Genomic DNA, 54881 nt, shown 5'->3' with positions numbered 1-54881 from the left:
ATCGGCCACTTCGACAGCGAGATCCAGGTCGCGGGCCTGAAGAACTTCAAGTGGGACGAGATCAAGCCGCAGGTCCACCACGTCGAGTTCCCGGACGGCAAGAAGATCATCCTGCTGTCGGAAGGCCGTCTGGTGAACCTGGGCAACGCCACGGGCCACCCCAGCTTCGTGATGTCGGCCAGCTTCACCAACCAGACCCTGGCCCAGATCGAACTGTGGACCAACGCCGACAAGTACGAGAACAAGGTCTACACCCTGCCCAAGCACCTGGACGAGAAGGTCGCCTTCCTGCATTTAGCCAAGCTGGGCGCCAAGCTGACGAAGCTGACCAAGGACCAGGCGGACTATATCAATGTGCCGGTCGAAGGCCCGTTCAAGGCGGATCACTACCGTTACTGAGCCCCCGCCTAAGCCTCTGTTGGCAGGGGGCGTCAAATGAGGAGGGCGTCTTTGGACGTCCTCGTCGACGTTTTGGTGGTGGGGGCCGGCGCGGCGGGCATGATGGCCGCCATCGAGGCCGGACGGCGCGGACGCCGGGTGCTGGTCGTCGATCACGCCGAGCGGCCCGGCGAGAAGATCCGCATCTCGGGCGGCGGGCGCTGCAACTTCACCAATCTGGGCTGCGGGCCGGCGAACTTCCTGGGCGAGAACCCCCGGTTCGCGACCTCGGCCCTGAGGCGCTACACCCAGCACGACTTCATCAAACGAATAGACCGGGCCGGCATCGCCTGGCACGAGAAGACGCTGGGCCAGCTGTTCTGCGACGACAGCGCCAAGCAGATCGTCCGTATGCTGACGGACGACATGACGGCGGCGGGCGTCTCCCTGAACATGAAGACCGGCGTGGGGCGGATCGCGCGTGGCGGGGACGGCTGGAGCATCGGCCTTTCGGACGGGACGCAGGTCGCTGCGGCGTCGCTGGTCGTGGCGACGGGCGGCAAATCGATCCCGAAAATGGGCGCGACCGGCTGGGCCTATGAGGTCGCGCGCCAGTTCGACATCCGCGTCGCCGAGACGCGGCCGGGCCTGGTCCCCCTGACGTTCGAGGCGGGTCTTTTGGAGACCCTGGCGCCGTTGGCGGGGGTGTCGGTGGACGCCACGGTCGCCTCGGCGCCCGAAGGGGCCAGGGCGCGCAAGGCCAGTTTCAACGAGGCGATGCTGTTCACACACCGGGGCCTGAGCGGTCCGGCCATTCTTCAGATCAGCTCCTATTGGCGCGAGGGCGAGGCGGTGGTGGCCAGCATGGCGCCGGGACGCGATGTGTTCGAGGAACTGAAGGCCGCCAAGGCGTCGAACGGGCGCCAGGCCGTGCACACCGCGCTGGGCCACATCGTGCCGCGCCGTCTGGCCGAGAGCCTGTGCCAGCGCGAGGGGGCGTCGGGCAATCTGGCGGACCTGTCGGACAAGGTGCTGCGGCGGCTGGACCGGGCGGTCAACGCCTGGTCGGTCAAGCCGGTGGGGTCCGAGGGCTATCGCACCGCCGAGGTGACGCTGGGCGGGGTGGACACGGCCGCGCTGGACCAGCAGACGATGCAGGCCAAGGCGGTTCCGGGCCTGTATTTCATCGGCGAGGCGGTGGACGTGACCGGCTGGCTGGGCGGCTATAATTTCCAATGGGCCTGGTCATCGGGCTGGGCGGCCGGACAGGTCTGTTGATTTTTCAGGGTGCAATCGGTGCGCTTTTCGCGGCGACGCGGCCGAAGGGTCGCTGAAAAAGACCGTCTGAATAGTGTGAATAGTATGAATCGGGGCTGGCTCGGTCTGGGCAGAGCGACGATGTCAAAGACCGGGGCGCCAGTCTAAGCGGGTTTGACGCCGTGGCGGGCGAATGGTCGCTGGTCCGACGCAAGTCCCGGAAAAGGCGCGCCATCGTCCGCGGCGATAGGATGGAGCGACGACGAAACGCCCCTGCGGCCGCGCGACGCATGGCGGCGACGGGGGGCGGCGCCTAGCTTGAAGCGGCGGAACGGGCCCCTCTGGCGTCGCCGCGGCCTGGCGTTTCCCCCTTGCTTTCGCCGGATCGCGCGACGTGATGTCGGACCGCACGGGTTGGTCGGCGCGGCGGGGCTTCTCCCCTCCTGGCCTGTCGCGTCGACCGCCCGATCACTCCTGGAACCGGATCGGATGCCCGAATGCCCCTGTTGATGTGCCCCAACGACGACGCCGCCATGCAGACCATGGAGCGCAGCGGCGTGCAGTTCGACATGTGCCCGACCTGCCGCGGCGTTTGGCTGGATCGCGGCGAGCTGGAAAAGCTGATGGCCGCCGCCGTCGACGAGGGTCGGGCCGCCGCCCCGGTCCAGGCCGCGCCCGCCCCGCAGTCCTATGCGCCCCCGCCCCAGGCCCAGCCCTGGGGCCAGGGCCAGCCCTATCGCGACGATCGCGGATATCGCGACGATCGATACCGGGACGACCGCTATCGCGACGGCGACTATCGCCACAAGAAAAAGAAGCGCGACAGCATCTTCGACATCTTCGATTGAGGCGGCGGCGCTGATCGGCGGACGCCTCTGTTCGTCGGTCGGGGCCGGAGCGCAGCGAAGGACTTCGGAAAGCCGGAAGGCCCCTTGGCTTTCGGCTTCGTCCTGCGGACGCCCCGGAATGACGATGTCGAGACAGGCTGGGACGGTGAACGCCGTCGCTCTCAGGCCGCCAGACCCGCCGCCTGCATCAGGCCGCGCAGGGCGGCCATGCTTTCGGGCGCGGCCGACAGGGCCGTGCGGACATCGGGGGCGCGCAGCAGGCGGACGGCCTCGGTCCTGGCCCGCTCGGCCGACGGACCCAGCGGTCCCGCCTCGCCCGTAGCCAGTTTCAGAAGGGCGGCGATCTTCTGCGGCGCGGAGGCGGGCGCGCGCGCGATCTGGGCGACCAAGCCGGCGTCGGCCTCCAGATGGGCGCCGACCGCGCCGATGGCGTCCGAAATCTGCGTCTGATCGTGTTCGCCCAGATGGGCGGCGCGCACCGCGCGCTGCAGCCGCGCCAGTATGGCCAGTTTCTGCGACGGCGACGGGCCGCCGGGCGCGGGCTGGCGCATCTCGGTCTCGAACCGCAACGAGCCGATGCAGGCGCCCAGCCAGCGGGCGGCCGCGCGCTTGTTGGCGCCGCCGGTCACGTTCTCGCACAGCCGGGTCAGGTGCTCGGCTTCGGCCAGCACGGTCTGGCAGCCGGCGACATAGGCGGCGACGAAATCGGCCGTGACCAGGCTCTTGGAGCGTTCGACGAAGGCGGACTGCACCTCTTCCAGCGTCAGCAGGCGGCCGGCCGAGGCGGTCAGGGCCATGGCCAGCAGCCGCAGGATGTCGATCTCGCCCACTGCGTCGTTCGGCCGAAGACGGCGCGGGCTGGTCAGTTCGCGCGTCACCATCCGGGCCAGGGCGGCGGCCAGCAGCGGAAACTCTCCGGCCGCCAGATGCACGCCCAACCGGGCGGCGGGGCCGTCGACCGACGGCATCATCAGCTCCAGACGCGGGTCCATCGCCAGCAGGCCGTCCATCTCGTCCGGCGCGACCATGCGCACGATGGCCGCCAGATTGGCGCCCTGGTCCAGGGCCGGGCCCAGGACCTCGTTCAGGTTCTGGCGCACCGCCAGCATCTCGGCGACGATCTGCTCCACCGCCACCACGATCAGGGCGCGCGGCGGGCCGTCCTGCGGGGCGGCGTCCATCAGGTCCATCAGGGCCGAAAGCCGCGCGCGGGCGTCGCGCCGGCCGGCAAGCGCGCCCGCGACCACCCCGCCCATCCGAAAGGCTCGGTCCGACGCCCCGGCCAGACGATGCGCCAGATCGGCGATGGATCGGTCGGCCAGCGTCGGGAACAGGCCATCGCGTCCGGCCTTGCGCAGGCGCACGATCGCCTGTTCGGTCAGCTTCTGGTAGTGGCGCACCACGGCGTGGACATCCTGGCCGGTCGCCTGGCTTTCGGGGACGGCGACCTTCTGGATGGCGTGCTGAAGCTCCACCCCCGCCGCCTCCAACCGTTCGGCCACGTCGGGACGGTGCAGCAGTTCGAAGGCGGTGACGCCCTCGCGTCGCAGCCAGTCCTCCAGCACCCGGCCGATCAGGGCGCGGGCGTGGGGGGAATAGAGTTCGGCCGGCCCGGCGCAGGCTGGACGCGGCGTCGGGTCGACCGGCTTCTTCTTCTTTTCCTCGGGCGCGCCCAGGGTCAGGATGGTGATGGAGGCGAACTCCATCGTCTCGGGGTCCAGCGTCTCCTTGGTCACGCGCGCGGCGACGGCCAGCCGATCCTGAAGTTGGTCCTCGGCCGCCTCGACGGCCTGTTTTCGGTTCTCGGTGGCGATCAGCAGGGTCCACGCCGAAGGGGCGGTCCTGCGGACATAGACTTCGTAGTGGATCGGACCGGCCATGGCGCCACCCTTGGACCCCAAGGCTTTAAGGCGAGGTTTTCGTGCGCCGCCGCAGCCCGAGCGCCCGCGCGTTGAAATCCCGCGCGGAACCCACCATCTTCGGCCGTCTGGGCGCGGAGGCTTCGCAGCGAATCGCCTTCTGGTCGCGGCCCCTTAGCCCTAATGTGACCGTGATCGAACGGTTACGCTTGAAGCGCGTTCCTGCTCGCGGGACCGCAAAGTTCAGGAGAAGACACCCTTGGCGAACATCACCCTGGTCGACGACGACGAGAACATCGTGGCGTCCGTGTCGCTGGCGCTGGAAAGCCATGGCCACAAGATCACCGCCTATCACGACGGGGCCTCCGGCCTGGCCGCGCTGGAATCGACGCCGCCCGACCTGGCGATCCTGGACGTGAAGATGCCGCGCATGGACGGGATGGAGGTGCTGCGCCGCCTGCGCCAGACCTCGCAGATCCCGGTCATCATGCTGACGTCCAAGGACGAGGAAATCGACGAGATCCTGGGCTTCAACCTGGGCGCCGACGACTATATCCACAAGCCGTTCAGCCAGCGGCTGCTGATCGAGCGGGTCAAGGCGCTGCTGCGCCGCACCGGGGCCGACGGCGGCGAACCCGAGGCTGCGGCCGAGGTGTCCGGCCGGGCCATCAAGCGCGGCAAGCTGTCGATGGACCCGGCGCGCCACGAGAGCACCTGGGACGGCAAGCCGGTCAAGCTGACGGTCACGGAGTTCCTGCTGCTGCAGGCCCTGGCCCAGCGGCCCGGCTTCGTGAAGAGCCGCGACAATCTGATGGACGCCGCCTACGACGACCAGGTCTATGTCGACGACCGCACCATCGACAGCCACGTCAAGCGGATGCGCAAGAAATTCCGCGCCGTGGACAACGAGTTCGACGCGATCGAGACCCTGTATGGCGTCGGCTACCGCTACCGCGAGAGCTGATCGTCCCGGCGGGCGCGAGCCCGAGGAGGGGCGTAGGCCGCTGTTCCGTTTCGGCGGATCGCGGCTGGGCGGCTTCATCCTGGCGCTCAATCTGCTCAGCCTGCTGATCCTGTTCGGCGGCGCCCTGCTGCTGAACGAATGGAGCAAGGGGCTGGTCGGGGCGCGCCAGGAATCGCTGACGGTCCAGGCCGAACTGCTGGCCAATGTGTTGCGAGAGGAGGGGGTGACGCGGGGCGAGCCTACCCCCGAACTGGACCCTATCCGCGCCTCCCTGTGGCTGACCGACCGTTTCATTCCGGCGGGGCAGCGGGTGCGCCTGTACGACATCAACGGCCTTCTGCTGGTCGACAGCTACCAAGTGACGGAGGCTATCGGCGGCCGGCCGCTGCCCGCCGCCAAGGCGGCCGGATCGCCGACCGACGACGGGGCGGCGGCCAGGCTGGTGTCCGAACGGCGCATCGCCCGCGCCGACAGCGAACTGGCCGCCGAGGTCGGCGCCGCGCTGGAGGGCGCGCCTCAGGCGACGCTTCGCCGCAACGAATCCGGGGACCGGGTCGTGTCCGTCTCCATCCCCGTGCGGCACGTGCGCCAGGTGCTGGGGGTTCTGACGGTCGAATCCGGCGACGTGGACGAGATCCTGAGCGCCCAGCGCCGCGCCCTGGTGCCGTTCGCCCTGGTGGCGCTGGGGGTCAATCTGCTGGCCTCGCTGCTGCTGCATCTTTTCGTGGCGCGGCCGATCATGCGGCTGTCGGCGGCGGCGGACCAGGTCAAGCTGCAGCGCGCGCGCGCCATCTCCCTGCCCGACCTGGAGGATCGCAAGGACGAGATCGGCGACTTGGCGCGGTCGCTGGAATCCATGACCGACACCCTGTCCACCCGCATGGACGCCATCGAGCGGTTCGCCGCCGACGTGTCGCACGAAATCAAGAATCCGCTGACCTCGATCCGGTCGGCGCTGGAGACCCTGCCGCTGGTCAAGACCGACGCCCACCGCGAGAAGCTGACGGCCCTGTTGCAGCAGGACGTGCGGCGGCTGGACCGGCTGATCACCGACATCTCCAACGCCTCGCGCCTGGACGCCGAACTGTCGCGCGACCGGCCCCGCCCGGTCGAGCTGAACCGGCTGCTGACCGACATCGTCGGCGTCTACGACACCACGGCCAAGCCCGGCGACGTGCCGGTGATCCTGAAGGCGCCTGAGACGCCGCTGCGCGTCATGGGGCGCGACGGGCCGCTGGGCCAGGTGTTCCGCAACCTGATCGACAACGCCCGCTCGTTCAGCCCCGAGGGCGGGGCGGTGAGGGTCAGCCTGGAGGAGACGGGCGACGACCTGCCGGTGCGCGTGCGGGTCGAGGACGAAGGGCCGGGCATCCCGCCCGAGAACCTGGAGACGGTGTTCGAACGCTTCTACACCTCCCGGCCGCAGGGGGCGAAGTTCGGCTCCAACTCGGGCCTGGGCCTGTCCATCGTGCGCCAGATCGTCGAGGCCCATGGCGGGCGCGTCCATGCCGAGAACCGGATGGACGCGGGCCGGATCGTCGGCGCCCGGTTCGAGATCGTCTTTCCGGCGGTCGGCCGCTGGGCATGACGCCCCGGAGTCCGGCACGCCCCCCGATCCACGCCACCACGGTCGCCGTGCGCCGGGGCGGCGGCTGGCGCGGGGTGATGATCCTGGGCGCGTCGGGGGCGGGCAAGAGCGACCTGGCGTTGAGATTGACGGGGCGCGGCTGGCGGCTGGTCAGCGACGACTACACCCAAGTCTGGCCCTCCGCGGGCGCGCTCTACGCCCGCGCCCCCGCCGCCATCGCCGGCCGGATCGAGGTCCGGGGGCTGGGGATCGTGTCTGCGGCGACACGGCCGCTGGTTCGAGTGGCGCTGGCGCTGGACTGTGCGCCGGGGCCGTTGGAGCGCCTGCCGGAGCCGCAGCAGCGGGACTTCGCCGGGGTCCGACTGCCCTTCCTGACCCTGGACCCCAGACCGGCCTCGGCCGTCGATGTGGTCGCAGCGGCGTTGGAGACGCTTTGAAACCCTGGAAGACGGGTCTATGACACCCCCCTTGCGGTCCAAGAAAGGGCGGCGTCCGGCCTCCTCGCCGGACGGGGGAACGTTCGGGACGGTTCGGGGCGGGATGCGAGTGAAGTCCTCATGATCGGTCTGGTCATCGTCACCCACGGCGGGCTGGCGTCAGAATTCCTTTCGGCCATGGAGCATGTGGTCGGCCCCCAGCGCGGCGTGGCGGCCATCTGCATCGGGCCGGACGACGACATGGAGCGCCGCCGACGCGACATCGTCGATGCGGCGGCGGCCGTGGACGACGGCGACGGCGTGATCCTGCTGACCGACATGTTCGGCGGCACGCCGTCCAACCTGGCCATTTCGGTGATGGAGCAGACCCACGCCGAGGTGATCGCCGGCCTGAACCTTCCCATGCTGATCAAGCTGGCCAGCGTGCGCGGGCGCGAGACGCTGGAGGCGTGCGTGGCCCATGCCCAGGACGCCGGGCGCAAATACATCTCGGTGGCGTCCTGGGTGCTCGCAGGCGAAAAATGAGCGTCGACGCCACCCTGAACATCTGCAACGCGCGCGGCCTGCATGCCCGCGCCTCGGCCAAGTTCGTCAAACTGGCCTCCAGCTTCGAAAGCGAGATCCACGTGACCCGAGACGGGGTGACGGTGGACGCCCGCTCGATCATGGGCCTGCTGATGCTGGGCGCCGGCATCGGTTGCAGCATCGACGTCTCCGCCGAGGGGCCTGACGCCGAAGAGGCGATGGAAGCCCTGACCGACCTGGTCGCCAGGAAGTTCGACGAGGATCAGTAGGTCGAGGCTGACGGAAGGCTACAGCCCCAGCGCCCGGCGGATGTCGCGCCAGTCTATGTATTTGAAGTTCTGGGCGCCGCCGTCGTTGACGTCGTCCTGGATGACGACGAGGCCGTCGGGGAAGGGGCCGACCGGGCCGCTGGCGGCGGCGAGGCCGTCCGTGCCGGTGATGCGGTCCACCGCGCCGTCCACGACCTTGAACCGGCCTTTATATTCCGGCGCCGCGCCGTCGATGCGCCAGACGGGGAAGTTGGAATCGCCCTGGCTGGAGGCGATAAGGTAACGGCCCGAGGCGTCGGTGATGGTCGTCAACCCTTCCGCGTCGGCGACCAGAATGTCCTTGGCGATGGGCTGGACCAGGGTGCGGGCCGCGCCCGAGGCCGGGTTGAGGCCGTAGCGCCACAGGCCCACATTCTCCTCGGTGATATAGAGGGCATCGGTGGCCTCGTCGGCGGCGCAGCCTTCGGAGATGGTTCCGATCTCGGCGCGGCGGACCTCGCGGGCGGCGGGCTTGCCGTCGGCGCCGACGCTCAGGATGAACTGGCGCAGTTCGCCCTCATGGCCGACCAGGATGGCGTGGACCTCGGCCCCGCGACGCGCGAAGCAGAAGCCGTAGGGTTCGATCACGTCGGTGGCGACGGCGCCCCAGTAGCGCACGCCGTTGTCGCCGGTGCCGGCCGGGTCGAAGGTGTAGAGCGAGATGCCGGTCTTGCCCGGCGTGCGGTCGCTGGCGCCCAGCACCACCTGCGGGCGGCCGCCGACCGACAGGCCCTCGACCACATCGACGTTGTTCAGCAGGCCCTCGGGCAGGAACTGCAGGATCTGGCCATCGAAGCCATAGATGTAGAGGCCGGACTTCTTGTCCGTGCCGGCGACGAAGCCGGGGGTTTGTTTGCCCATCACCGTGACCGGCGCAGCGCTGGCCCAGACGGCGGGGTCGTCGGCGGCGTCCTGGCCCGCCGTGCCGACCGACGGGGTTTCGAGTACGGCCTGGACCGACGCGCCGGGGCCGACGAAGCCTTCGCCCTCACCCTGATAATCCACTTCCGTCGTGGCGCAGGCCGCGAGCAGGGCGAAGACGGAAACGGCGGCGGTGAAACGGGCGGCGCGTCGGATCGGCGAAGTCATGGCAGGTTCCCGGATGTGATTTCGTCACGTGATTTCGTCGGGGCCCAGATCAAGGCCGACCGCCGACAGGTCAACGGACTTATGGTGACGGTTTGAATGCGGTTCGATGACGCATGATCGGTGTCGGGACGGATCGTCGCGCAACTGTCCTGAAACCGCGAAGTCGCCGTCGCCGAAACGTCGCTTTCGCGTCGCCAGTCCCCGCTATCGGGCCGCCCATCGGCAGAGGTGAAACGTCGCCCGCCGCTGGGGATCATCGAGATGAAAATCAAACTGCTCATGGGCGCCGCATTGGCCCCGCTCGCCTTCGCCGCTCCGGCATTCGCCGCCGACGAGATCGCGCCGCAGCAGACCGCCCAGACGCCCGTCACGGCGCTGGAAGAAGTCGTCGTCACCGGCGAGCCGGCCATGCGCAACCGCACCGACGACGTCGTGCCGACCCTGTCCTACGACCTGGACTATTTCCAGCGGTTCGAGCCGCTGACGGCCGGCGACGCCCTGAAGCGCGTGCCCTCGGTCACCTTCCTGTCGGACGTGCTGGAATCGGACGGCGTGCGGATGCGCGGTTTGGACTCGGCCTAGACGCAGATCCTGATCAACGGCGAGCGGGTTCCCGGCGCCAACCTGGACCGCTCGTTCTTCGTGGACCGCATCCCCGCCGAACTGATCGAGCGGGTCGAAGTCGTTCGCTCTTCGTCGGCCAACCGCTCGGGCGATGCGGTCGCCGGCGCCATCAACATCGTGCTGCGTGACGCCCTGTCGCTGGACGGCGGCTATATCCGCCTGGGCGCGCTGCACTGGGAAGACAGCGAATACGGCCAGTGGGGCGGCACCTACGGCGCCGTCTGGGGCGGCCAGGTCGGGCCGGGCCGCCTGCTGATCGGCGGCAACATCCAGGACCGCCGCAATCCCAAGCAGAAGTTTTCGGAACGCTATTCGGAGCCGGGCGGCGAACTGACCGACACCGAGGCCCAGACCGACACCCGCGACGGCACCGACTATTCGGCCAACCTGTCGTATGAGATGCCGGTCGCCGGCGGCAATCTGGAACTGAGCGGCGTCTTCGTGCGCACCGACCGCGTCCAGGACGAAAGCTCGATCGAATACGACGAGGGCGACGTCAACGACGTGGCCAAGGTCAATGCGAACCCGCTCGACATCCTGACCGACAACTGGGCGGTCAACAGCCGCTACGAGCGCGAGATGCTGGGCGGCGAGACGACCTTCAAGCTGGGCTACGCCAGCATCGACGACGAACAGTTCGAGCAGGAAGAGGAACTGGACGTCGGCGACGAGGTGATCGAGGGCGAACGCACCCGCACCAACGTCACGGACGAGGAAATTCAGGCCGCCATCGAGCACAAGATCAAGCTGGGCGGCGAGCTGGAGCTGGAGTTCGGCGTCCAGTATTCGAAGAAGAACCGCGACAGCACGGTCTTCTCGGCCGAGGCCGAAGCCGAGGACGAGCCGGTCTTCCGCGCCCTGCTCGACAGCGAGTACGGTGACTTCGAAGCCGTCGACGGCGGCATCAACTCTATCGAAGAAACCCGGATCGACCCCTACATCATGCTGTCGGGCGAAAACGGCCCGGCGAAGTGGGAGGCCGGCCTGCGTTACGAGACGACCGACTTCTCGATCACGGACGAGACCGTCGCCGCCGCCGACCGCACCAACGACAAGGACTATGGCATCCTGCTGCCGTCCGCGAGCGTGCGCTTCAAGCTGTCGGACAGCGACCGGATCACCGCCTCGGTGGCCCGCACCGTGCGCCGCCCGAACTTCGACTTCCTGTCGCCGGCCCTGCTGGAAGGCGAATACGGCGACAACGACTTCATCGGCAATCCCGACCTAGAGCCGGAAACGGCATGGGGCGCGGACCTCGGCTTCGAGCGTCGTCTGGGCCGTCGCGGCGTGATCGGCGTCAACGCCTTCTATCGCGACATCAAGGACTTGATCGAAATTACGAACACGGGCGCCTTCTCCGAGCAGGCCCAGGACGATTATGACGACGCCATCGACGACGGCGCGACGCCGGACGAAGCGGCCGAGGAACTGGTGTCCTACGTCCTGACGGCCGAGAACGTCGGCGACGGCCAGGTCTGGGGCGTCGAGTTCGACCTGTCCACGCCGCTGGACTTCATCGGCATGGAGCACACGGGCGTCTTCGTGAACTACTCGTGGCTGGACAGTTCGGTCGACGACTTCCTGGGCGAGCGCCGCTTCAACTCGCAGTCGGACTATGTCTTCAACGTCGGCTTCACCCAGGACATCCCGACCTGGGGCGCGGCCTTCGGCGCCACCTATCGCAAACAGGGCGACGCCAAGAGCCGGATCGTCGGCGAAGAAGTCGTCACCTCGTACGGCGGCGACCTGGAAATCTTCATCGAGAAGCAGGTCGCCTCGAACGTGGTGATCCGCTTCACCGGTTCGAACCTGCTCGATTCTTCCAAGGACGAGGTGTTCGACAAGTTCAACACCATCGCCGACCAGATCGACCGTGACTACGACGAGTTCGAGATCGAATCCGAGAACGCCGGCCCGGTGTTCCAGCTGGTGGCGCGGATGGCCTTCTGAGGCCTAGCCTTTCCAGACGACGAAGGGGGCCGGGCGGCGACGTCCGGCCCTTTTGCGTGGCGGCGCCCCTCCAAAGGTCGCATTCGCGACCCCATATGCCGGTGGGGCGGTTGACCCCGACGGGGCGGCTGCCTACAGCCCCGAGAGCCTGTATTCGCGGGGCCTCTCCCCCGCACCGAACGATCAGAGGACACCATGGCCGAAGCTTCCTACGACGTCGTCATCATCGGCGGAGGGCCGGGCGGCTACAACGCCGCGATCCGCGCCGGCCAGTTGGGTCTGAAGGTCGCCTGCGTCGAGATGCGCGAGACCCTGGGCGGCACCTGCCTGAACGTCGGCTGCATGCCCTCCAAGGCCCTGCTGCACGCCTCGGAACTGTGGGACGCCGCGAACGGCGAGTTCGCCAAGATCGGCATCGAGGTCTCGCCCAAGCTGAACCTGGGCCAGATGCACAAGGCCAAGGACGACAGCGTCCTGACGTTGACCAAGGGGATCGAGTTCCTGTTCAAGAAGAACAAGGTCGAGTGGATCAAGGGCAAGGGCAAGATCGTCGGGCAGGGCAGGGTCGAAGTGACCGCCGCCGACGGCGCGGTCCAGACGCTGGACGCCAGGAACATCGTCATCGCCACCGGCTCCGAGCCGACCCCGTTGCCGGGCGTCGCCTTCGAGGACGGCAAGGTGATCGATTCCACCGGCGCCCTGTCGTTGCCGGCCGTGCCCAAGAAGCTGATCGTGGTCGGCGCGGGCATCATCGGCCTGGAGCTGGGTTCGGTCTGGCGCCGCCTGGGCGCGGAGGTCACGGTGGTGGAGTTCCTGGACCGGATCACGCCCGGCATGGACGCGGAAGTCGCCACCGCCTTCCAGCGCACCCTGACCAAACAGGGGATGGTCTTCAAACTGGGCGCCAAGGTCACGGCCGCCAAGTCCGGCAAGGACGGCGTGGAGCTGACGGTCGAACCGTCGGCCGGCGGCGCCGCCGAGATGATCAAGGGCGACGTGGTTCTGGTGGCCATTGGTCGTCGTCCGTACACGGATGGTCTGGGTCTGGAGAGCGTGGGCGTGACGCCGGACAAGCGCGGCTTCATCGATCACGACCACTTCAAGGTGGCTGGCCAAGTCAACGAGGGCGGCGTCTGGGTGATCGGCGACGTGACCCACGGCCCGATGCTGGCGCACAAGGCGGAAGAGGACGCGGTTGCCGTGATCGATACCATCGCCGGCAAATACGGCCACGTCGACTACGCCCTGGTGCCCAGCGTCGTCTACACCTTCCCCGAAGTGGCCTGGGTCGGTCAGACCGAGGACCAGCTGAAGGCCTCAGGCGTCGCCTACAAGAAGGGCAAATTCCCCTTCGCCGCCAACAGCCGCGCCAAGATCAACCACGAGACCGACGGCTTCGTGAAGGTGCTGGCCGACGCCGCGACCGACAAGGTGCTGGGCGTGCACATCATGGGCCCGCAGGCCGGCGAAATGATCCACGAGGCCGCCATCACCATGAGCTTCGGCGGGGCGTCGGAAGACATCGCCCGCACCTGCCACGCCCACCCGACCCGTTCGGAAGCCGTCCGCCAGGCGGCCATGGATGTCGAAGGCTGGATGATGCAGGCCTGATTTTGAAAATCCTCCCCTGCGTTAGCGGGGGAGGGGGACCGCGAAGCGGTGGAGGGGGCGAACGCGTCTCCGCTGTCGATGCCAGGTTTGCCGTCGCCACCTAAGCGATGGGTGCGGCATCCGCCCCCTCCACCATGCTGCGCATGGTCCCCCTCCCCCGTTTCGCTGCGCTGCACGGGGGAGGATTTTCAGGCCAGACCCTTCAGCCGATAAAGCGCCTCCAGCGCCTCGCGCGGGGTCAATTCGTCGGGGTCGACGTCGCGAAGGGCCAGTTCCAAGGGCGACGGACCGCGCACCGGCTCCGGTTCGGCGACGGCGAACAGGGGCAGGTCGTCCAGACGGGCGGCGGCGGCCTTTTCGCCCTCCAGCCGCTCCAGCACCGAGCGGGCGCGGGCGACGACGGCGCCGGGCACGCCGGCCAGCTTGGCCACCTGCACGCCATAGGAGCGGTCGGCGGCGCCGGGCGCCGCCTCGTGCAGGAAGACCAGGTCGCCGTTCCATTCCTTGGCGACCATCGACAGGTTGCAGACGTGATCCAGCCGCGTCTCCAGCTGGGCCAGCTCGTGATAGTGGGTGGCGAACAGGGTGCGGGCGCGATTGGTCTCGTGCAGGGCCTCGGCGGTGGCCCAGGCGATGGCCAGGCCGTCGTAGGTCGCCGTGCCGCGTCCGATCTCGTCCAGCACCACGAAACTGCGGGGCGTGGCCTGGGTCAGAATGGCGGCCGTCTCGACCATCTCCATCATGAAGGTGGAGCGGCCGCGCGCCAGATCGTCGCCGGCGCCGACGCGGCTGAACAGCCGGTCCACCACGCCCAGCCGCATCGATCGGGCGGGCACGAAGGCCCCGGCCTGGGCCAGGATGACCAGAAGGGCGTTCTGGCGCAGGAAGGTCGATTTACCGGCCATGTTCGGGCCGGTGACGATGGCCAGGCGCGCGCCGTCCCGGCCCGATCCATCCAGCCGGGCGTTGTTGGGGGTGTAGGGATCGCCCGCCGCCTTGACCGCCGCCTCGACCACCGGATGGCGGCCGGCCTCGACGCAAAAGGCCAGGGTGTCGTCCACGACCGGGCGGACGGCGCCGGTTTCTTGCGCCCACTCGGCCAGGGCGGTGTGGGCGTCCAGTTCGGCCAGGGCCTCGGCCACGGCCTGCAGCGGCTGGGCCAGGCGTGCGACCTCGCGCCGCCAGGTCTCGAAGGTCTCGGTCTCGATCGCCAGGGCGCGGTGGCCGGCCTGGCTGATCCGGGCGTCGAGCTCGGACAGTTCGACGGTGGTGAAACGGACCTGGCTGGCCAGCGTCTGGCGGTGGATGAAGGGGCTGTCGGGGCCGGCGCGCAGCAATCCCTCGGCGGCCTTGGCTGAGGTCTCCAGGAAATAGCCCAGGACGGCGTTGTGCTTGACCTTGAACGGCACGCCGGATTCGGCCACGGCGCGGGCTTCCAGATCGGCGACCACGCGGCGGCTGTCGTCGCGCAGGGTGCGGGCGGCGTCCAGTTCGGGGCGATAGTCGGGGCGGACGAAGCCGCCGTCGCGCGCCAGATGCGACGGCTCGTCCACCAGACCGTCGATCAGGTCGGCCATCAGGCGCGACAGGTCCGGCGACAGGCCCAGGCGATCCAGCGCCACGGCGATGCGGCGCGGCCGGCCGGTCAGGGGATCGACCTGGCCGATGAACAGGCCCGACAGACGCTCGGCCGCCGACAGGCCGATCCGCACGGCGGCCAGGTCGCGCGGTCCGCCGCGGCCCAGGGCCAGGCGGCCCACCGCGCGCGCGATGTCGGAGGAGGCTTTCAAGCCCTCGCGCAGATTGCGGCGCAGGTCGCGGCGCTCCAGCAGCCATTCGACGGCGTCCAGCTGTTCGTTGATCGCCAGGGGGTCGCGCAAGGGGCGGGCGATCCGTTCGGCCAGGGCGCGGGCGCCGCCCGAGGTGACGGTGCGGTCGATGCAGGCCAAGAGACTGCCTTCGCGCTCGCCCCTCTGGGTGCGGTCGATCTCGAGACTGGCGCGGGTCGCCGGGTCGATGGCCAGAAAGCCGCTTTCGCCCAGGCGGCGCGGCGGGGCCAGGGCAGGAACCTTGCCGGCCTGGGTCGTTTCCAGATAGGCGGCGATCAGGCCCAGGGCCGAGACCTCGGCCTCCTCGAAGGCGCCGAAGCCGTCCAGGGCCGCCACGCCGTACAGCCGTTCGACCCGCGTTCGCGCGGCCTGGGGTTCGGCGATGGCGCCGGCCAGGGCCTGGACCACCCCGCCCGACCCGTCCAGGGCGTCGCGCGTCGTCGCGTCCGAATAGATGCGGTCCGTGACCAGGACCTCGGAGGGGCGGAAGGCGGCCAGGGCCGCGCCCATGTCCTCGACCGCGCAGGCCACGCTGTCGACCGCGCCGGACGACAGTTCGATCACGGCGACAGCCGCCCGTCCCTTGCGCACCGCCACGGCCGCCAGACGGTTGGCGCCGCGCGCATCCAGCAACGAATCCTCGGTCAGGGTGCCGGGCGTGACGACGCGCACCACGCCGCGATGGACCACGGCCTTGCCGCCGCGCTTCTTGGCCTCGGCGGGGTCTTCCAGCTGTTCGCAGATGGCCACCTTGTGACCCAGGCGGATCAGCCGGGCCAGATAGCCCTCCATCGCATGGACCGGCACCCCGGCCATCGGAATGTCATCGCCCTGATGCTTGCCGCGCTTGGTCAAGGTGATGCCGAGCGCAGCGGCCGCGACCTCGGCGTCCTTGAAGAACAGCTCGTAGAAATCGCCCATGCGGAAGAACAGGATGGCGTCCGGCTGGCCCGCCTTGGCCGTCAGATACTGCGCCATGAAGGGCGTCGCGCCTTCCAGCGAGGCGGCGATTTCAGGGGGGTGAGAGACCGGGGCGTTCATGCCCCGACAGGGTGAAGGATCGCGCCGCGCGCCTCAAGGGCGAACGACGGACCTTGCACAGGCTTGTCGGCGGGGTCAGGCGGCGCTGGAGATGCGCAAACGGGCGTCGGTGAAGGCGGCGGGCGCCTCCAGGGCCAGGGCCGACCAGTCCAGATCGGGGCAGGGGGCGTGGGCGGCGGCCAGGATGGCGCGCAGTTCGGCGGCCGAGGCGACGCTGGCCACGACCTTGTCCACCCCCTTCAGCGACAGGGCGTAGGCCAGGGCCGCCTGCATGGGGTCGCAGCGTTGTTCGGCCAGGCGGCGGCGGGTGCGCGACAGGGCCTGGGCGTGGCTGGCCAGTTCGGGCGGCAGATCCTCGCCGCCTGCGAACAGCAGGCCGTCGGCGAAGACGGAGGACAGATGCACCGCCGCGCCGGCGTCGGCGACGGCCTCCAGCACGCCCTCCTGGGCCGCGCGCTGATCCAGCAGGCTGCAGGGAATCTGGATCACGTCCGCCTCCAGCCGGCGGGCCAGCAGGGCCGGGCCGTCCTCCAGCGTGGCGCAGAAGCCGATGCGGCGGAACAGGCCGCGATCCTTCAGGCTGCGGGCGCGGTCCCACAGGGCGCGGCCCTCGGCGCCCGCCAGGTCGGCGGCGCTGGAGATCAGAAGGACGTCGCCGCGCGGCAGGCCCATCCGTTCCAGGGAGCGGCGGGCGCGCGCCTCGACCCGGTCCAGGCCCTCGCTCAGGGCGACGGTGCGGACCGTGACCTGGAAGGGCGAGGGGAAGGGCCAGGCCTGGCCCAGCAGACGTTCGCCATCGCCCTCCGGCCGGGTGGCGATCAGCTTGACCCCCGCGTCGGCCCCGGTCTGAAGCAGGAACCGCATGGCGTCCTCGCGCGCGCCGGACGGGGCGCTCATGAAGGCGCCGGGCGCGCGTTCGGGCGCCGTCACCACGGCCAGGGCCAGGCGATGGGTGGGCGAGGACGCCGAAGGTGTGGCGGGGGAATACGACACCCCCGCACTGTGGCGCGCAATGCTTAAGGGACGCTGAGCGAGACCTTAAGCGAACCCTACTTATCCACCGCCGATATGCGTCGGCGGGGGATGGTTTCAATCGGCGTCCGGCTGGCGATCCGGGTGGGCGGCTTCGAAGGCGGGATGGGCCTGCGCCCGCGCCTCGACGGCCAGGAGATGCGGCCAGGGCGACAGGTCCATGTCGAACCGGCGGGCCGAATAGAGCTGCGGGATCAGATAGCAGTCGGCCAGGGTCGGGGCGTCGCCGAAGCACCAGTCCGCCCCATGCCGGTCGACCAGGGCCTGAAGCGCATCGAAGCCCGGCGCGATCCAGGCGGCGGCCCAGGCGTTCACCGCGGCCTGGTCGGCGGCGAAGTCGGCGCGCAGCGCCTTCAACACGCGCAGATTGTTCAGCGGATGGATGTCGCAGCCGATCAGGGCGCACATGGCCCGCACCGCCGCCCGGTCGTCGGCGGCCGAGGGCAGAAGCGGCGGAGACGGATGGGTCTCCTCCAGCCATTCCAGTATGGCCGGGCTCTGGATCAGGACGCGGTCGCCGGTCTGAAGCGCGGGCACCATGCCTTGGGGGTTCAGGGCCAGATAGTCCGGGGCCTTCTGCTCGCCCGTTCTGAGATCGTGGGCGGCCAGGTCGTAGCCGATCCCCTTCAACGCCAGGGCGATCCGCACCCGGTAGCTGGCGCCCGAGCGCCAGTAGCCGTGCAGGATCACGGGCGGATCTCGAAGCGGAGCGTCTCCAGCCCGGCGATGGTCACGACCACGCGGTCGCCGGGCTTCAAGGGGCCGACGCCCGACGGGGTGCCGGTGAAGATCAGGTCGCCGGGCTGGAGCGACCACAGGGCGGCCGCCGCCTCGACGATGCGGTCGGGGTTCAGGATCATGTCGTTCAGCACGCTGTCCTGTCTGGTCTCGCCATTGACGGTCAGCCGGATGGCGCCGGCGGGGTCGGGCAGGGCGCCCAAGGTCAGGGGGCCGCACGGCGCGGACTGGTCGAACCCCTTGGCGGCGTCCCAGGGGCGGCCGGCCTTCTTGGCCTCGGCCTGGAGATCGCGGCGCGTCAGGTCGCAGCCGACCGCCCAGCCGACGATCCCGATCCCGCCGTCCGCCGTCGGGCCGATGGCGGCGACCAGTTCAGCCTCGTAATGCAGCTCGTCGGTTGCGGGGGGATAGGCCGGGTCCGCGCCGTCCGACACCAGGGCGTCGCCGGGCTTGGAGAAGAAGAAGGGCGTCTGCTTGTCCGGGTCGGACCCCATCTCGCGCGCATGGGCGGCGTAGTTCTGACCGACGCACAGGATGCGGCGCACGGGAAAACGCGCGTCGCGGCCCACGACGGGCAGGGAAGGGACGGGACGGGGCGGGAACAGCCATTGGGTCATGGCCGTGTTCTAATGCGCCGGCCAGGGTCTGGCGAGGGGGCGGAGAAGACCGGTAGGATCGTCGCCTGGCGGGAACTTCGCGCCGGGAGTGGCGTTGCCGTACGGGGTTCTCTATTCTACCGCCAAGCTTTCAACGGAGCGCGCATCATGGCCAGCACCAAGGCCCGAGAAGACATCAAGGCCGACCTGAAGACCCTCAAGGAGGATCTGAAGACCGGCGCCCGCGAAGAGACCCAGCGCCTGCGCGAAAAGGCGGCCGAGGCCGAGGCCAAGCTGCGCGCCAAGAGCGAGGAAGTGCGCGAACAGGCGCGCGGCTATTACGACACCGCCCGCACGCGCGGCCGCGAATATTACGACGACGCCGCCGAGCGCCTGGACGAGGCGCAACGTTATGTGGTCGAGCGGGTGCAGGAGCGTCCGCTGCAATCGACCGCCGTGGCGCTGGGCGTCGGAGTGATCCTGGGCATGCTGCTGGCCGGTCGTCGCCGCTGATGTTCAAGGCGCTCGTCAAAAAGCTGGTCGCGACGGCCGTCGTCGCCGCCAGCGCCTTTCTGGCCGTCATCTTCCTGGGGTTGACGATCTTCTATGCGCTCAGCCTCAAGCTGACGCCGCTGGGGGCCGCCGCCGTCACCTTCGGCCTGTTCGCCCTGGTCGCCCTGATCGTGATCTTCGTCTTCCTTCGCGGCGGGTCGGACGAGGGGGACGAAGAGGAGGACGAACCGTCCGGCCTGTTGGGCAAGGTCGTCCACATCATCCGCGAACGTCCGGTCATCGGCGCCGTGGGCGGCCTGGGCGCCGCCTTCCTGCTGTTGCGCAATCCGGCCCTGGCGGCGATCGTGGCCAGCATGGTCGCCGATCGCAAGATGGACCGCGGCGGCTATTCGCGCCGCCGCCGTCGCTGATCGCGCTGGATCAGGGAACAGCCAGGGCGCGGCGGCGTTGATCGGGCGTACCGACGAACGGCTCACGGGTCGCCGGAGGTCATAACAACGCAGGAGAGCTAAACCCATGATGCGCTGGGCGATTATCTTCCTGGTCGTGGCCTTGGTCGCGGCCGTTCTAGGCTTCGGCGGCATCGCGAACTTCTCGTTCGAGATCGCCAAATTCGTCGCGGTCGTCGCGATCATCCTGTTCGTCATCGCCTTGGTGGCCGGCGGACTTCGCGGACGCGGCGGCGCGCCCCGACTATAACGGGCGAGACCGCATCGATGCGAAGAGGGGCGAAGCGCAGGCTTCGCCCCTTTTTCATGGCGCGGGCTGCATGAGTAAAAGCACTTTACAAAACAAAGTTTATCGTCGATCCTGTGGTCCTCATTCAGGAGCGCCGACGATGACCCGCGACACCCATACCCTTCAAGACGATATCGCCTATATGCGCGACCTGGCCCGCGAGGGTCGCAACGCCCCCTTGCTGGCCGGCCCCGTTCTGGTTCTCGCCGCCGTCGTCTTCGGCGCGGCCAGCCTGGGGCAGTGGGCGATCCAGAGCGGGCTGGCGCAGTTCAGTCCCTGGGCGTCTCTGTGGCTTTGGATCGGCGCCGGCGTCGTGTTCGCCGTCGGGCTGACGGTCCTGATCGGCCGCATCCAGTCCAAGCCCGGCCATCGCTCGTCGGGCAATCAGGCGGTGGGCGCGGCCTGGTCGGCCGTCGGCTACGGCATCTTCGTCACCTGGCTGGCCCTGGTCGCCCTGTCGGTGAAGACCGGGAACTGGTCGTGGATGGCGGTGATGCCGACCGCGGTCCTGGTCGCCTATGGCTCGGCCTGGTTGATCGGGGCGGCCATGACCCGTACGCGCTGGATGTCGATGACGGCGCTGTTGTCCTATGCGGCCGCGGTGGGCGTGGCCTGGTTCATCGACAGCGCCGCGATCTACGGGGTCTTCACCGTGGTTCTCGTCGCCGTGGCCCTGGTTCCCGGGATCATCCTGATGCGCCAGGAACCGGCGGAGACCGCCTGAGCATGGCCGACGATTTCGACATCGGCCGGATCGACGACGTCATTCACGGGCGCATCCGGCTGGGGATCATGGCCTATCTGTCAGGGGCGGGCGGAGCGGACTTCGCCACGCTGAAGGCGCGGCTTCAGACCACGGACGGCAATCTTTCGGTCCATCTGCGCAAGCTGGAAGAGGCGGGCTTCGTCGCCGTGACCAAGAGCTTCCGGGGCCGAAAGCCCTTGACGGAGGCCAGTCTGACCGAGGCCGGCCGGGCCGCCTTCCTGGCCTATCTGGATGCGATGGCGGACCTGCTGCCCGCGCGATGAAAAACGGGTAGAAGGCGGCGCATGAGCGACCGTCTTCACGCCTTCGAGGCCATCGACAACTTTCGCGACTATGGCGACTACGCCACGGCGGCGGGCCGCCGGGTGCGGCCCGGCCGGCTGTTCCGCTCGGCCCACCATGCGCGGGCCAGCGCGGCGGACCTGGAGCGGCTGAAGGCGCTGGACATCGGCGCGGTGGTCGATCTGCGCCGGCCGGGCGAGCGGCGGGACCAGCCGTCGCGCCGGCCGGACGGCTGGTCCGGCCTGGTGATCGAGGGCGGGATCGACGACGGGGTCGAGGCGCCGCACATCACCTTTCTGAAGACCCAGGATCTGACGCCCGCCTCGGGCCGGCGGTTCATGCAGGACGTCTATCGCCGCCTGCCGTTCGACGCGGCGCACCAGGACGTGTTCGCCCGCTATTTCCAGGCTCTGGCCGACCAGGATCGGCCGGTCGTCATCCATTGCGCGGCGGGCAAGGACCGGACGGGCTTCCTGGCCGCCCTGACCCACCATCTGCTGGGCGTGTCGCGCGACGACATGGTCGAGGACTATCTGCTGACCAATGTCGCTGTGGACCTGGCGGGGCGGGCGCCGTCCATCGCGCGCCAACTGCACAAGATGACCGGCCGCGTCGCCGCCGACGACGCGGTGGTCGCCTTCCTGGGCGTCGAGGCCGCCTATCTGGAGGCGGCCCTGACGGAGGTGGAGGCGCGCCACGGCGCGGTCGACGCCTATCTGCGCGACGCCCTCGGGGTCGATGCGGATCGGCGCGAGCGGATCGCGGCCCGGCTGTCGGCGTGAGCGACGACTTTCACCACCAGGTCGTGCGCGCGGCGGCCTGGGTCGATCCGGTCGCGGTGGCGGCGGGGCTGGCGAAGGCCGAGGATGGCGGGGACGGGCTGCTGGCCCTGTTGTCCGACGGCGGACCGGGCGGGCGCTGGTCCCATGTCGCAGTCCAGCCGGATCGGATCCAGGTCGGGCCGATCGAGGACCGGGCGGCCTTCGAGGCCCTGCGCGATCCGGCCTTCGCGGCGGGGACGGCCGGCCTGGCCGCCTATGATGCGGGCGCGCGCCCGGCGACGGGGCGGCGCGAGACGGCCTGGCCTGACCTGATGCTGGCCCGCTATCCGGCCATGCTGACCTTCGACCACCGGGCGCGGGCGGTGCGGGCGGTCGGACGGGGCGCGACGGTCGCGGAGGCCGAGGCGGCGGCGGATCGCGCCCTGAACTGGCTGACGACGGCGCGCGCGCTCGAAACGCCGCCTCCGCCCGCCGAAGGTTTTCAGGCCGAGACCACGGCGGCCGCCTATCGCGCGGCGGTCGCCGATGTGGTGGGGCGGATCGCGGCGGGCGAACTGTTCCAGGCCAATGTGGCGCGCGCCTGGTCGGGGAGGTTGAAGCCCGACGCCGATCCGTTCGACGTCTTCCTGCGGCTGCAACGGGACAGGGCCGCGCCGTTCGGGGCCTATTGGCGGATCGGGGACCGTGCGCTGGTCTCCAACTCGCCCGAACTGTTCCTGAGTTTCGACGCCGACAGCCGCCGGATCGAGGCCCGCCCGATCAAGGGCACCCGGCCCCGCGCCGACGACCCGGCGGCCGACGCCGCCCTGGCCGCCGATCTTCTGGCCAGCGCCAAGGACCGGGCCGAAAACCTGATGATCGTGGACCTGATGCGCAACGACCTGGCGCGCGCCGCCGCGCCCGGTTCGGTGCGGGTGGAGACCCTGTTCGCGGTGGAGACCCATCCGACCGTGCATCATCTGGTCTCGACCGTGACGGCCAGGGCGCGCGCGGGCGTCGGGGCGGCGGACCTGATGGAGGCGACCTTCCCGCCCGGCTCGATCACCGGGGCGCCCAAACACCAGGCCATGAAGGTGATCGCCGCCCACGAACCGCCGCGCGGCCCCTGGTGCGGCTCGCTGTTCCTGGTGGGCGAGGGCGGGTCGCTGACCGCCTCGGTGCTGATCCGCACGGCGAGCTTCGAACGGGCGGGGGGCGTGTGGCGCTATCGCACCCTGGCCGGGGCCGGCATCGTCGCCGACAGCGACCCCGCCGCCGAGGAGGCCGAGACGGACGTCAAGATTTCGGCCATGCGCGAGGCCCTGATCGGGGCGTGAACCCGGCGGTTCAGCAGCCCCCGGAGCAGGGGATGACGTCGACCGTGCGCGGACGCAGATAGGCCACCCGCTCGAACCGGGTGAAATAGGGCGCGACCTGATCGAACGGCGACGAATAGTCGTAGTTCGCCTCGGCCACGATGACGGACTCGCCTTGGCCCAGCATATTCGGCGGGATGTTGGCTTGGGCTGGCGTCAGCTTGGCCGCGATGCCGCGGCCGACGCTCCAGTCGACCTTGTAGGTCGTGGCGTCGACGCGGGTCACGCTGCTGACCCTTTGGGTCAGGGGGCTGTTGGGGAAAGGCTTGATGATCTGGTCGCCGATGGCGAAGATGTCGGTGAGCTGGGTCTTCGTCACCTTGTCGTTCTGCGACACCAGGTCGGCGACCATGGAGGCCACATGGCCCGTGCGCTTCAGCGCCATATAACCCTGACAGAACTCGACCAGGCCGAAGTAGAGCAGGATCAGAATGGGGGCGAGGAAGGCGAATTCCACCGCCGCCACGCCGCGCGTGTCCCGCGCCAGTCTGCGAAGGCGGATCATGGCGTCGCCGCCTTCGTCCACGGCTCGTTGCGGAAGGCGGTCGCGGATTGCAGCAGAACCTTGCCTGGTCCGATGCGCGAGGCGGCCTGGCTGAGCAGGGGGCTGGCCATCGGATGGGCGTACCAGACGCGCACCAGGATCAGATCGCCGGGATCGCCGCCGTCGAACAAGGTCTTGCTTGGATCCATCTCGCCGTTGGTGATCGGATCGGGCGGGTCGGGCGTGGCGAACTGGGGGATGACGCGCACGTCGATGGTGGCGCGCGTGATGCAATCGCTCTTGAACAACACCATCCGGTCGCACAGTTCGGTCTTGAAGCGGGCCGCCGTGAACTTCTGCTGATCGGCCTGGCCGGTGCGGATCAGGCGCCCGGATTCCATCGTCGCCGTTTCCAGCAGGGAATCCAGCACGAAGACCATGCCCAGTTCCAGGATCGAGAAGATCATCAGGAAGAAGGGAAGGGCCACCATAGCGAACTCGACGGCGGCGACGCCGTCGCGACCCCGCCGCACGCGGGCGCGACGCATCCAGGCCGTCAGGAGGGTGCGCGCGATCATGGTGGGGTCAGGGGGCGCTGGACGCGACCGCAGGCGCGCTGCGGACGCTGGGCGAGCAGGAAGCGCCGCAGGTCATTTCGGTCGCTTGGGCGCCGCGCCAGACCCTGACCGAGCCGGTCGCGCCGCCCGACACCACGATCTCGCGCTGGAAGAGGGTGCGGCCCACGCCGTCGACGGCGACCACCTCGGTCACGCCATAGCCCTTGCCGACGATGAACAGGGTGTTGGCGTCCACCATCGACACATCGGCGATCTGGGGATTGGCCACGATCACGGAGGCGGCGGCTCCGCGCAGCTGGACGCGCGCCGAACGGTCGATCTCGACGTTCAGCGCCCCGTCCTGGGCGATGGAGACGGCGGGCAGGGCGCAAAGGGCGGCGGCGAGAAGAACGGCGGGGATGCGAGACATCGGCGGCTCTGATGAAGGGCGCGTGCAGACGCGGACGCGCGCATGATGCGCCGACGATCCTCAACAAAGGCTGAAGCCGACGTACGAGAATTTTCTTTGGTGAATCCGTGCGTAACCAAGTCTCGTGACTCAGATTTAACGGGGGTGCGGCATTGTGATCCTGCGTTTGGGGGTCAAGCGGGCTACCGGCTCCCCCCGCCAGTTGCTCGCCAGATCATTTTCAAAAAGGGACTACCAATGACCAAGTTCATCTCGCGCTTCGCCAAAGACGAATCCGGCGCCACCGCCATCGAATACGGCCTGATCGCCGCCCTGATCGCCGTCGCCCTGATCGCCGTTCTGGGCACAATGAGCACCAGCCTGAAGAACACCTTCACGAAGGTCTCGACCAAGCTTGACGCTGCGAACACCGCCGCCGGCTAAGACTGGCAGACGTTTAAGAATGCCGGGCCGGGGCTGAAAAGCTCCGGCCTTTTCTGTTTTGGCAACTCAACCTTAAGCCCTGTCTGAGACGATAGCTGCATGGACATCATCCTAATCATTGCGCTCGGCGTGTTTCCAGCCCTCGTCATCGTCGGCGGTCTGAACGACCTGACGACGATGAAGATTCCAAACTGGATTTCCCTGACTCTGGTCGGCGCCTTCTTCCCCGTCGCCCTGCTGGTCGGCGTCGCGCCGGTGGATATCGCCGTCCACGTCGGCGTCGGCTTGGCTGCTCTGGCCGTCGGCATGGGAATGTTCGCCATGGGATGGATCGGCGGGGGCGACGCCAAGCTTTTGTCCGCCAGCTGTCTCTGGATGGGATTGAGCGGTGTTGCGCCCTTCCTGTTATCGACAGGGGTGGTGGGCGGCGCCTTCTGCCTGTTGCTGATGACCGCGCGTCAGCACTTCTCGGCGGTCTCGCCCTTCGTGACCCAGGGCTGGGTCGTCAATCTGATGCAGCCCAAGGGCGACATTCCGTACGGCGTCGCCATCGCCATCGGCGCCCTGATGGCCCTGCCCGAGAGCGGCCTGGTTCTGGCCTTCGCTTCGGGGCGCTAGGGCCGGGCCGACCGGCGTTCGGCGCGCTTAGGAAGCGTTAACCGATACCCGGCATGATCGTTAACGGTAGGCGTCGGGGACTGAATCCGAGATCAGAGCGCCAGCCGGAGATATTCTGGATGAAGCCCGCCCGCATCGCCGTTCTGTGTATCGCCGCCGTCGCCGCCATCGGTCTGGCCCTGGTGGTCCGGGCCATGGGATCGTCGTCCAAAGAACCCGCCGCGCCCGCCGCCGCCGCGCCCGTCGAGGTCCGGCCGATGGCCAAGGTCCTGGTCGCGGCCAAGAATCTGGAACCCGGCAAGCGGATCGCCGAGGCCGATCTGTCCTGGAAGGACTGGCCGGTCGACGAGGTCGCGCCGGTCTTCATCACCGACGGCGCAACGCCCGTTCCGGCCAAGCCGGCCGCGGCCAACGCCGCCGAGAAGGCCGCCGGCGCCGTGGAGAAGGTCGCCAAGGCGGCGACCGACATGGCCGTCACCGGCGCCAAGTCCGACTATATCGGCGCGGTCGTGCGCGAGCCCATATTGGCCGGCGAGCCGATCGTGGGGCGCAAGATCGTCCGCGCCGGCGACAGCGGCTATCTGGCCGCCTATCTGGAGCCGGGGATGCGGGCCATGGCCATCGCCGTGACCGTGGAATCGGCGGCCGGCGGCTTCATCCTGCCGGGCGACCGGGTCGATGTGGTGCTGACGGCCGAGACCAGCCGCAACGGCGCGGCCGAAGGCTCCGCCAAGTCCAAATTCGTGTCCGGCACGGTGCTTCAGAATCTGAAGGTCCTGGCCATCGACCAGTCGACCCGCGCGGGCGACGACGAACAGGCCGTGGTCGGGGCGACCGCGACGCTCGAGGTCCGGCCCCAGGACGCCGAGCTCCTGGCCCAGGCCAAGGCCGAGGGCGAATTGTCGCTGGCGCTGCGCTCCTATGCCGACACCGCCGGGCCGTCGGGCGCCACGCGGCGACGCGCCGCCGCCGCCCAGCCCCAGGCCGTGCGCATCTATCGCGGCGGCGCGCCCGAGGTGGTGGCCGTTCCATGAAAGCCGATCCGATGCGCCACACTTCGTTTCGAAAGGCCGCCGCCGTCGCCTGCGCCCTGTTGGCTGGCGTGGCGATCGCGCCCGCAGGCGCGGCCCAGACCCGTGCCGCCGTGTCGATGGGCGCGGCCCCGCAACTGATCAATCTGCCGCGCGGCACCTCCTTCGCCGTGGACCTGCCGGCCGACGCCCGCGACGTGATCGTGTCCAATCCGCAGGTGGCCGAGGCCATGCTGCATTCCCCCCGCCGCATCACCGTGATCGGCGTGGCGCCCGGCGAAACGGACGCGGTCTTCCTGGACGGCGCGGGTCGGACGATCCTGAGCCTGCGGGTGCGGGTGGACGCCGGCACCAGCGCGCTGCAGGATACGCTGAACCGGATGATCCCGGGCGGGCAGGTCCGCGCCGAGGCGGTCAACGACAGCATCATCCTGAGCGGCGTGGCGGACAATCCGGCCGCCTCGGTCCAGGCGACGCGCATCGCCGCGGCCTTCGTCTCCGCCCCTGAGAAGGTGTTGAACCTGATCACCGTGCCAGGTTCGGACCAGGTGACGCTGAAGGTGCGCGTGGTCGAGGTTCAGCGCAACGTCATCAAACAACTGGGCTTCGACACCTCGGCCGTCGTCGGGCGGCTGGGCGACACCCAATGGCTGCTGGGCAACGCCGCCAGCTGGGGCGTCAACGGCGCCCTGCTGGGCGGGATCAGCGCCGGCACGTCGATCGACACGACCAAGAACTATCAGATGCAGGCGCCCTGCATCGGGCCGGGCTGGGAGCCCGGCGCCTTGTGTCCTTATACGGTGAACGGCGGCGCGCCGGGCGATCCGTCGAACTGGGACACCGCCCAGCCCGGCACCGGCCCTGGCTCGGACGGGCTGAACAAGGGCGAGGCCATGGTCAAGGCATTCGAGCGGGTCGGCCTGCTTCGGACCCTGGCCGAGCCGAATCTGACCTCGGTCAACGGCGAGGCGGCCAGCTTCCTGGCCGGGGGCGAATTCCCCGTGCCGGCCAGCCGCGACGCCGAGGGCCAGATCACGGTTCAGTACAAACCCTATGGCGTGGGCCTGTCGTTCCGCCCCGTCGTCCTTTCGGGCGGGCGCATCAGCCTGCAGGTCAAGGTCGAGGTGTCGGAACTGACGTCCCAGGGCGGCCTGACCATCGGCGCGGGCACGGCGTCTTCGATCACCCTGCCGGGCCTGACCGTGCGGCGCAGCGAGAACACCATCGAAATCCCCTCCGGCGGGTCGATGATGATCGCCGGCCTGCTTCAGGAAAACAGCCGCCAGGCCGTCGATTCCCTGCCAGGCGTCACCAATCTTCCGGTGCTGGGCCAGCTTTTCCGCTCGCGCGACTATCTGATGGGCGAGACCGAACTGGTGGTCATCGTCGAGCCCTATATCGTCGGCCCGACCTCGCCGGACCGGATGCAGACGCCGGCGGACGGCCTGCGCATCGCCTCGGACAGCCAGACCATCCTCTTCGGCCAGTTGAACCAGGTCTATGGGCTGCCGAACGCGCCCCCGGCCGGTTCGGTCGGCTATGTGATCGAGTGAGCGCCCCATGAGCCGCACGATGAACCGCACCGCCCTCGCCGCCCTTTCGACCGCCCTCGCCCTGTCGCTGGGCGCCTGCGTCGGCGGGCCGGCCAGCCTGGGGGGAGAACCGCCGCTGACGCCGACGTCGCGCTACGTCCTTCAGGTGGAGCCGAACCTGGACCGGATCGCCCTGGCCGTGCACGACGCCGGTCTGTCGCCGGCGCAGGCCGCCGCCCTCCAGGCCCTGGCGGGCCGCTACGCCCAGGCCGAGGGCGGGCCGCTGGTGATCGAGACGCCGGCCGGCGACGATCCGGTCGCCCTGAACCAGGCCTACGCCGTCCAGGCCGCCCTGGCCGGATGGGGCGTGCCCGCCGATCGAATCCGCCTGGCCAGCTACGCCGCGCCCGATCCGCGCGCGCCGGTGGTCGTCGGCTTCGAGACCGTGCGGGCCGTCGTGCCCCAGTGCGGACGGACGTGGGGCAATCTGAGCCGGTCGGGCGACAACCAGTCCGCCTCCAACTTCGGCTGCGCCGTCACCGCCAATCTGGCGGCCCAGATCGCCGATCCGCGCGACATCCAGCAACCGCGCGCCATGACCCCCGCCGACGCCAGCCGCCGCACCGTGGTCTTCGACCAGTACCGCGCCGGCAAACAGACCTCGGCCGAGGCGGAAACCCTGATCCGGGAGACCGCCGTCTCCCGCGCGGTGAACTAAGCCATGAGCACAGCGCCCGCCCCCCGCGCCTTCGAGGCCTTCGACGAGGGTTTCGACGTGGACCTGGAGTTCGACGCCGCGCCGGCGGGGGGGCCGACCGAGGCGTCGCACGTTCCCCTCGCGTTCAGCGCCGCCCCGGAAGCGGCGCCGACCCCCGGTTACAATCCCGTCGGCGCGGTGATGGCCAGGGCCGAGGCCAGCTTGGCCGAACCCTATCCAGCGGCCCCGACGGCGACGGCCGAACCGGCCCTGGCGACGCTCGCCCCGACCGGCCTGGCGCCCGCGGCGGCCATCGGCGAGGTGTCGGTGCCGCGCATCGCCATCCATGTCTTCGCCGAGCGCCAGGACACGCTGGCGGCCGCCGAACGGGCGGCCCAAGACCGGCGTCTGTCGCGCGCCACGACCCAGATCCGCATCGGCGGGGTCGCCGCCGCCGTCGAAACCTATCAGCACGAGCCGACGCCGCCGCTGATCATCGTCGAATGCCTGAAAGATCCCCAGACCCTGTTGTGGGAGGTCGATCAACTGGCCGAGGTCTGCGACGCCGGCACCAAGGTGATCGTGGTCGGGGCGACCAACGACATCATCCTGTTCCGCGAACTGATGCGGCGCGGCGTCAGCGAATATCTGGTCGCGCCGCTGCAGCCGCTGCAGCTTATCGCGGCCATCGGCGGCCTGTTCAACGATCCGGCCCAGCCCTTCGTCGGACGCACCATCGCCTTCGTCGGCGCGCGGGGCGGGGCGGGGGCCTCGGCGGTGGCGCACAACACCGCCTATGCGATCTCGGAGCGGATCGGCGCCAACACCGTCATCGTCGATTACGACCTGCCGTTCGGCACGGCGGGGCTGGACTTCAACCAGGATCCCCTGAGCGGCGTCGCCGACGCCCTGGGCCAGCCCGACCGGCTGGACGCCACCCTGCTGGATCGGATGATGGTCCGCTGCACCGACAAGCTGAGCCTGTTCGCCGCGCCGGCCAGCCTGGACGCGGACTGGGACATCTCCACCGAGGCGTTCGAGGAGGTCACGACCCGGATTCGCGCCACCGCCCCCTTCGTCGTGCTGGACCTGCCGCATCTGTGGTCGCCGTGGATGCGCCGCACCCTGATCGCCGCCGACGAGGTGGTGGTGGTGGCGACCCCCGACCTGGCCAGCCTGCGCAACGCCAAGAACATGATCGACCTGATCCGCCAGGGCCGCCCCAACGATGCGCCGCCGCGTCTGGTGCTGAACCAGATCGGCGTGCCGGGCCGGCCCGAGATTCCGGCCAAGGACTTCGGCGCGGCCCTGGGGGTGCACGCCAGCCTGACGATCCCGTTTGACGCCAAGACCTTCGGCGCGGCGGCCAACAACGGCCAGATGATCCTGGACGCCGGGTCCAAGACCAAGGCGGCCGAGGCGTTCCAGACCCTGGCCCAGATCGTGTCGCGCCGCGAACTGCCGGCCGTCGCCGGGCCGAAGGGCAAGGGGGGCAAGGCCGGCAAGGCGGAAAGGCCCGCCAAGCCCGCCGACGGCGCTTCCAAATCCCTGTTCGCCAATATGTTCAAGAAGCGCTGACGGATGTTCGGCAAGCGCACAGGCCAGCCCGGCGTCGCGGCGTCCTTGCGTTCCGCGCCTTCGCCGGCCGCGAACGAACCCGTGTCGGTGTTCAACGCCGAAAGCGCCGCCGCGCCTTCGTCCGGTCACGCGCCTGCCTACGCCTTCGCCGACGACGACTTCGAGCCGGCGGCCGAGGCCTTCGCCCGCGCCGATGCGCCCGCCGCCGCCGCGCCGACCGCCGACCGGCTGGACGCCCTGGCGTCGCGTCCCCGTCCCAAGCCCGAGGCCCTGCGTCCCGCGACGAACCCCGCCGGAGCCGGCCCCAAGCCCACCGCCGGGCTGGAGCAGCTGAAAAAGGCCCAGGCCGTCGCCGAGATCGTCCGCCAACAGAGCGACTATTATCACGCCACGAAGACCACCATCTTCAACGCGCTGATGAACACCATCGACCTGGCCCAGCTGGCGCATCTGGACCAGAAGGCGGCGTCCGAGGAAATCCGCGACATCGTCGCCGAACTGGTGGCGATCAAGAACGTCTCCATGTCGGTGGCCGAGCAGGAGCATCTGGTCCAGGACATCGTCAACGACGTCCTGGGCTATGGGCCGCTGGAGCCGCTGCTGAGCCGCGACGACATCGCCGACATCATGGTCAACGGCGCCGGACGGGTCTTCATCGAGGTCGGCGGCAAGGTCCAGCTGACCAATGTCCGGTTCCGCGACAACGCCCAGCTGATGAACATCTGCCAGCGGATCGTGTCGCAGGTCGGCCGTCGCGTGGACGAGAGCAGCCCCATCTGCGACGCCCGCCTGCCTGACGGCTCGCGCGTCAACGTCATCGCCCCGCCCTTGGCCATCGACGGCCCGACGCTGACGATCCGCAAGTTCAAGAAGGACAAGCTGACGATGAAGAATCTGGTGGAGTACGCCTCCATCAGCCCCGAGGGCGCGCGCGTCCTGGGCGTCATCGGCGCGTCGCGATGCAATCTGGTGATCTCGGGCGGCACGGGGTCGGGCAAGACGACGCTGCTGAACACCCTGACCGCCTTCATCGACCCGACCGAGCGCGTCATCACCTGCGAGGACGCCGCCGAATTGCAGTTGCAGCAGCCGCACGTGGTGCGCCTGGAAACCCGCCCGCCGAACCTGGAAGGGCAGGGCACCATCACCATGCGCGACCTGGTCAAGAACTGCCTGCGGATGCGCCCCGAACGCATCATCGTGGGCGAGGTGCGCGGACCCGAGGCGTTCGACCTGCTGCAGGCGATGAACACCGGCCACGACGGCTCGATGGGCACGCTGCACGCCAACAGCCCGCGCGAGGCCATCAGCCGGATGGAATCGATGATCACCATGGGCGGCTACGGCCTGCCGTCCCGAACCATCCGCGAGATGATCGTCGGCTCGGTGGACGTCATCATCCAGGCGGCGCGCCTGCGCGACGGCTCGCGCCGGATCACCCACATCACCGAGGTCGTGGGCCTGGAAGGCGACGTGATCGTGACCCAGGACCTGTTCGTCTACGACATCACCGGCGAGGACGAGAACGGCAGGATCGTGGGGCGTCACCGTTCGACCGGCATCGCCCGCCCGCGCTTCTGGGATCGCGCCCGCTACTATGGGCTGGAGCGCGAACTGGCCGACGCCTTGGACGCGGCGGAGTAAGCGATGCTGCCGATCCTCGCCGCCGTCCTGGCCTTCATCACCATCGGCGGCCTGGGCTGGGTCTTCGTCGGGGGCGAGGATTCCTCGTCCCAGGCGATCAAGCGCGCCCAGAACCTGGGCGAGGCCAACAAGAAGAGCCCGGCCCTGGCGCGAAAGGCGGCTGCGGCCAATACGCCCGAGGCGCGCCGCAAGCAGATACTGGTCCAGCTGCAGGAGGCGGACCGGCGCGAGCGCAAGGCCCGCACCACCCTGGGGTCGCGGCTGAAACAGGCGGGACTGAGTCTCAGCGTGCGCGCCTTCTACATCATCTCGGCCGCCGTCGGCGTGATCGCCGCCCTGGCCGCCCTGGTGCTGGGGCTGCCGATCCTGGTGGTGCTGGGGCTGGCCCTGATCTTCGGCCTGGGCCTGCCGCGCTGGGTCATCGGCTTCCTGGCCAAGGGGCGGATGAAGAAGTTCTCGCTGGAGTTCCCCAACGCCGTCGACGTCATCGTGCGCGGCATCAAGTCGGGCCTGCCGGTCCACGAATGTTTCAAGATCATCGCCCGCGAAAGCCCCGCCCCCCTGGGGCCGGAGTTCCAGAAGCTGGTCGAGGGGCTGGGTGTAGGGCTGACGCTGGAACAGGCGCTGGACAAGATGTTCCAGCGGATGCCGACGCCGGAACTGCGCTTCTTCACCATCGTCATCGCCATCCAGCAGAAGACCGGCGGCAATCTGGCGGAGGCGCTGGGCAATCTGTCGGCGGTGCTGCGCGCCCGGCGGATGATGGGCGAGAAGATCAAGGCCCTGTCGTCGGAGGCCCTGGCCTCGGCCGGCATCATCGCCTCCCTGCCGCCGGCGGTGATGACGATGGTGATGTTCACCACCCCGGCCTATATGATGCCGCTGTTCAACGACATCCGCGGCAACTTCCTGCTGCTGATCGCGGCGCTCCTGATGGCCACCGGCGTCTTCGTGATGAAGCGCATGATCTCGTTCAAGTTCTGAGGCGGCGTCATGGAAGGCTTCATCCGCTTCATCACCGATCCGCAGAACCTGCTCAGCATCGGCGTGGGCGTGCTGGTCTTCGCCACCGTGCTGACCCTGCTGTCGTCGATGACCGGCGGGGTCAAGCTGGACAAGCGGATGAAGGCGGTCGCCGAACGCCGCGACGACCTGAAGCGCCGTTCGCGCGCCGGCATGGCGGCGGGCCAGGGGGCGCTGCGCCATACCGACGAAGGCTTCAAGAAACGGGTCGTGGACCGGCTGAACCTGACCAAGCTGCTTGAAGACCCCAAGGTCGCCGGCCAGATGGCCCAGGCCGGCTATCGCGGCCCGCGGCCGCTGACGACCTTCTACTTCTTCCGCTTCGCCTCGCCTTTCATCTTCATGACCGTGGCGGTCTTCTACATGTTCGTCATCAAGGTCGTGGACTGGCCCACGATGAACAAGCTGACGCTGGTGATGGCGGCGGCGGTGGCGGGCTTTTATGCGCCGAACCTCTATCTGAAGAACCGCATCGACAAGCGCCGCACCTCGATCATGCAGGCCTTTCCCGACGCGCTGGACCTTTTGCTGATCTGCGTCGAGGCGGGGATGTCGATCGAGGCGGCGATCACCAAGGTCAGCCAGGAGATGGGGCCGTCGTCGATCGACCTGGCCGAGGAGCTGTCGCTGCTGTCGGCCGAACTGTCCTATCTGCCCGACCGGCGCATGGCCTACGAGAATCTGGGCAAGCGCACCAACCATCCGGGCGTGAAGTCGGTGGCGACCGCCATGACCCAGGCCGAGACCTACGGCACGCCGCTGGCCACCGCCCTGCGAGTGATGGCCAAGGAGAACCGCGACCTGCGCCTGTCGGCGGCGGAGAAGAAGGCCGCCGCCCTGCCGGCCAAGCTGACCGTGCCGATGATCCTGTTTTTCCTGCCGGTGCTGTTCATCGTCATCCTGGGCCCGGCGATCCTGAACGTCATCGACATGATGAAGTCGGGAAGCTAGCCGGCCTCGGCGGCGGTCTTCAGCCCCTCGGCCATCGCCTCGTGCGCCTTGCGGATGGCGGGTCGGTGCTTGTCGTGGAACAGTTCGCCGCGCAGGCCCGAGAACCTGACCCCGATGGCCAGGATGCAGTTGCTGGGCGCCAACTCCTCGATCTCGATATAGCGCAGGCTCTGGAACAGGAAGCCGCGCTTTTCCGCCCAGACCAGGCGCACGCGCGGCTGCCATTCGGCGACCTGGGCCAGGGATTGCCGGGGCGGCATCTCGGGCCAGGCTTCGGTCATGGTCAGGCGGCCGCCGAAGGCGATCACCCCTTCGACCTCGGCGTCGACCGGATTCCAGCGGCGCCAGCCGGGCAGGTCCGCGACCAGGTCCCATATACGGTCGGACGTCGCCCGGACCCCGATTCGCTTTTCGATGCGAGTGTCATCCATGGGTTCGCTCTGACACGGCTGGCCGTTCGAAGAAAGGCGCCAGTTGGACGCCCGTTCCAGGCCGCTCGCCCGCGCGCCTTCAGTCGGGCTCGACCGTCTTCAGCCGACGCCCGTCGTCCAGCCCCAGCCGCGTCTTGACCTCGAACAGGTCCGCCCCCGCCGGCACGATCAGCAGCTTCTTGGGCTGGGCGGCGTTGACCGCCACCACCGCCCCCTTGGGACAGATGTCGAAACAGTCGGTTCCGGTGACGACCAGTTCGCCCTTGCGCCCCGATTTGCCCTTTTTGAGTCGCAGATATTTGCGCAGGGCCTTCTTCAGGGTCAGGTCGCCGTCGGGGCCGAAACCGCCATCCAGCTTCTTGGAGCATTTGCGGCAGACCAGGACCACGTCCCGCCATTCCGTCTTCGCGCTCTTGAAGTCCTTCTGGCCCATGCGAGGAGAAATCGCCGTTCGCGGAGCCTTGCACAAGCCGTCGCGGCGCCGTCACCTGTCGGCGGGCTGAAATTTCACGGGACCTTCATATGCGCAGATTGTTCGCCGCCTTCACGCTTTGGCTGCTGTCGGCGGCCGGGTCCGCCCACGCCCAGCCTGCCGATGCAGCAGCGGCCGTGGACGCCGCCGTCCAGCGCGTGACGCCTCAGGTGATCGCCTGGCGCCGCGATTTCCACCGGCATCCCGAACTGGGTTTCGCCGAGACGCGATCGGCCGGGATCATAGCCGACCATCTGCGGTCGCTGGGGCTGGAGGTGCGCACCGGGGTCGGCAAGACCGGGGTGGTGGGCGTCTTGCGCGGCGCACGGCCTGGACACGTCGTCGCCCTGCGCGCCGACATGGACGCCCTGCCGGTGCAGGAGGCGACAGGGCTGGCCTTCGCCTCGACGGCGACGGGGGCCTATATGGGCGCCACGGTTCCGGTGGCCCACGCCTGCGGCCACGACATGCATATGGCCATGCTGATGGGCGCGGCCGAGGTGCTGGCCGGGATGAAGGACCGGATCGCCGGCACGGTGGTCTTCGTCTTCCAGCCGGCGGAAGAAGGCGCCCCTCCCGGCGAGCCCAAGGGCGGCGCCGCCCTGATGATCGAGGAGGGCGCGCTGACCGATCCCAAGCCCGAGGCGATCTTCGGCCTGCACGTCGTGCCGGGCGTTCCGGGCACGGTGTTCTACCGGCCGCAGGGCTTCATGGCCGCCTCCGACCGGATCGACATCGGCCTGAAGGGCAAGCAGACCCACGGCGCCTGGCCCTGGCGCGGGGTCGACGTCGTGGCGGTGGCGGGTCAGGTCATCGAGACGGTCAACACCCTGACCGCGCGCACGGTCGATCCGACCACGACCCCGACGGTCTTCACCATCGCCACCGTCAACGCCGGCGTGCGCTACAACATCATTCCCGACAACGCGACGCTGTCGGGCACCCTGCGCACCTTCGACACGGCCCAGCGCGACGCGCTGGTCGCGCGCGCCGAGACCGCCATCGAGCATGTGGCCGAGGCCTATGGGGCGGCCGCCGAGTTCAGCGTGAAACAGAATGCGGCCCTGGTGTTCAACGACCCCGGCCTGTCCGCCTGGCTGGCCCCGGTCCTGAGCGAGGCAGCGGGCCAGGGGAACGTCAACCCCGCCACGCCCCCGACGACGGTGGCCGAGGACTTCAGCTATTTCCAGCAGGTCGTCCCCGGCGTCTTCTATCACCTGGGCGCCAGTCCCGATGGCGTCGATCCGGCGACGTCGGCGCCGAACCACTCGCCCGAGTTCTCGCCGAACGAAAAGGTCCTGCCCTTGGGCGTGAAGGCCCACGTCCTGACGGCGCTGCGGTTCCTGGAGCGGAGTTAGGCCCGGTCGCGGACGTCGGCCGCCGCCATCGCCTGGGCGAGTTCGGTCCATCCCTGGCGCACGACATCGGCCGACCCGTCGAATAGGGCGGCGGCATCGTCCAGCGGGGCGTCGGCCTCGATCATCGCGCGCGGCAGAGTCAGCGCCGGTATGGCGGCGACCGGCGTCATATGCAGGCCGGTGACGACCTCCCGCAACTGGCGGGCGCACTTGTCGCCGCCGTGGCCGCCATAGGTGACGATCAGGGCCGGCTTGCCCGCCCATTCGCGATACAGGTGATCCAGGGCGTTCTTCAGGGACGCCGGATAGCCCCAGTTGTACTGGGGCGTGACGAAGACGAAGGCGTCGGCGGGCGCGATCTTCGCGCTCCAGGCGCGCGTGCCGTCGCAAACATAGCCGCCCCTGGCGGGCACGCCGGGTTCGGCGTCCAGGGGCAGGGGCCAGTCCTTCAGATCGACCACTTCGACGGCGGCGTCGACGATCGGTCGGCCAAGGTCTGCGATCCATTCGGCGATGGCGATGCAGCGTCGCCGGGGCCGGACGCTGCCGGCGATGACCAGAATGGTTTTTGCGTGTATCATGCACCCATTATGCGCCGAAGCGCGGAGAAGTAAAGCGTGTATAGTGCACATGAAATGGACGAGCTGGGTTCGGTCGTCCTTGAACTCGCCGGGATCGTAAACCGGCCGGATCGCGACGATCTGCTGCTGGCCGAAGCGGGCGTGAGCCTGGATCGCGCCCTGTTTCCGCATCTGGTCCGGCTGTCGGTCCGCGGGCCGACGGCGGTGGCGGAGCTGGCCGCCGAGGCCGGACGCGACCACACGACGGTCAGTCGCCAGCTGGCGAAGCTGGAAAGCCTGGGCTTGATCTGGCGCCCCCAGGCGCAGGGCGACGCCCGCACGCGCCCGGCCGCCCTGACGCCGGAGGGCGAGGCGATCGCCGAGGCGATAGGGGCGGCCCGGCGTCGGCTGCTCTCCAAGGCCCTGGCCAGCTGGTCGGCCGCCGACCGCCAGGCCTTGGTCCGGCTGAACCGCCGTTTCGTCGACAGCCTCATGGCCGGTTTCCAGGCGAAATAGGGCGGGCGAGGCCGATCAGGCCGCCATGCGTTGCAGCACCGTCTCGATCACGCGCCGATAGACGGCGGTCAAGGTTTGCAGCTCGGCGGTGGGCACCCGCTCGTCGATCTGGTGCATGGTCTGGCCGACCAGGCCCAGTTCCAGCACCGGGCACAGGGCGCGGATGAAGCGGGCGTCGGAGGTGCCGCCGGTGGTCGAGGCCTCGGGGCGGCGGCCCAGCTCGGCCTCCACGGCGTCCTGGACGGCGCTGACGAAGCCGCCTGGCTCGGTCAGGAAGGCCTCGCCCGAGCACAGGTGCTCCAGTTCGATGCGCAGGCCCGTCTCGGCCTGGACGGCGCCGGCCTCGCGGTTCAGCCAGTCGATCAGGCTGTCGCCGGTATGGCGGGGGTTGAAGCGGATGTTCAGCCGCGCCCGAGCCTCGGCCGGGATGATGTTGGTCGCCGGATTGCCGATGTCGATGGTGGTGATCTCCAGGTTCGACGGCGGGAATTCGGGATAGCCGTCGTCGAGGACATGGGCGCTGAGCCGCGTCATCAATCGCGCGATCACCGGGGCGGGGTTGGCGGCCCGTTCGGGATAGGCGACGTGGCCCTGTTTGCCGTGGACGGTGATCCAGCTGTTCAGCGAGCCGCGTCGCCCGACCTTGATCATGTCGCCCAACTGCTGTGACGACGACGGTTCGCCGACCACGCAGGCGTCGATGACCTCGCCCTCGGCGGCCAGGGCCTCGACCACCCGTTTGGTGCCGTGCAGCGCCGGGCCTTCCTCGTCCCCGGTGATCAGGAAGGAGAGTGAGCCTTGGGGCTCTCCATCGGCCAGCACGCGCGAAACGGCCGCGACCCAAGCGGCGATCGCGCCCTTCATGTCCACCGCGCCCCGGCCATAGAGGACCCCGTCCCGCACCTCCGCCTCGAACGGCCCGGCCGACCACTGGTCGGAGGGGCCGGTCGGGACCACGTCCGTATGGCCGGCGAAACACAGATTGGGCGCGGCCGTCCCGCGCCGGGCGTAGAGATTCTCGATCCGCGCATGGACGCCCTCTCCGCCCGGTCCCTCGAACGCCAGGCGGCGGCAGTTGAAGCCCAGGGCCGTCAGATGGCGCTCCAGCACCTCCATAGCGCCTTCGTCTGCGGGGGTCACGGAGGGGCGGCGGATCAGGTCACGGGTCAGTTCGACGGGATCAACAGGTGCGCGGTTCATGCGCCTATGCTTTAGGGATGTTCCACCCCCGCGAGAAGCCCGCGCCGCCCCGCACAATCCGACGCCGTGACCACAGAATCCATCGACACAGGCCCCGCCGCCCCGCCCGTTCCGCCTGCACCCCCCGAAGGCCCGTCCAGTCCGTGGGGCATTCGCGACTTCCGCCTGTTGTGGTTCGGCCGCGTCGTCGCCGTGCTGGCCATTCAGATCCAGTCCTCGGCCCTGTTATGGCAGGTGTACGAGATCGCCAGGCGGGATCATCCGGTCGAGCAGGCCAGCCTTTATCTGGGGCTGGTGGGGCTGTGTCAGTTTCTGCCGCTCCTGGCCTTCACCCTGCCGGCCGGGGCGATGGCGGATCGGCGCGACCGCAAGCGCACGGTGTGGATTTCCATATTGGTCGAGGCGGCCTGCGCCGGATCGTTCCTGATGATGGCCCTGCATGGCGCGCCGCCGCTCTGGGGACTTCTGGCGGTGGCGGCGGTGTTCGGGGCGGCGCGGGCCTTTCTGGCGCCGGCCAGCCAGGCCTTCCTGCCGATGGTGGTGGGGCGAAAGGCCCTGCCCCCGGCCATCGCGGCCCAGTCCATCGCCTTCCAGACCGGGGCCATCGCCGGCCCGGCTCTGGGCGGGGTGATCGTGGGGGTGAACGTGCCGCTAGCCTATGCGGTGTCGCTGGGGATGTTCCTGACGGCGGTCGCCGCCTTCGTCCTGATCCGCACCAGCGGCAAGCCGGCGGCCCAGCCCAACGCCCTGTCGCCGGTGGAATCGGTCAAGGAGGGCCTGGCCTATGTCTGGAAGACCAAGATCGTCCTGGGCGCCATTTCGCTGGACCTGGTCGTGGTGCTGCTGGCGGGCGTGGCCCTGCTGACGCCCATCTTTGCGCGCGACATCCTGCATGTGGGGCCGCAAGGGTTCGGACTGCTGCGGGCCTCGTTCGGCGTGGGGGCCATGGTCATGGCCATCTATCTGAGCCGCTATCCGATCCGACAGAACGGCGGCCGGTGGATGTTCGCGGCGGTGGCGGTCTTCGGCCTGTGCACCATCACCTTCGGCCTGTCGCGCATCGTCTGGCTGTCGGGGCTGGCGCTGTTCATCGGCGGGGCGGCCGACATGATCAGCGTCAATGTGCGCCAGACCCTGATCCAGCTGGCCACGCCCGATCATATGCGCGGGCGGGTGTCGTCGGTGTCCATGCTGTTCATAGGCGCCTCCAACGAGTTGGGCGAGGCCTATTCCGGCGTGATGGTCCGCCTGCTGGGCGCGGTGGGCGCGGCGGTCTTCGGCGGCTTCGGGGCGTTGGCCGCGACCGGAGCCTGGTCGGCGATGTTCCCGGGGCTGAGGAAGGCGGACAAGCTCACCTGAGTGTCGGGTGGCGAGTGGCGCGGGCGAGAGAGAACGGCTCGCCACTCGCCACTCATCTCGATCACCACACCTTGAAGTGCTTCGACAGCTTCAGCCCCTGGTTCTGATAGTGGCTGCCGCTTTCGCCATACAGGCGGCTGGGGCGCTCGGTCAGGGGCTCATAGACCAGGCGGGCGACGATCTGGCCGTGTTCCAAGAGGAAGGGGGTGTCGTGGGTGCGGACCTCCAGCACGCCCTTGGAGCCCGCGCCATGCGCCTCGTCCGTGCCGAAACCGGGGTCGAAAAAGCCGGCGTAGTGGACGCGGAACTCGCCCACCGACGGGTCGATAGGGGTCATTTCGGCGGCCTGATCGACGGGAATCTCCACATCGTCGGACGAGGCCAGGATGTAGAATTCGCCCGGATCCAGCAGCAGTTCGCCGCGCCGAAGCGACAGCGGCTCCCAGAAGTCGCGCGGGTCGTGGCCGTCGATACGGTCCAGATCGACCACCCCGGCGTGGCGACGGCCGCGGAAGCCGACGATGTCGCCGTTCTGCAGGTCGACGCCGACCGAGCGCGTTTCCAGCTTGGGCGGATCGCCGGCCTTCAGACGCAACTGGTTCAGCCGGGTGCCGGGGCGGACCAGGATGGAGAAGGTCTGGGGCGCGACCTCCATATAGAGGGGGCCGTCATAACCCTCGGCCACATCGTCGAAACTGGCGCCCTGGTCGGTCAGCAGACGCACGAAGACGTCGACGCGCCCGGTCGAACTCTTGGGGTTGGCGCGGGCGATCAGGCCTTGCGGCAGTTTCAGCCGCTCCTGCAGCCGCACGATATAGACGCAGCCCTTTTCCAGCACGACGCCGGCGTCGGTGATCTCGATGGCGTGCATGGCTACATCGGCGATCCGCGTCTCGACCTTGCGGCGGCCCGGCAGGAAGGAGGCGCGCACGCGCCAGGCCTGGTCCGACAGGCGCAGGTCCAGGCTGGCGGGCTGGACCTGGTCGTGATCGAAGGCCGTGTCGGACGTGATGGCGCCCGTGGCGATCAGCGTCTCGATGGACTGGGCGGGAAGGATGCCGGGGCGCGGCGCCTGGAAAATGCTCATGGCGTCTGTCTCACACGGTTTTCGCGACTTGTCTTCAAGTCGCGCTTGCAGCCCGCGCGCGGCGGGGCGAGCATATAGCCCATGCACGACGGACCTGCCTATAGCGCCGAAACGAACGGCATCCTTGTTCGGGTGCGGCCCAGCTATCTGGCGGGCCAGTCCGATCCCGACGCCGGGCGCTGGGTCTGGGCCTATCAGGTCGAAATCGTGAACCTGAGCGGCCGGACGGTGCAACTGATGGCCCGCCGCTGGACCATCACCGACGCCCACGGCCATGTGGAGGAGGTGCGCGGCCCCGGCGTGGTCGGCGAACAGCCGGTGATCGCGGCGGGCGCCAGCTACGCCTATGCGTCCGGCTGTCCGCTGACGACTGACAGCGGGTCGATGGTCGGGGCCTATTTCATGACGGATGCGGACGGGAGCGGCTTCGAGGCGGCCATTCCGGCGTTTTCGCTGGATACGCCGGATGCGCGACGGGTGCTGAACTGAACTATCCTCCCCCTGAGACGCGCAGCGGGGGGATCGAGATGGCGGATGGGGCTGCGTCAACCCGGATGAACCGCAGCCCCGCCCCCTGAAGTCTCGCCGGCCGCTTGCGCGAACCGGCGAGGGGGAAGGCGGCTCCATAAGGAGCATCTGTGACGGGCGCGTGACCCGCGTGAGACGACGCGCTCAAGCAGCGAGCGACCGCGTCGCGAGCGATAGCGCCCTTTAGATGTAGCGACGCAGGCTGCGGGCCAGGTCGGAGGAGCCGTCCTTGCCGCGCTTGACCTGGGGCTGATAGGCGACGCGGGCGTGTTCGACGCAATAGACGCCTTCCGAGGCGCGGCGGCCGCAGAAGCTGAACTCGCGCGAGGACGGATCGCCGATCGGCCATTTGCACATATGGGCGCCCAGGGTCATGACCGTGGCGGTGCCCGGCAGATCCGGCATCGGCGCCGGGACGGGCGCGGCCGGCTGGGCCGGCTTGGGCTGGACGGCTTCCAGCCGGCGCGGAGCCGAGGGTTGGGCCGCCGTCGGCGCCGGCGCAGGCGTCGCCGGGCGCGGCCGGCTGGTGCGGAAGGTCGTGGCGACGGTGCGCGCCGGCTGGGACGGGGCGGCCCGGCCCGACAGGCCCAGGCGATGCACCTTGCCGATCACGGCGTTGCGGGTGACGCCGCCGCCCAGTTGCTTGGCGATCTGGCTCGCGGACTGGCCCTCCAGCCAGAGCTTCTTCAGCGCGCCTACGCGGTCGTCGGTCCAGCCTGCGGTCATGCCACCCTCCAGCGAGTTTGGATTCAATATCTAGGGCCAGGCTCCCCCTCCGGGGTCTTGACCTACAACTAATCGTAAACCAGCCGTTAAGAACCGCAAGATGTGCGAATCATCCTGTCCACAGAAACCAGATGTTGAATCATCGTTAAGGTTAAGCTTCTTCGAGTGGCGAGTGGCGAGTGGCGAGTGGCGAGTGGCGAGTGGCGAGTGGCGAGTGGCGAAACGCGACCTGTCGCCCGACGCGGCGATGGGTTTGTTCCCGATCTCGCCACTCGCACTCCCTTGCGCAGCAAGGTCCCAAAGCGCATTTGGCGGCCCATGACCGATACGCCCGATCTGATCTCGACCCGTCCCGCCGGCCTGCCGCAGCCGCGCCGCTATCCGGGGATCAACTGGATCGGGGTGCAGACGCTTTACCTGCGCGAGGTGCGGCGCTTCTGGAAGGTGGGGGCGCAGACGGTGGCGGCGCCGGTGGTGACGACCCTGCTCTATATGCTGGTGTTCGTGGTGGCCTTGCAGAACGCACGCCCGCCGCTGCACGGCACGCCCTTCGCCCTGTTCGTCGCGCCCGGCCTGATCATGATGGCCATGCTGAACAACGCCTTTGCCAATGCTTCGTCCAGCCTGATCCAGGCCAAGATCATGGGCACGGCGACCGACTTCCTGACGCCGCCGCTCAGCCCGCTGGAATTGACCATGGGCTTTACGCTGGGCGCGGCGACGCGCGGCCTGTCGGTGGGGCTGGTCACGGCGATCTGCGTTCTGCCGTTCGCGCCCCTGCATATCGCCTATCTGTTCGCGGTGGTCTGGTTCGCCCTGGCCGCCAGCTTCATCATGGGCATGGTCGGGGTGCTGGCCGGGCTGTGGAGCGAGAAGTTCGACCATCTGGCCGCGGTCCAGAACTTCATCGTCATGCCGATGACCTTCCTGTCGGGCACCTTCTATCTGGTCGACAACCTGCCCGAGCCGTTCCGCGCGATCAGCCATTACAACCCCTTCTTCTATCTGATCGACGGCTTCCGTTACGGCTTCATCGGCCATGCGGAGAGCGATCTGACGGTCGGGGTCGTCGGGTCAGCGGTCCTGATGGTCGCCCTGGGGGGCGTCTGCTGGCTGGTGTTCCGGTCAGGCTGGCGTCTCAAGAGCTAGATCGCTACCTGTTGCGGATCGCTCCTCTCCCAGGAAGGTCCGCCATGCTGTTCCGCTCGCTCGTCGCCGCCACGGCGCTTTTGGCCGCCGCGCCCGCATTCGCCCAGGAAGCCACGCCCCAGGCCGGCGACCGCCCCGACATCGCCGCCGGGGCCGCCCAGTTCATCAAGCCCACCAACGCCGAACGCACCCAGGTCCTGGTCGGCTTCCTGACCACCCTGGGCCTGACGCCCGAGGTCCAGACTTTCGAGGGCGGCAACCGCTCGACCGGCCCGATGCAGGGGTCGAACGTGGTCGTCACCGTGGGGCAGGGCGACAAGGACATCGTGCTGACCGCCCACTACGATGCGGTCAAGCTGCGCGACGGGACCCTGTCGCAGGGCATCGTCGACAATGTCGGCGCGGTCATGGCCATGATGGAGGCGGCCAAGACGCTGGACATGGCGCTGGAGGGCCAGCCGGTCGCCCACCGCTTCGTCTTCGTCTTCACCGATCAGGAAGAGCTGGGGCTGCTGGGCGCCAAGGCCTTCCTGGCCGCGCACGGCAAGGACCGGATCGCCGCCGTGATCAACGCCGATGTCGCCGCCTATGGCCAGACGGTCATGTATGGCGAGAACAACGGCGAACAGTCGCGCTTCGTGCTGGAGACCCTGCGCAATCTGTGCGCCGAGCGCGGTTTCGACTGCATGCCCTATCCCGTCTATCCGCCCAGCGACGACCGCGCCTTCTCGGCCGCCGGCGTGCCGGTGGTGTCCCTGGGGACGCAGGACGCGGCGGGCGCCCACCAGATGTGGCTGGCCCTCAACGGCGGCGAGGACAACGGCCTGAAGGAGGGCTTCGCGCCGCCCGTGTTCCAGCGCATCCATTCGGCCGAGGATCGGTTGTCCTATCTGAAGGGCGTGGATGTGGCCCGCTTCGGCCTGTTCATCGCTGACCTGGGCCTGGCGCTGGACAAGCGGCTGGTCGAGATCCAGGCCAAGGCCGACGCCGTCGCCGCCGAAACCGCGCCCCCCACGCCTGCGCCAGCCGGCGATCCGCAATAAGACCGCGCGATCGGCCGGTGTTGACTAACACCGGCGCGCGTCCGACAACGCCTGTCCTTGATGACTATCGGCTCCGTCGTTCAGCGGCGGGGCCGTCTCGCTTTTGGAGGTCTTGGTCCCGTGTCCACTGAACATCTGATGGGTGTCTACAATCGCGCGCCGCTGGAAGTGGAACGCGGCCGAGGCGCGCGTCTGTGGTCGACCGACGGGACCGAATATCTGGACTGCGTCGCCGGCATATCGACCAACGGCCTGGGCCACGCCCACCCCGAACTGGTCCAGGCGGTCAAGGATCAGGCCGAGAAGCTGTGGCACGTGTCCAACATCTTCCGCATTCCGGGCCAGGAAGCCCTGGCCGACGCCCTGTGCGAGGCCAGCTTCGCCGACGTGGTCTTCTTCACCAACTCGGGCACGGAAGCGGTCGAGTGCGCGCTGAAGACGGCGCGCAAATATCATTCGGCCAATGGCGCGCCCGATCGGATCGACATCTACGGCTTCGACGGCTCGTTCCACGGCCGGACCTATGGGGCGATCAACGCGGCCGCCAACCCCAGCTACACCGAGGGCTTCGGCCCGCCGATGCAGGGCTTCCACCAGCTGAAATGGGGCGACAAGGACGCGCTGAAGGCCGCCTTCGAAAACCCGACCACGGCCGCCGTCATCCTGGAGCCGGTCCAGGGCGAGGGCGGTTGCCGCGAGACGCCGGTCGAGGATCTGCGCTGGATGCGCCAGATGGCCGACGACAACGGCGTGCTGCTGATCTTCGACGAGGTCCAGTGCGGCATGGGCCGGACCGGCAAGCTGTGGGCCCACGAATGGGCCGGCATGGCGCCGGACATCATGGCGGTGGCCAAGGCCCTGGGCGGCGGCTTTCCCATCGGCGCCTGCCTGGCCTCGGCCAAGGCGGCGTCGGGCATGACGGTCGGCGTCCACGGATCGACCTTCGGCGGCAATCCCCTGGCCATGGCCGTGGGGCAGAAGGCGCTCGCCCTGATCAACAGTCCCGAGACCCTGGACAATGTCGCCGAGATCGCCGGCTATCTGAAGCAGCAGCTCGCGGGTCTCCAGGCGCGCTTTCCCGACGTGATCGTGGACGTGCGCGGCAAGGGGCTTCTGATCGGGGTCAAGCTGGTTCCGAACAACCGCGACTTCATGGCCCTGGCGCGCGACACGCAGCAGCTGCTGATCGCCGGCGGCGGCGACAACTGCGTGCGGATGCTGCCGCCGTTGAACCTGACGCTGGAAGAAGCGCGCGAGGCCATCGCGCGGTTCGAAGGCGCCTGCGAGGCGGCCCGAGAAAAGCTGGCGGCCTGATCCCCGAAACCGCTCGTCCCCCGCGAAGGCGGGGACCCAGACCTTTCGCACGAAAGGCGTGGGATCGGCGGGCGTGACAGACAACGGGCGCATGTCGCCCAAGGCACTAGGTCCCGCTTTCGCGGGGATGAGCGGAGTTAGGCGATGGTCCGGCATTTCCTCGACATTCACCGGCTCGAAGCCGCCGAGTTGCGCGCCATTCTGGACGACGCCCATGCGCGCAAGGCGGCTCGCAAAGGCTGGCCCAAGGGGCGCGTCGACGCCGACGCGCCGGCCAAGGACCGCGTCCTGGCCATGATCTTCGAGAAGAACTCGACCCGCACCCGTTTCAGCTTCGATGCGGCCATTCGCCAGCTGGGCGGGGCGTCGATCATCGCCACGGCGTCGGACATGCAGCTGGGCCGGGGCGAGCCGGTCGAGGACACCGCCCGTGTTCTGTCGCGCATGGTGGATGCGGTGATGATCCGCGCCAACGACCACGAGGACGTCGAACGCTTCGCCCGCGTCTCGACCGTGCCGGTCATCAACGGCCTGACCGACCGCAGCCACCCGTGCCAGATCCTGGCCGACCTTCAGACGATCGAGGAACACGTCGGCCCGGTCGCGGGCAAGACCATCGCCTGGGTGGGCGACGGCAACAACGTCTGCCACAGCTTCATGCACGCGGCGCCCAAGTTCGGCTTCCATCTGAACGTCGCCTGTCCGGCGGAATACCACCCCGACCTGCGCGATCTGGCCAAGGGCGGAAACGCCGTGACCCTGACCTCGGACCCGCGCGAGGCGGTCAAGGGCGCCGACGTCGTCGTGACCGACACCTGGGTCTCGATGGGCGACCAGGACTACGAGGCGCGGCTGGCGGCGTTCGAAGCCTATTCGGTCGACGAGGCCCTGATGGACCTGGCCGAGCCCGACGCCGTCTTCCTGCACTGCCTGCCCGCCCACCGCGGCGAGGAAGTCACCGACGCCGTCATCGACGGTCCGCGCTCGCTGGTCTGGGACGAGGCCGAAAACCGCATCCACGCCCAGAAGGCGGTCCTGGCCTGGTGTTTTGGGGGATGACGCTGGACGATTGGAAGGCGATGCCGACCGCGTCGCGATTCTGGTTGTCCGTTGTAATGCTTCTGGCGGTCTCGGTCGGCGCTTTTTCGGTCTTCACCCTGGCGGCGCCGACGCTTGATCCCGGTAAGTTCTCATATGAAGCCGTCATCCTTAAAGGGCGCGTTGGCATATCGTCCTACAAGGGCCAGCCAGTGCTTGTGATCGTTGACGGACAAGGTCGCAATCATGCGTCGAGATGCAATCCCTATGATCGGGAACAGGCATGCGTTGATTTGGCGCTGTTCAGAGGGCTCCGCCAAGACCAGCAGGTCGAAGTCGGGTTTATAAGAGTTAAGTTCTGGCCGTTAGCTGAAGACGTGATCGTCCGCCTGGCCTCGAACGATCACGTCATTCTTGACTGTGCCGATCGGCTCCATGCGCTGGGAGTGGACCGCTCTCGAATATCCGGGGTCGAGCACATCGCTGGCTGCTGACAATCAAAGGCCGAAGATTGCTCCCCGGCCCTCCAGATCGCCACGTATTGGGTGGTCTGTCTGCTACAGCTTCACATCCGACACGCCGCCGGCGTCGGGCATGGTCTTGGTCAGATTGGCCTTCAGGACTTCGTAGCCGAAGCCCAGGGCGCCCTTGTCGGACACCCACACGCGGCCGTCTTCGGCGTCGAAGCGGATCATCGTCAGATGGGGGTCGTCCTTGCCCTCCGGGTACCAGGCGGCGACGACGGGATTCCAGTATTTGTCGATCCGGCTGCGGTCCTGGTCGATGGTCAGGCCACCGTGGATGCAGGCCTGAACCTTCTGGTCCTTGGCCTGGTAGCAGAACATGCCCTTCTGGCCGCCAGAGGCGACGTCGCGGGCGAAATCGGTGTCGTCGCGGGTGAAGAACCAGATTGTCCCGGTCTCGTCCTCGCCGAATCCGGTCATCGGCTGGTGGTGATAGCCGGGGCGGTCGACGCCCAGCATGCCGGTGTTGGACTCCTTCAGGCTTTTCCAGAATTCCTTCTCGGCCTCGGCCGGGGTCAGTTGGTCGCTCATGCGGCGTCTCCGTTGATGGGGCGCAGCATCAACCGCCCGCTCATTGGTCGGGTTCCCAGGGCCAAGCTCAGGCAAGCGGAAAGCGCCCTAGCCCTGGTCGACCCAGGCCTGGATCAGGCTGTGGGCGATGGCGAAGGGAGGCGGGGCGGTGATGGTCGGATGTTCGCCCGCCAGGACGGCTCGCGCCTGATCCCGCGTCAGCCAGGCGACGCTTTCCAGTTCGGTCTGGTCCGGTCGGGCTTGATCGTCGGACACCTCGGCCAACAGGCCGATCATCAGCTGCGACGGGAAGGGCCACGGCTGGCTGGAGTGATAGGTCGTGTCGACGACCGTCAGTCCCGCTTCCTCCTTGACCTCGCGGGCGCAAGCCTCCTCGATGGATTCGCCCGGCTCCAGGAAGCCGGCAAGGGCCGACATCCGACCCGGCGCCCAGGCCGCCTGACGGCCCAGCAGGCAGAGCGGTTCGGCCCCGCCCTTGTAGATCGGCAGCATGATGGTGACGGGATCGACGCGCGGGAAATGTTCCGTCCCGCAGGCCGGGCAACGCCGTTTCCAGCCGCCAGAGGCCGTTTCGCACAGGGCGCCGCAGTTGGCGCAGAAACCGTGTCGGCGGCGCCAGTCGAACAGGCTCTTGGCCCCGCCCGCCATGGCCGCATCCGCCGCCGGCAGGATGGCCGCCGCGCCGCGCATGTCGTAAAAGACGCCCAGGCCCCGCACCGGCCCCTCGGCCGGGTCGATGGAGCCTTCGAACTCTATGGCGAAGACCGGCTCTTCCTTCCAAAGACCCAGAAAGACCTCGCGGTCGCGCACCAGATTTCGCGCGTGGGTCATGGACAGCCAGACCAGGCGCGGTCCCTGATCGGTCTCCTCGATCAGCGGACGCCCCTCCCACAGCGCCAGGGCCTGGGCGTAGGGCTTGTCCGCCTGTTCGGCCAGCCAGTCCGGGTCGTTCCTGAGATCGCCGGCCCGGTCCAGCGGATTGCCGGCGAAGATGTTCTGATGAGCCATGCGGCCTTGTAGCTCTTGATTCCGCCGCCCGCACCCGTCATATCCCCCAACGGAGATCGCGGGCGAAGGCTTCGCCAATCTGGTCAGGGCCGGAAGGCAGCAGCCACAACGAATTCCCCTTCGGGTCGCGGTCTCCACCCTTTCCATTTCTTTTTTGCGCTAACGCTCGCGACGCGGTCGCTCGCTGCTTGAGCGGTTTTTTGCGCTAACGCTCGCCGCGCGGCGGCTTGCTGCTTGGGCGCGTTTGTGCGCTGACGCTCGCGACGCGGTTTCTTGCCGCCTGAGCGGGGTCTTGGGCGCTACGAAAGCTGGATCTAGAACCCGGCCGTGGGGGGCGCCAGTCAGCTTTTCCACCTCAGCGTCGTGGGCTGTATGGGATTAACGAAGGGCCGGTCCTCGGCGCGGCTTCTGGTCCATTCGCGCTTCAGCTGCTGATACCATTTGGCCTGTTTGTCGGCGTCGTCGATCCAGATCAGGGCCGGGTCGTAGCGCAGCCCCTCGTTCTGAAGGTTCACCATGCCGCCGTCCTGTTTCAGGAAGGCGACCACCCCCATCCGCAGGAAGGGTTTGGCGATGTCGAACACCCAGTGGTCGGACCAGAACATCTGGGTGATGCGGGTCCTGGTTTCGGTGATCGGGGTCAGGCAGGTCAGGGCCAGCACCTGTTTCTGGCCGACCTGGATATGCTCCCAGCGGAAGCCGGGCAGGCGGAAGGTGATCTCGGTCGCCGGAGCGCCGCCCAGAATCTTGTAGAGGCGGCTGTTCGACGACGGGGCGTGGCGCACCATGGCCCAGCCGAACTCGACCGGCGCGAAGGCCTTGGCCTTTTCGTGCATCGAATGTTCGGATCGCCACCACCATTGCTGATGGACATAGGGGCCGTGGGCGGGGTCCATCAGGCCGACGACGGCGTGGTCGATATGGCTGTCGAAATCCATCGCCTCGACCAGTTTCGGCTGGCCGCCCACGACGCCTGGGAAGACCGGCGGTTCGTGATCCGGCGCCATCGGATCGCGGGCGTCCGACGCCATCCAGACGAAGACGATCCCCTGGCTCTCGCGCACCGGATAGGACCGGACGCGGATGCGATCCGCCTCGAAGGCCTGATCCTCGACCAGGGAGGGAATCCTGGCGCAGACGCCGTCGGGCCGAAAGCGCCAGCCGTGATAGGGGCATTCGATGGTCTCGCCCTCGCCGGGCTTTTCGACCAGCCGACCGGCCGACAGGGGCGCGGCGCGGTGCGGACAGATGTCGCGCATCGCATAGACCTGGCCCGCGCGGGTGCGCCCGATCAGCACCGGCTCGCCCATGATCTCGTAGCGTTTCAGGCTGGCGGGCGCGACGTCCCGGCCCAGGGCGACGAAATACCAGGCGTCGGCGACGAATCCCTTGCCGAAGGCGGTCGGCGGGGCCTTGGCGGCGCGGGCGGAAGGTTGGACAGGTTCGGCGGTCATGACCGGCTGTTTACCAGCGCTGCGGGCCGAGCCATAGACCCCTGCCGGGGCAAGGCTCGGACGGTTTGTCCAGGCGGCGCCTTTCCCCGACCGGCCGGACGCGGTTAAATCGGATCGAAGAGCGCCGCACACGGCGTCGAAGGGATGTTTCGCCATGTTCAGAATGCTCGCCGCCGCCGTCGCCGCCGCCGTCCTGGCCGCCCCCGCCATGGCCCAGGCCCAGGGGCAGGCCCAAGACCGGATCCACCCCCACGCGATCTTTGAATCCGACCGCATCCAGGTCCGGGTCGATGGAGATATGGACGGGCGCGACATCATCCTGATCCCCGGCCTCAGTTCCTCCCCCGAAATCTGGCAGGGGACGGTCGACCATCTGACGGCGCAGGACGGCGCGGGCTGGCGCGTGCACCGCATCCAGGTCAACGGGTTCGCCGGGGCTCCGGCCGGCGCGAACGCCCAGACGGGACCGGCCCCGACGCCCGTCGCGGCCCCCGCAGCCGAGGAGATCGCCCGCTACATCCGCGAACAGGGCCTGTCCCGCCCCGCCGTCGTCGGCCATTCGATGGGCGGGACCATCGGCCTGATGCTGGCGGCGCGCCATCCCGATCATGTTGGGCGTCTGATGGTGGTGGACATGATCCCCTTCATGGGGGCGATGTTCTCGGGCCCCGGCGCGACCGCCGAGACCGTAGCCCCGGTCGCGGACCAGATCTGGGCCGCCCAGTCGAACAGTCCGCGCGAAGCCTATGTGGCCCAGGCCACGGCCTCCATCACCGGCATGATCAACACCGAAAGCCGCCGCGAAGAGGCGCTTGAAGACATGAGGCGAAGCGACCAGAAGGTCTCGGCCGCCGCCTTCCGCGAACTGGTCGCCACCGACCTGCGCCCCGAACTGCCGCGGATCACCGCCCCGACCGAGGTGCTGTACGTCAAGTTCAACGACGCCCGCATGACGCCCGAAATCACCGACGCCGTCTATCAGGCGTCCTACGCCGGCCTGCCGGGCGCGACCCTGAAGCGGATCGACGACAGCGCCCATTTCGTCATGTTCGACCAGCCCCAGGCCTTCTACGCCGACCTAGACGCCTTCCTGGCGAAATAGACGCCGTGACCCATCCGTCTGCGGAACGGATCGTCGGCCTTTATCGGGACAAGGCCGACGACTGGGTCCGGGATCGGGACGCGACCCTGTATTGCGGCGAGGGCGGGGTGGACGAAGCGATCTGGCTGGATCGCTTCGCCGCCGACCTGTCCGCAGGGGCGAGGATTCTGGACGCCGGCTGCGGTTCGGGCTGGCCTATTGGGGCCGCTCTGCTGGAGCGGGGGCTTCAGGTGACGGGGGTGGATGCGTCGCCGGGCCTGATCGCCCATGCTCAGGCGACTGTGCCGATGGGTGCGTGGTCGGTTGGAGATATGCGTGAGTCCTTGCCACGAGGTCCGTTCGACGGCGTTCTGGCTTGGCACAGCCTGTTTCATCTCAGCCCCGACGACCAGAGCAAGGTGCTGCCGAAACTGGCGGCGTGCGTCGCAGAAGGCGGGCGGCTGATGTTCACCTCCGGCCAGGCCCACGGTGAGACCATCGGCGACTGGCGGGGCGAGCCGCTCTATCACGCCAGTCTGGGGCCAGAGCCCTATCGCGCCCTGCTGATCGACGCCGGCTTGCGCGTGGAATACGACGGAGCGGAAACCGGCGTCTGGCTGGCCGAGCGCGCCTTTCTTTCGGCGAAATAGCCGCTCACGATCTCGTGAAGTCGGCGGGACCATTTCGGCGGGCGTACATACGCGATACACAGCCGATGAACGAGAACTCGCCCAGCGCGGCATCTGAAGGACGGACATGGCGGGACCGGTGAATGCGGGCGGACCACAGGCGCAGGGCAAGCCCCGTCGGTCGGCCCTGGGACGGTTGTTCTACTGGAGCGCTGTGCTTGCGGTCTGGGGGCTGATCTTCCTGGTGGTCTTCTTCGCCGTCTTCGCGCGCGGCCTGCCCGACACCTCCAGCCTGTATCAGGTCGATCGCCAGCCCTCGATCACCTATCTGGACCGCAATGGGGCGCTGATCGCGACGCGGGGCACGCAGATGGCGCCGCCCGCCGATCTGGACGCCCTGCCCGACTATGTGCCGGCGGCCTTCATCGCCATCGAGGACCGGCGCTTCTATCACCACCCCGGCTTCGACCCCATCGGCATGATGCGGGCCATGGCCACCAATGTCCGCGCCGGTCGGGTGGTGCAGGGCGGATCGACCCTGACGCAGCAGCTGGCCAAGAACCTGTTCCTGACGCCCGACCAGAACATGCGCCGCAAGGTGCAGGAGCTGATGCTGGCCGTCTGGTTGGAGATGAAATTCTCCAAGAAGGAAATCCTGGCCCTGTATCTGAACCGGGTCTATTTCGGCGCCGGTGCCTATGGGATCGAGGCGGCCTCGCAACGCTATTTCGACAAGTCGGCCAAGGATCTGACGGTCGGAGAGGCGGCCCTGCTGGCGGGCCTTCTGAAGGCGCCGTCGCGCTATTCGCCGGTGTCCGAAAGCGAACGCGCCGCCGCCCGCGCCACCGTCGTCCTGAACGAGATGGAGGAGGCGGGGGTCATCACCGCCGCCCAGCGCGAACAGGCCGTGACCCAGCCGGTCATCGTCTCGCGCACCCTGGCGACGCAGCACGCCCAGTATTTCATCGACTGGCTGGACAAGTCGATCCGCGGCCTGGTCGGCGAACCGTCCGAGGACATGGTGGTCGAGACCACCCTGGACCTGACGCTGCAGACGGCGGCCGAACGGTCGGTGCGCCGCATCCTGGACCGGGACGGCGGACGCGGCGTGCAGCAGGCGGCCCTGGTCGCCCTGGACGGCGACGGGCGGGTGCGCGCCATGATCGGCGGCTCGTCATACGCCGACAGCCAGTTCAACCGCGCGGTCGATGCGCGCCGTCAGGCCGGGTCGGCCTGGAAGCCCTTCGTCTATCTGGCGGCGATGGAGGCCGGCTATACGCCCCAGACCCCGGTGATCGATCAGCCGATCACCATCGGCGCCTGGTCGCCCAAGAACTATTCCGGCACGTTCAGCGGGCCGATGACCATCGCCCAGGCCGTGGCCCAGTCGACCAATACGGTGGCGGCCCAGGTCGCCGACCAGGTCGGGCGCGACAGCGTGGCCCGCGCCGCCCGACGCCTGGGCATCGAAAGCCGCATCGGCCTGGAGCCGGCCATGGCCCTGGGCGCCGTGGAGGTGTCGCCGCTGGAAATGGCGACCGCCTATGACGCCTTCGCCAACGGCGGACGCCGCGTCGAAGCCTATGGCATAAGCCGCATCCGCACCCCCCAGGGCCGCGTCATCTATCAGCGCGAAAGCGGCCAGAGCGGCCAGGCCATCAACAATCCGCCGCTCTATTACATGAACCAGATGCTGCGCGGCGTGGTGACGGGCGGATCGGGCCGGTCGGCGGCCATCCCGGGCCGCGATCTGGCGGGCAAGACCGGCACGACCTCGGACTACAAGGACGCCTGGTTCGTCGGCTACACCGGCGGCTTCGTCGCCGCCGTCTGGGTGGGCAAGGACGACAACACCGCCATGCGCGGCGTAACCGGCGGATCGTCGCCCGCCGCCATCTGGAAGGGCTTCATGGAGGCGGCCCTGCCGCGCCTGGACGCCCCGGCCATCCCCAACGGCCCGCCCATGCCCGAAGGCTGGGTCGCGCCCGATCCGGTCGGCGACCTGATGAGCGGCCTGGATCAGGGCGGCGCCCTGGTCGAACCGGTCGATCCCGATCAGGGCGAACCCTATGTCGAACAGCCCGGCGTCGCGGTTCAGCCGATGCAGCCGAAACAGACCGCGCCCCAGCAACCGCCCCGGCCCGCTGGAGCGCCGCCCGGCTATCGCGACCCGCCGAACCAACAGCCCGAGGGACGCCCGGCGCCCGAACGCAAGCCGGACGCCCTGTTCTTCTGATGCGGCGCGTCACAGCGGTTGCGGTCGGAAGCGTTTGGTTACTCGGTTGCGCGACAGGGATGTTTGGTCTGTGGCTGGCCGCCCAGATATGGTTGTCTTTCGACTATGATTTGCGGGGCAAGCTCTTCGGACCGGATCACTCTGCCGAAATCCGGACACCCAACGGCGCGCGTCTAAAGGTGACGATGGTCGTATCTTCGCCCATCGGCCGATCTGAACACCAGCGCAAATTAGAAATCCAGCGTGGCGACAGAACGTTGTGTTTGGATATGTTGGACGACTGGGGACCTGCCACTCGCACCAGCGTTTATCAGATGGGCGAAAACGGCATCGCCATTCTCGGGCCGGCAGGGGAAGAAATGTTCTTCACCTTGCAGCCTCTCAAACAAACGTCCAAACCTCTTGTGAGCGACTCTGGACGTTGGACGTACCTTGGCGCGTTTGATCTGCGAACGGTCAGCCGGCCGGACGGCGAGCGGTCGAGGGCCTTCACGTTCAGCGAAGACCCGTCCACAGAGTGTATTCCAATATTGATGGGCGGTGAACCGGCGGTCCATAT

The 54881-nt window shown here is 68.7% G+C and carries 57 protein-coding genes and 1 other RNA gene (1 of these 58 cut by a window edge); 40 read left to right on the top strand and 18 right to left on the bottom strand.

Annotation, left to right across the window (positions count from 1 at the left end):
- From ahcY to AC0L6G_RS10395, 3 genes are all read left to right on the top strand, one after another.
- A protein-coding gene (gene ahcY, locus AC0L6G_RS10405; protein ID WP_473252151.1) for an adenosylhomocysteinase crosses the window boundary here: on the top strand, positions 1-399 show its final stretch. It extends 993 nt beyond the left edge of the window; the window shows 399 of its 1392 coding nt (coding positions 994-1392); the start codon falls outside the window, past its left edge; its stop codon occupies positions 397-399.
- Between the two features lie 51 nt (positions 400-450).
- Positions 451-1656, top strand: a complete 1206-nt coding sequence (locus AC0L6G_RS10400; protein WP_473252150.1) for a BaiN/RdsA family NAD(P)/FAD-dependent oxidoreductase — start codon at positions 451-453, stop codon at positions 1654-1656.
- 476 nt (positions 1657-2132) lie between these two features.
- Positions 2133-2483 (top strand): TFIIB-type zinc ribbon-containing protein, encoded by a 351-nt coding sequence (locus AC0L6G_RS10395; protein ID WP_291538829.1) that lies wholly within the window; start codon positions 2133-2135, stop codon positions 2481-2483.
- Positions 2484-2644: 161 nt separating this feature from the next.
- Here AC0L6G_RS10395 and AC0L6G_RS10390 read toward each other — a convergent pair whose 3' ends face one another.
- The gene (locus tag AC0L6G_RS10390) at positions 2645-4363 is read right to left on the bottom strand and encodes a hypothetical protein (RefSeq protein ID WP_473252149.1); all 1719 of its coding nucleotides are present in this window, start codon (positions 4361-4363) and stop codon (positions 2645-2647) included.
- A gap of 238 nt (positions 4364-4601) precedes the next feature.
- On the opposite strand from AC0L6G_RS10390, the gene AC0L6G_RS10385 reads away from it, so the two are divergent.
- The 5 genes from AC0L6G_RS10385 to AC0L6G_RS10365 all read left to right on the top strand — a co-directional run bounded on the left by AC0L6G_RS10385 (position 4602) and on the right by AC0L6G_RS10365 (position 8125).
- Complete coding sequence (locus tag AC0L6G_RS10385) at positions 4602-5306, top strand: response regulator transcription factor (protein ID WP_293826776.1); 705 nt, start codon at positions 4602-4604, stop codon at positions 5304-5306.
- On the top strand, positions 5275-6894 hold the full coding sequence (locus AC0L6G_RS10380) for an ATP-binding protein (protein ID WP_293826774.1): 1620 nt from the start codon (positions 5275-5277) through the stop codon (positions 6892-6894). The genes AC0L6G_RS10385 and AC0L6G_RS10380 overlap by 32 nt, the downstream gene beginning before the upstream one ends.
- Entirely contained in the window at positions 6891-7331 is a 441-nt protein-coding gene (locus AC0L6G_RS10375) for an HPr kinase/phosphorylase (protein WP_473252148.1), read from the top strand. Before AC0L6G_RS10380 ends, AC0L6G_RS10375 begins: the two co-directional genes overlap by 4 nt.
- Before the next feature lie 120 nt (positions 7332-7451).
- Entirely contained in the window at positions 7452-7856 is a 405-nt protein-coding gene (locus tag AC0L6G_RS10370) for a PTS sugar transporter subunit IIA (RefSeq protein WP_087121127.1), read from the top strand.
- On the top strand, positions 7853-8125 hold the full coding sequence (locus tag AC0L6G_RS10365) for an HPr family phosphocarrier protein (RefSeq protein WP_293826769.1): 273 nt from the start codon (positions 7853-7855) through the stop codon (positions 8123-8125). Before AC0L6G_RS10370 ends, AC0L6G_RS10365 begins: the two co-directional genes overlap by 4 nt.
- 18 nt (positions 8126-8143) lie before the next feature.
- Here AC0L6G_RS10365 and AC0L6G_RS10360 read toward each other — a convergent pair whose 3' ends face one another.
- Positions 8144-9253 carry a phytase gene (locus tag AC0L6G_RS10360; protein ID WP_473252147.1) on the bottom strand — a complete coding sequence of 370 codons (1110 nt, stop codon included), beginning with the start codon at positions 9251-9253 and terminating at the stop codon, positions 8144-8146.
- 261 nt (positions 9254-9514) lie between these two features.
- On the opposite strand from AC0L6G_RS10360, the gene AC0L6G_RS10355 reads away from it, so the two are divergent.
- The 3 genes from AC0L6G_RS10355 to lpdA all read left to right on the top strand — a co-directional run bounded on the left by AC0L6G_RS10355 (position 9515) and on the right by lpdA (position 13438).
- The gene (locus tag AC0L6G_RS10355; RefSeq protein ID WP_473252146.1) at positions 9515-9835 is read left to right on the top strand and encodes a hypothetical protein; all 321 of its coding nucleotides are present in this window, start codon (positions 9515-9517) and stop codon (positions 9833-9835) included.
- A gap of 6 nt (positions 9836-9841) precedes the next feature.
- Complete coding sequence (locus AC0L6G_RS10350; RefSeq protein ID WP_473253237.1) at positions 9842-11827, top strand: TonB-dependent receptor plug domain-containing protein; 1986 nt, start codon at positions 9842-9844, stop codon at positions 11825-11827.
- A gap of 195 nt (positions 11828-12022) precedes the next feature.
- Positions 12023-13438, top strand: coding sequence for a dihydrolipoyl dehydrogenase (lpdA, locus tag AC0L6G_RS10345; RefSeq protein WP_473252145.1), 1416 nt, complete (start codon positions 12023-12025; stop codon positions 13436-13438).
- 188 nt (positions 13439-13626) lie between these two features.
- Here lpdA and mutS read toward each other — a convergent pair whose 3' ends face one another.
- From mutS to AC0L6G_RS10325, 4 genes are all read right to left on the bottom strand, one after another.
- Entirely contained in the window at positions 13627-16308 is a 2682-nt protein-coding gene (gene mutS / locus AC0L6G_RS10340) for a DNA mismatch repair protein MutS (protein ID WP_473252144.1), read from the bottom strand.
- A 75-nt stretch (positions 16309-16383) separates the two neighbouring features.
- Positions 16384-17301 (bottom strand): aldo/keto reductase, encoded by a 918-nt coding sequence (locus tag AC0L6G_RS10335; RefSeq protein ID WP_293826755.1) that lies wholly within the window; start codon positions 17299-17301, stop codon positions 16384-16386.
- 96 nt (positions 17302-17397) lie between these two features.
- Positions 17398-18030, bottom strand: coding sequence for a maleylacetoacetate isomerase (gene maiA, locus AC0L6G_RS10330; RefSeq protein WP_473252143.1), 633 nt, complete (start codon positions 18028-18030; stop codon positions 17398-17400).
- Positions 18027-18695 carry a fumarylacetoacetate hydrolase family protein gene (locus AC0L6G_RS10325; RefSeq protein ID WP_473252142.1) on the bottom strand — a complete coding sequence of 223 codons (669 nt, stop codon included), beginning with the start codon at positions 18693-18695 and terminating at the stop codon, positions 18027-18029. Before AC0L6G_RS10325 ends, maiA begins: the two co-directional genes overlap by 4 nt.
- A 147-nt stretch (positions 18696-18842) precedes the next feature.
- Here AC0L6G_RS10325 and AC0L6G_RS10320 point away from each other — a divergent pair, with 147 nt between their 5' ends.
- The 7 genes from AC0L6G_RS10320 to AC0L6G_RS10290 all read left to right on the top strand — a co-directional run bounded on the left by AC0L6G_RS10320 (position 18843) and on the right by AC0L6G_RS10290 (position 23071).
- Positions 18843-19187 (top strand): ElaB/YgaM/YqjD family protein, encoded by a 345-nt coding sequence (locus AC0L6G_RS10320; RefSeq protein WP_291538797.1) that lies wholly within the window; start codon positions 18843-18845, stop codon positions 19185-19187.
- On the top strand, positions 19187-19597 hold the full coding sequence (locus AC0L6G_RS10315; RefSeq protein ID WP_291538794.1) for a hypothetical protein: 411 nt from the start codon (positions 19187-19189) through the stop codon (positions 19595-19597). Before AC0L6G_RS10320 ends, AC0L6G_RS10315 begins: the two co-directional genes overlap by 1 nt.
- 106 nt (positions 19598-19703) lie before the next feature.
- Positions 19704-19886, top strand: coding sequence for a DUF1328 domain-containing protein (locus tag AC0L6G_RS10310; RefSeq protein WP_291538791.1), 183 nt, complete (start codon positions 19704-19706; stop codon positions 19884-19886).
- 139 nt (positions 19887-20025) lie between these two features.
- On the top strand, positions 20026-20649 hold the full coding sequence (locus AC0L6G_RS10305; protein WP_473252141.1) for a hypothetical protein: 624 nt from the start codon (positions 20026-20028) through the stop codon (positions 20647-20649).
- A gap of 2 nt (positions 20650-20651) precedes the next feature.
- Positions 20652-20954, top strand: a complete 303-nt coding sequence (locus AC0L6G_RS10300; RefSeq protein WP_291538787.1) for a winged helix-turn-helix domain-containing protein — start codon at positions 20652-20654, stop codon at positions 20952-20954.
- A 21-nt stretch (positions 20955-20975) separates the two neighbouring features.
- Positions 20976-21755 (top strand): tyrosine-protein phosphatase, encoded by a 780-nt coding sequence (locus AC0L6G_RS10295; protein WP_473252140.1) that lies wholly within the window; start codon positions 20976-20978, stop codon positions 21753-21755.
- Positions 21752-23071 (top strand): anthranilate synthase component I family protein, encoded by a 1320-nt coding sequence (locus AC0L6G_RS10290; protein ID WP_473252139.1) that lies wholly within the window; start codon positions 21752-21754, stop codon positions 23069-23071. The genes AC0L6G_RS10295 and AC0L6G_RS10290 overlap by 4 nt, the downstream gene beginning before the upstream one ends.
- A gap of 10 nt (positions 23072-23081) precedes the next feature.
- On the opposite strand, the gene AC0L6G_RS10285 is transcribed toward AC0L6G_RS10290, so the two are convergent.
- Genes AC0L6G_RS10285 through AC0L6G_RS10275 form a run of 3 tightly spaced genes read right to left on the bottom strand, consistent with a single transcriptional unit; the run spans position 23082 to position 24581 of the window.
- Positions 23082-23615: a TadE/TadG family type IV pilus assembly protein gene (locus AC0L6G_RS10285; protein ID WP_473252138.1), complete on the bottom strand. Its 534-nt coding sequence runs from the start codon at positions 23613-23615 to the stop codon at positions 23082-23084.
- Complete coding sequence (locus AC0L6G_RS10280; protein ID WP_473252136.1) at positions 23612-24172, bottom strand: TadE/TadG family type IV pilus assembly protein; 561 nt, start codon at positions 24170-24172, stop codon at positions 23612-23614. The genes AC0L6G_RS10285 and AC0L6G_RS10280 overlap by 4 nt, the downstream gene beginning before the upstream one ends.
- 7 nt (positions 24173-24179) lie before the next feature.
- Complete coding sequence (locus tag AC0L6G_RS10275) at positions 24180-24581, bottom strand: pilus assembly protein N-terminal domain-containing protein (protein ID WP_473252135.1); 402 nt, start codon at positions 24579-24581, stop codon at positions 24180-24182.
- A 237-nt stretch (positions 24582-24818) separates the two neighbouring features.
- Here AC0L6G_RS10275 and AC0L6G_RS10270 point away from each other — a divergent pair, with 237 nt between their 5' ends.
- From AC0L6G_RS10270 to AC0L6G_RS10230, 9 genes are all read left to right on the top strand, one after another.
- Positions 24819-25004 (top strand): Flp family type IVb pilin, encoded by a 186-nt coding sequence (locus tag AC0L6G_RS10270; RefSeq protein WP_473252134.1) that lies wholly within the window; start codon positions 24819-24821, stop codon positions 25002-25004.
- A gap of 99 nt (positions 25005-25103) precedes the next feature.
- Positions 25104-25622 carry an A24 family peptidase gene (locus AC0L6G_RS10265; protein WP_473252133.1) on the top strand — a complete coding sequence of 173 codons (519 nt, stop codon included), beginning with the start codon at positions 25104-25106 and terminating at the stop codon, positions 25620-25622.
- Between the two features lie 119 nt (positions 25623-25741).
- The gene (cpaB, locus tag AC0L6G_RS10260) at positions 25742-26656 is read left to right on the top strand and encodes a Flp pilus assembly protein CpaB (protein WP_473252132.1); all 915 of its coding nucleotides are present in this window, start codon (positions 25742-25744) and stop codon (positions 26654-26656) included.
- An 11-nt stretch (positions 26657-26667) separates the two neighbouring features.
- Entirely contained in the window at positions 26668-28206 is a 1539-nt protein-coding gene (locus AC0L6G_RS10255) for a type II and III secretion system protein family protein (RefSeq protein ID WP_473252131.1), read from the top strand.
- A 7-nt stretch (positions 28207-28213) separates the two neighbouring features.
- Positions 28214-28903 (top strand): CpaD family pilus assembly protein, encoded by a 690-nt coding sequence (locus AC0L6G_RS10250; RefSeq protein ID WP_473252130.1) that lies wholly within the window; start codon positions 28214-28216, stop codon positions 28901-28903.
- A 3-nt stretch (positions 28904-28906) separates the two neighbouring features.
- On the top strand, positions 28907-30460 hold the full coding sequence (locus tag AC0L6G_RS10245) for a CpaE/TadZ family protein (protein WP_473252129.1): 1554 nt from the start codon (positions 28907-28909) through the stop codon (positions 30458-30460).
- Positions 30461-30463: 3 nt separating this feature from the next.
- On the top strand, positions 30464-32104 hold the full coding sequence (locus AC0L6G_RS10240; protein WP_473252127.1) for a CpaF family protein: 1641 nt from the start codon (positions 30464-30466) through the stop codon (positions 32102-32104).
- 3 nt (positions 32105-32107) lie between these two features.
- Positions 32108-33088 (top strand): type II secretion system F family protein, encoded by a 981-nt coding sequence (locus AC0L6G_RS10235; RefSeq protein WP_473252124.1) that lies wholly within the window; start codon positions 32108-32110, stop codon positions 33086-33088.
- A 9-nt stretch (positions 33089-33097) separates the two neighbouring features.
- Positions 33098-34078 carry a type II secretion system F family protein gene (locus AC0L6G_RS10230; protein ID WP_473252123.1) on the top strand — a complete coding sequence of 327 codons (981 nt, stop codon included), beginning with the start codon at positions 33098-33100 and terminating at the stop codon, positions 34076-34078.
- On the opposite strand, the gene AC0L6G_RS10225 is transcribed toward AC0L6G_RS10230, so the two are convergent.
- The gene (locus AC0L6G_RS10225) at positions 34075-34509 is read right to left on the bottom strand and encodes an SRPBCC domain-containing protein (protein WP_291538759.1); all 435 of its coding nucleotides are present in this window, start codon (positions 34507-34509) and stop codon (positions 34075-34077) included. The two genes, AC0L6G_RS10230 and AC0L6G_RS10225, sit on opposite strands and share 4 nt — an antisense overlap.
- Before the next feature lie 79 nt (positions 34510-34588).
- Entirely contained in the window at positions 34589-34942 is a 354-nt protein-coding gene (locus AC0L6G_RS10220) for a hypothetical protein (RefSeq protein ID WP_293826719.1), read from the bottom strand.
- Between the two features lie 89 nt (positions 34943-35031).
- Here AC0L6G_RS10220 and AC0L6G_RS10215 point away from each other — a divergent pair, with 89 nt between their 5' ends.
- The gene (locus AC0L6G_RS10215; RefSeq protein WP_473252120.1) at positions 35032-36339 is read left to right on the top strand and encodes an amidohydrolase; all 1308 of its coding nucleotides are present in this window, start codon (positions 35032-35034) and stop codon (positions 36337-36339) included.
- Here the strand turns inward: AC0L6G_RS10215 and AC0L6G_RS10210 are convergent.
- Positions 36336-36920: an NADPH-dependent FMN reductase gene (locus AC0L6G_RS10210; RefSeq protein WP_473252118.1), complete on the bottom strand. Its 585-nt coding sequence runs from the start codon at positions 36918-36920 to the stop codon at positions 36336-36338. The two genes, AC0L6G_RS10215 and AC0L6G_RS10210, sit on opposite strands and share 4 nt — an antisense overlap.
- A 36-nt stretch (positions 36921-36956) precedes the next feature.
- On the opposite strand from AC0L6G_RS10210, the gene AC0L6G_RS10205 reads away from it, so the two are divergent.
- Positions 36957-37415 (top strand): MarR family winged helix-turn-helix transcriptional regulator, encoded by a 459-nt coding sequence (locus AC0L6G_RS10205; RefSeq protein WP_473252117.1) that lies wholly within the window; start codon positions 36957-36959, stop codon positions 37413-37415.
- Positions 37416-37430: 15 nt separating this feature from the next.
- Here the strand turns inward: AC0L6G_RS10205 and dapE are convergent, their stop codons facing one another.
- On the bottom strand, positions 37431-38615 hold the full coding sequence (gene dapE / locus AC0L6G_RS10200; protein ID WP_473252115.1) for a succinyl-diaminopimelate desuccinylase: 1185 nt from the start codon (positions 38613-38615) through the stop codon (positions 37431-37433).
- Between the two features lie 66 nt (positions 38616-38681).
- Here dapE and AC0L6G_RS10195 point away from each other — a divergent pair, with 66 nt between their 5' ends.
- The gene (locus tag AC0L6G_RS10195) at positions 38682-39974 is read left to right on the top strand and encodes an MFS transporter (protein ID WP_473252113.1); all 1293 of its coding nucleotides are present in this window, start codon (positions 38682-38684) and stop codon (positions 39972-39974) included.
- Positions 39975-40035: 61 nt separating this feature from the next.
- Here the strand turns inward: AC0L6G_RS10195 and AC0L6G_RS10190 are convergent, their stop codons facing one another.
- The gene (locus AC0L6G_RS10190) at positions 40036-41061 is read right to left on the bottom strand and encodes a 2'-deoxycytidine 5'-triphosphate deaminase (RefSeq protein WP_473252111.1); all 1026 of its coding nucleotides are present in this window, start codon (positions 41059-41061) and stop codon (positions 40036-40038) included.
- A gap of 81 nt (positions 41062-41142) precedes the next feature.
- Here AC0L6G_RS10190 and apaG point away from each other — a divergent pair, with 81 nt between their 5' ends.
- On the top strand, positions 41143-41550 hold the full coding sequence (apaG, locus tag AC0L6G_RS10185; protein ID WP_473252109.1) for a Co2+/Mg2+ efflux protein ApaG: 408 nt from the start codon (positions 41143-41145) through the stop codon (positions 41548-41550).
- A 222-nt stretch (positions 41551-41772) separates the two neighbouring features.
- Here the strand turns inward: apaG and gcrA are convergent, their stop codons facing one another.
- Positions 41773-42315 (bottom strand): cell cycle sigma 70 cofactor GcrA, encoded by a 543-nt coding sequence (gene gcrA, locus AC0L6G_RS10180; RefSeq protein ID WP_473252108.1) that lies wholly within the window; start codon positions 42313-42315, stop codon positions 41773-41775.
- 318 nt (positions 42316-42633) lie between these two features.
- Here gcrA and AC0L6G_RS10175 point away from each other — a divergent pair, with 318 nt between their 5' ends.
- From AC0L6G_RS10175 to AC0L6G_RS10155, 5 genes are all read left to right on the top strand, one after another.
- Positions 42634-43464, top strand: a complete 831-nt coding sequence (locus AC0L6G_RS10175) for an ABC transporter permease (RefSeq protein WP_473252106.1) — start codon at positions 42634-42636, stop codon at positions 43462-43464.
- 44 nt (positions 43465-43508) lie between these two features.
- Positions 43509-44507 carry a M28 family metallopeptidase gene (locus AC0L6G_RS10170; RefSeq protein WP_473252105.1) on the top strand — a complete coding sequence of 333 codons (999 nt, stop codon included), beginning with the start codon at positions 43509-43511 and terminating at the stop codon, positions 44505-44507.
- 120 nt (positions 44508-44627) lie between these two features.
- Entirely contained in the window at positions 44628-45821 is a 1194-nt protein-coding gene (locus tag AC0L6G_RS10165) for an acetylornithine transaminase (RefSeq protein ID WP_473252104.1), read from the top strand.
- Positions 45822-45965: 144 nt separating this feature from the next.
- On the top strand, positions 45966-46880 hold the full coding sequence (gene argF, locus AC0L6G_RS10160; RefSeq protein WP_473252103.1) for an ornithine carbamoyltransferase: 915 nt from the start codon (positions 45966-45968) through the stop codon (positions 46878-46880).
- A complete protein-coding gene (locus AC0L6G_RS10155) occupies positions 46877-47353 on the top strand; it encodes a hypothetical protein (RefSeq protein WP_473252102.1) in 477 nt (158 codons plus the stop codon). Before argF ends, AC0L6G_RS10155 begins: the two co-directional genes overlap by 4 nt.
- Positions 47354-47416: 63 nt before the next feature.
- Here the strand turns inward: AC0L6G_RS10155 and AC0L6G_RS10150 are convergent, their stop codons facing one another.
- Both AC0L6G_RS10150 and nudC read right to left on the bottom strand, forming a co-directional pair.
- On the bottom strand, positions 47417-47914 hold the full coding sequence (locus AC0L6G_RS10150) for a pyridoxamine 5'-phosphate oxidase family protein (protein ID WP_291540163.1): 498 nt from the start codon (positions 47912-47914) through the stop codon (positions 47417-47419).
- 87 nt (positions 47915-48001) lie between these two features.
- A complete protein-coding gene (gene nudC / locus AC0L6G_RS10145) occupies positions 48002-48922 on the bottom strand; it encodes an NAD(+) diphosphatase (protein ID WP_473252101.1) in 921 nt (306 codons plus the stop codon).
- 48 nt (positions 48923-48970) lie between these two features.
- Between nudC and ffs the strand changes: the two genes are divergently transcribed.
- Positions 48971-49064: signal recognition particle sRNA small type (ffs, locus tag AC0L6G_RS10140), an RNA gene on the top strand.
- 199 nt (positions 49065-49263) lie between these two features.
- On the opposite strand, the gene AC0L6G_RS10135 is transcribed toward ffs, so the two are convergent.
- Positions 49264-50376 carry a Rieske 2Fe-2S domain-containing protein gene (locus AC0L6G_RS10135; RefSeq protein WP_473252100.1) on the bottom strand — a complete coding sequence of 371 codons (1113 nt, stop codon included), beginning with the start codon at positions 50374-50376 and terminating at the stop codon, positions 49264-49266.
- A 154-nt stretch (positions 50377-50530) separates the two neighbouring features.
- Between AC0L6G_RS10135 and AC0L6G_RS10130 the strand changes: the two genes are divergently transcribed.
- The 3 genes from AC0L6G_RS10130 (at position 50531) to AC0L6G_RS10120 (ending at position 54322) form a co-directional block, all read left to right on the top strand.
- Positions 50531-51478, top strand: coding sequence for an alpha/beta fold hydrolase (locus AC0L6G_RS10130; protein ID WP_473252099.1), 948 nt, complete (start codon positions 50531-50533; stop codon positions 51476-51478).
- Between the two features lie 5 nt (positions 51479-51483).
- Entirely contained in the window at positions 51484-52107 is a 624-nt protein-coding gene (locus tag AC0L6G_RS10125) for a class I SAM-dependent methyltransferase (protein WP_473252098.1), read from the top strand.
- A 106-nt stretch (positions 52108-52213) separates the two neighbouring features.
- Complete coding sequence (locus AC0L6G_RS10120; RefSeq protein WP_473252097.1) at positions 52214-54322, top strand: transglycosylase domain-containing protein; 2109 nt, start codon at positions 52214-52216, stop codon at positions 54320-54322.
- Positions 54323-54881: the final 559 nt, after the last annotated feature.

This window comes from Brevundimonas sp. D3-1P, assembly GCF_055809335.1.
This window is presented reverse-complemented; position numbering and strand designations above follow the sequence as displayed.

Bases quoted from the DNA above. Each gene is read 5' to 3' on its own strand.
- AC0L6G_RS10395 (WP_291538829.1), top strand. From the start codon at position 2,133: ATGCCCCTGTTGATGTGCCCCAACGACGACGCCGCCATGCAGACCATG.
- AC0L6G_RS10390 (WP_473252149.1), bottom strand. From the start codon at position 4,363: ATGGCCGGTCCGATCCACTACGAAGTCTATGTCCGCAGGACCGCCCCT.
- AC0L6G_RS10380 (WP_293826774.1), top strand. From the start codon at position 5,275: ATGGCGTCGGCTACCGCTACCGCGAGAGCTGATCGTCCCGGCGGGCGC.
- AC0L6G_RS10375 (WP_473252148.1), top strand. From the start codon at position 6,891: ATGACGCCCCGGAGTCCGGCACGCCCCCCGATCCACGCCACCACGGTC.
- AC0L6G_RS10370 (WP_087121127.1), top strand. From the start codon at position 7,452: ATGATCGGTCTGGTCATCGTCACCCACGGCGGGCTGGCGTCAGAATTC.
- AC0L6G_RS10365 (WP_293826769.1), top strand. From the start codon at position 7,853: ATGAGCGTCGACGCCACCCTGAACATCTGCAACGCGCGCGGCCTGCAT.
- AC0L6G_RS10360 (WP_473252147.1), bottom strand. From the start codon at position 9,253: ATGACTTCGCCGATCCGACGCGCCGCCCGTTTCACCGCCGCCGTTTCC.
- AC0L6G_RS10355 (WP_473252146.1), top strand. From the start codon at position 9,515: ATGAAAATCAAACTGCTCATGGGCGCCGCATTGGCCCCGCTCGCCTTC.
- lpdA (WP_473252145.1), top strand. From the start codon at position 12,023: ATGGCCGAAGCTTCCTACGACGTCGTCATCATCGGCGGAGGGCCGGGC.
- mutS (WP_473252144.1), bottom strand. From the start codon at position 16,308: ATGAACGCCCCGGTCTCTCACCCCCCTGAAATCGCCGCCTCGCTGGAA.
- AC0L6G_RS10325 (WP_473252142.1), bottom strand. From the start codon at position 18,695: ATGACCCAATGGCTGTTCCCGCCCCGTCCCGTCCCTTCCCTGCCCGTC.
- AC0L6G_RS10320 (WP_291538797.1), top strand. From the start codon at position 18,843: ATGGCCAGCACCAAGGCCCGAGAAGACATCAAGGCCGACCTGAAGACC.
- AC0L6G_RS10315 (WP_291538794.1), top strand. From the start codon at position 19,187: ATGTTCAAGGCGCTCGTCAAAAAGCTGGTCGCGACGGCCGTCGTCGCC.
- AC0L6G_RS10310 (WP_291538791.1), top strand. From the start codon at position 19,704: ATGATGCGCTGGGCGATTATCTTCCTGGTCGTGGCCTTGGTCGCGGCC.
- AC0L6G_RS10305 (WP_473252141.1), top strand. From the start codon at position 20,026: ATGACCCGCGACACCCATACCCTTCAAGACGATATCGCCTATATGCGC.
- AC0L6G_RS10300 (WP_291538787.1), top strand. From the start codon at position 20,652: ATGGCCGACGATTTCGACATCGGCCGGATCGACGACGTCATTCACGGG.
- AC0L6G_RS10295 (WP_473252140.1), top strand. From the start codon at position 20,976: ATGAGCGACCGTCTTCACGCCTTCGAGGCCATCGACAACTTTCGCGAC.
- AC0L6G_RS10285 (WP_473252138.1), bottom strand. From the start codon at position 23,615: ATGATCCGCCTTCGCAGACTGGCGCGGGACACGCGCGGCGTGGCGGCG.
- AC0L6G_RS10280 (WP_473252136.1), bottom strand. From the start codon at position 24,172: ATGATCGCGCGCACCCTCCTGACGGCCTGGATGCGTCGCGCCCGCGTG.
- AC0L6G_RS10275 (WP_473252135.1), bottom strand. From the start codon at position 24,581: ATGTCTCGCATCCCCGCCGTTCTTCTCGCCGCCGCCCTTTGCGCCCTG.
- AC0L6G_RS10270 (WP_473252134.1), top strand. From the start codon at position 24,819: ATGACCAAGTTCATCTCGCGCTTCGCCAAAGACGAATCCGGCGCCACC.
- AC0L6G_RS10265 (WP_473252133.1), top strand. From the start codon at position 25,104: ATGGACATCATCCTAATCATTGCGCTCGGCGTGTTTCCAGCCCTCGTC.
- cpaB (WP_473252132.1), top strand. From the start codon at position 25,742: ATGAAGCCCGCCCGCATCGCCGTTCTGTGTATCGCCGCCGTCGCCGCC.
- AC0L6G_RS10255 (WP_473252131.1), top strand. From the start codon at position 26,668: ATGCGCCACACTTCGTTTCGAAAGGCCGCCGCCGTCGCCTGCGCCCTG.
- AC0L6G_RS10250 (WP_473252130.1), top strand. From the start codon at position 28,214: ATGAGCCGCACGATGAACCGCACCGCCCTCGCCGCCCTTTCGACCGCC.
- AC0L6G_RS10245 (WP_473252129.1), top strand. From the start codon at position 28,907: ATGAGCACAGCGCCCGCCCCCCGCGCCTTCGAGGCCTTCGACGAGGGT.
- AC0L6G_RS10240 (WP_473252127.1), top strand. From the start codon at position 30,464: ATGTTCGGCAAGCGCACAGGCCAGCCCGGCGTCGCGGCGTCCTTGCGT.
- AC0L6G_RS10235 (WP_473252124.1), top strand. From the start codon at position 32,108: ATGCTGCCGATCCTCGCCGCCGTCCTGGCCTTCATCACCATCGGCGGC.
- AC0L6G_RS10230 (WP_473252123.1), top strand. From the start codon at position 33,098: ATGGAAGGCTTCATCCGCTTCATCACCGATCCGCAGAACCTGCTCAGC.
- AC0L6G_RS10225 (WP_291538759.1), bottom strand. From the start codon at position 34,509: ATGGATGACACTCGCATCGAAAAGCGAATCGGGGTCCGGGCGACGTCC.
- AC0L6G_RS10220 (WP_293826719.1), bottom strand. From the start codon at position 34,942: ATGGGCCAGAAGGACTTCAAGAGCGCGAAGACGGAATGGCGGGACGTG.
- AC0L6G_RS10215 (WP_473252120.1), top strand. From the start codon at position 35,032: ATGCGCAGATTGTTCGCCGCCTTCACGCTTTGGCTGCTGTCGGCGGCC.
- AC0L6G_RS10210 (WP_473252118.1), bottom strand. From the start codon at position 36,920: ATGATACACGCAAAAACCATTCTGGTCATCGCCGGCAGCGTCCGGCCC.
- dapE (WP_473252115.1), bottom strand. From the start codon at position 38,615: ATGAACCGCGCACCTGTTGATCCCGTCGAACTGACCCGTGACCTGATC.
- AC0L6G_RS10190 (WP_473252111.1), bottom strand. From the start codon at position 41,061: ATGAGCATTTTCCAGGCGCCGCGCCCCGGCATCCTTCCCGCCCAGTCC.
- apaG (WP_473252109.1), top strand. From the start codon at position 41,143: ATGCACGACGGACCTGCCTATAGCGCCGAAACGAACGGCATCCTTGTT.
- gcrA (WP_473252108.1), bottom strand. From the start codon at position 42,315: ATGACCGCAGGCTGGACCGACGACCGCGTAGGCGCGCTGAAGAAGCTC.
- AC0L6G_RS10175 (WP_473252106.1), top strand. From the start codon at position 42,634: ATGACCGATACGCCCGATCTGATCTCGACCCGTCCCGCCGGCCTGCCG.
- AC0L6G_RS10170 (WP_473252105.1), top strand. From the start codon at position 43,509: ATGCTGTTCCGCTCGCTCGTCGCCGCCACGGCGCTTTTGGCCGCCGCG.
- argF (WP_473252103.1), top strand. From the start codon at position 45,966: ATGGTCCGGCATTTCCTCGACATTCACCGGCTCGAAGCCGCCGAGTTG.
- AC0L6G_RS10155 (WP_473252102.1), top strand. From the start codon at position 46,877: ATGACGCTGGACGATTGGAAGGCGATGCCGACCGCGTCGCGATTCTGG.
- AC0L6G_RS10150 (WP_291540163.1), bottom strand. From the start codon at position 47,914: ATGAGCGACCAACTGACCCCGGCCGAGGCCGAGAAGGAATTCTGGAAA.
- nudC (WP_473252101.1), bottom strand. From the start codon at position 48,922: ATGGCTCATCAGAACATCTTCGCCGGCAATCCGCTGGACCGGGCCGGC.
- AC0L6G_RS10135 (WP_473252100.1), bottom strand. From the start codon at position 50,376: ATGACCGCCGAACCTGTCCAACCTTCCGCCCGCGCCGCCAAGGCCCCG.
- AC0L6G_RS10130 (WP_473252099.1), top strand. From the start codon at position 50,531: ATGTTCAGAATGCTCGCCGCCGCCGTCGCCGCCGCCGTCCTGGCCGCC.
- AC0L6G_RS10120 (WP_473252097.1), top strand. From the start codon at position 52,214: ATGGCGGGACCGGTGAATGCGGGCGGACCACAGGCGCAGGGCAAGCCC.